Below are 42944 nucleotides of genomic sequence, written 5' to 3'. Positions count from 1 at the left end.
TTGTTGCAACGTGCCATGGCCTGACAGATTGGAGTCTTAGCCTTGTTTGTACGACGAAGGTCTTGGGGTGAGCACACCGGCCCTCCACAGTCTTCCGCCATGCACCAAGGCTAACAACCCAAACCCCACAGGCCATGGTACGTTGCAACAAATGTGGGAGCGGGCTTGTCCCGCGATGCGCCGCGCGGGCGGCGCTCGATTTGCGCAACGCCACAAGGCCCCAAGCGCACACCTCATACGGGCGCCACAAGGCCCCAACCGCACGGCGCTCGATCTCAAGGGCGCCACAAGGCCCCAAGCGCACCGCGCCACAATTACCAACTCCGCGTATACTCCCCACCTTCTTCAAATCAGGCTGATTCGCGGAGCGTCCTGCATGTCCGGCAATACCTACGGCAAGCTGTTCACTGTCACCACCGCTGGCGAAAGCCATGGCCCGGCGTTGGTCGCCATTGTCGATGGGTGCCCTCCAGGCCTCGAGATCTCGCTGGCCGACCTGCAGCTCGACCTCGACCGGCGCAAGCCCGGCACCAGCCGGCACACCACACAGCGCCAGGAAGCGGATGAGGTGGAAATTCTCTCCGGGGTGTTCGAAGGCCGCACCACAGGCTGCCCGATCGGCCTGCTGATCCGCAACACCGACCAGAAATCCAAGGACTACTCGGCGATCAAGGACATCTTCCGTCCAGCCCACGCCGACTACACCTACCACCACAAGTACGGCACCCGGGACTACCGTGGCGGCGGCCGCAGCTCGGCGCGCGAGACCGCCATGCGCGTGGCCGCTGGCGCCATCGCCAAGAAGTTCCTGGCTACGCAGGGCATCGTGGTGCGCGGCTACATGAGCCAGCTGGGCCCGATCGAGATCCCGTTCAAGACGTGGGACTCGGTCGAGGAAAACGCCTTCTTCAGCCCCGACCCAGGCAAGGTGCCGGAGCTGGAGGCCTACATGGACCAGCTGCGCCGTGACCAGGATTCGGTCGGTGCGAAGATCACCGTGGTCGCCGAAGGCGTGATGCCTGGCCTGGGCGAGCCGATCTTCGATCGCCTGGACGCCGAACTGGCCCATGCCCTGATGAGTATCAACGCCGTCAAGGGCGTCGAGATCGGTGCGGGCTTTGCCAGCGTCGCCCAGCGCGGCACCGAGCACCGCGACGAGCTGACCCCCGAGGGCTTCGCCAGCAACAACGCCGGCGGCATCCTGGGCGGGATTTCGTCCGGCCAGCCCATCGTTGCCCACCTGGCGCTGAAGCCGACCTCCAGCATCACCGTGCCGGGTCGTTCGATCGATGTCGATGGCAATCCGGTCGACGTCATCACCAAGGGCCGGCACGATCCGTGCGTAGGCATTCGCGCCACGCCGATCGCCGAGGCGATGATGGCCATCGTGCTGATGGACCACCTGCTGCGCCATCGCGCGCAAAACGCTGATGTGCGGGTCGCAACGCCCGTGCTGGGCCAGCTTTGACACTCTACATGGGCATCCCGGCCACGGCTTTCTGAGCCGTGGCGCCGATTCCCTACTGGCGTCTGTCCAGCTTCTACCTTTTCTATTTCGCTCTGCTCGGCGCCACGGCGCCGTTCCTGGCGCTGTACTTCGACCATCTCGGATTTTCACCAGCGCGCATTGGCGAGCTGGTGGCCATTCCCATGCTCATGCGCTGCGTCGCGCCAAACCTGTGGGGCTGGCTCGGCGACCGCAGTGGTCAGCGCCTGCTGATCGTGCGGGTCGGCGCACTGGCGACGCTGGCTACCTTTTCGCTGATCTTCGTTGGCAAGAGCTATGCCTGGCTGGCGCTGGTGATGGCCTTGCATGCGTTCTTCTGGCACGCGGTGCTGCCCCAGTTCGAGGTCATCACCCTTGCGCACCTGCACGGGCAGACCTCGCGCTACAGCCAGGTGCGCCTGTGGGGCTCGATCGGCTTCATCCTTACCGTGGTCGGTCTGGGGCGGCTGTTCGAATGGCTGAGCCTGGATATCTACCCGGTGGCGCTGGTGGTGATCATGGCGGGGATTGTCGTCGCCAGCCTCTGGGTGCCCAACGCGCACCCGCCTGAGCAGGCCGAGCGGGGCGACCGGGGTGGTTTCCTGAAGCAGCTGGCGATGCCCGGCGTGGCCGCGTTCTACGCGTGCGTGGCGCTGATGCAGCTCAGCCACGGGCCGTACTACACCTTCCTGACCCTGCACCTGGAACAACTGGGCTATGCCCGCGGCACCATTGGGATGCTGTGGGCGCTGGGCGTGGTCGCCGAAGTACTGGTGTTCCTGGTCATGAGCCGGGTGTTTGCGCGGGTCTCGATCCGCCGCGTGCTTCTGGCGAGCTTCCTGTTGGCGGCGCTGCGCTGGATACTGCTTGGCAGTTTTGCCGAGCTGCCTGCCGTACTGTTGTTCGCGCAGATCCTTCACGCCGCCACCTTCGGCAGCTTCCACGCCGCCGCCATTGCCTTCGTGCAATCGAGCTTCGGCGCTCGCCAGCAAGGGCAGGGGCAGGCGCTGTACGCGGCGCTTGCGGGCACCGGTGGTGCCCTGGGCGCGTTGTACTCGGGCTACAGCTGGAAGCTGCTGGGGCCCAACTTCACCTTTGGTATGGCCAGCGTCGCGGCGCTGCTCGCAGCCGTTATCATTGCTTCCCGCATGAAAGAACCCAGGAACCCCTGATGAGCATCCTCAGCGTTTATCCCCACTCCAGTCCCGACGTGCCGAACAAGGTACTGACCCATCACGACGACATTGCCAGCACCTTGGCCGAGCACGGCGTGCGCTTCGAGCGGCGGCAGGCCAGCGTATTCGAGGGGGATGCGGTCGCGGCGCATCGTGAGCAGGTCGACAGCCTGATGACTGGGCAGGGGTACGTGAACCACACGGTGCTCAGTCACGAAGACGAATATCAGGGGCTGGGGGAAGAGTTTGCCCTGGAGGTCGAGGAACTGTGCTGGTTCGTGGCCGGGCGCGGGCAGGTGAACCTGCACATTGAAGATTATGTGTATTCGATAGTGTGCGAAAAGCACGATCTGGTGGTCATACCTTCAGGTACGCGGCGCTGGGTGGATCTGGGAGAGCATCCGCGGTGTGTCGCGATACGGATGTTTGGTGCCGAGGCGTTGATGGGTTATACCGGCGACGGTATTGCGGAGCGGTTTGCGGGATTGGATGATTAGGCCAGCCTGAAGCAATGCCCGAACCTCTGCGGGAGCGGGTTTGTCCTGTGGGAGCGGGCTTGTCCCGCGATCGACCGCGAAGCGGTCGTAAAACCCAAGCATGCGATCAATCTGATCTACCGCGAGCTCAGATTCTGCGACCGCTTCGCGGTCGATCGCGGGACAAGCCCGCTCCCACAGGATGGGGACAAGCCCGCTCCCACAGGTACTGGACAAGCCCGTCCTTGCAGGTGGCAATCAGCGATACGTCGGCAGCGCAAACCGTTGCTGGCTCTGCAACATCGAAATCGTTGGCAGCTCGCTGGCCTGCTCGGCCAGGTCGCGGCGGATGGCGCTGATGGCCCAGGACAGCTGTTCGGCGCTGTGCATCTGCGAGTAGGACAGCACACGGCGGGTCACTTTACCGTCAGCCCCACGCAGGGACAGCAGGATGCCGCCGTCAGGACGCGGTTGGGTAGCAACTTGGTAAGCAGCGAATACCGACGAGAATTTTTCCTGAATGAGGTCCATGACAGCTCCTGACAAGTTGGTTTGCAGACATGCAAGGATGTTTGCAGTGACCGTGCCAGCTTTTGCGAGCTGAAAAAAACCTTATAAAACAGTAACTTACCTTAACTTTGAGAATGCTGCCCCGTGCATTGTGCATGGTCGTGCATTTTGCACAGTGCATTTTGCATGGTGATGCCGGATGTCGATAGCCACGCTCTGTCAGGCCCATTGATTCTGAACCTTTGACCCCAGCACGTGCCTGACAAAGACTTGGGCTCACCCATCTGCCAGGAGGTTCCGAATGTCCGACCAACGTCAACCCGCCACCATGACCGACGATGAAGCTGCTGCCTTCGCCGAGGAAGTCTTCGACCGCGCCCGGCGAGGTGATGCGCAGATGCTCGAGCGTCTGTTGGCCAGCGGCCTCGCGCCCAACCTGCGCAACCATAAGGGCGATACCCTGCTGATGCTCGCCAGCTACCACGGTCACCACGACGCTGTGCGCGTGTTGCTCGCCCATGGCGCCGATCCGTTGATCGCCAACGACAACAACCAGCTGCCGATCGCCGGCGCGGCGTTCAAGGGCGACCTCGAGATGATCCGCCTGCTGGTGGAAAACGGTGTCGAGGTCGATGCGGCCGCCGGTGACGGGCGCACGGCGTTGATGCTCGCAGCGATGTTCAACCGCCTGGAGATTCTGGACTACCTGCTGGCCCAGGGTGCCAATGCCGGACACCGCGACGCACGCGGCGCGTCGGCGCTGGATGCGGCCAGGACCATGGGTGCCACCGACGCCGCCCACAAACTGGAGTCGCTGGCCTAACCCGACCGGGGCTTTTGCGGCTATCCTTGGCGCCTTTTCAACGCCGCAGGGCCCCCTCATGACTACCCCTTTGCTCGAACTCATCAGCCTCATCGGCGCCGGCTGCATGCGCCCGGAAGACATCGAGCGCATTGCAGATGAGGCCGCCCAGGCCTACGCCGACCCTGCCGCTTTCCTCGCCGCCAATCCCGATATCAACTACGACGAGAGCTTCCCCATCCCGCTGGGCGAGTGGATTGTGGTCGGCAGCCTGCCGGACACCGTGCTGTTCCAGGCTGACAGCTACCAGGACCTGTTCGCGCAGATCAAGGGCTCGTTCGACAAGAGCATTCCCTTCACCCTCAACCCCAAGCAACTGGCCAAGACCGATCCGCTGACCGGGCTCAACCGTATCCAGGTGCAGATGAGCGCCTTGAACAAGGAGGCGGGCGGGTATGTGCTGGTCAACTTCAGCCAGTTGCTCGATGACGAGCTGCAGGTGGTGATGGTCGGCCAGGACGACCTGGCACGGGTGCTGGAGCTGTGCGCCGAAGTCGGGATTGCCGCAGCGCCTTCACTCGAGGCACTACGGGTCGCCGTGCACGTCTAGCCCCTTCGCGTTCAGCCCAGGGCAGTGTCGAGGAACATCATGACCGCGAAGCCACCCATCAGGCCGATGGTGGCGGAGGTCTGGTGACCGTTGCGGTGAGTTTCGGGAATCACCTCGTGTGACACCACAAAGATCATCGCCCCTGCGGCCAAGCCCATGCTGATCGGGTAGGCGAGGGCAAAGCCGGCGGAGATGCCCAGGCCGATCACTGCGCCCAGGGGCTCCATCAGGCCGGAGCCGATAGCCACCAGTGCCGCCCTCATGTTCGACAGGCCCGTGGCGCGCAAGGCCAGGGCGACCGCGAGGCCTTCGGGAATGTCCTGGATGGCGATGGCGCTGGTCAGCGGCAGGCCAATGCTCATGTCGCCATTGGTGAAGCTCACGCCGATGGCCATGCCCTCGGGCAGGTTGTGCAGGGTAATCGCCAGCACGAACAGCCAGACCCGATTGATCCGCGCCGCATTCGGCCCCAGTGGCCCGGTGCTCTCATGCTCGTGCGGGGTCACGCGCTCGAGGCCCAGCATCAGCAGCACGCCGAGTCCCATCCCGATCACCACCGTCAGGGCGGCGGCCGGGCCATTGCCCGTCACTTCCCGCGCGGCATCGAGCCCCGGCAAGATGAGCGAGAACGAACTGGCGGCAAGCATCATCCCCGCCGCGAAACCCAGCATCACATCCTGGCTGCGCGCACTGACATCGCGCATCACTACCGCCAGCACGGCGCCCAGGGCTGTAGCGCCAAAGCCCGACAGCCCGCCGAGCACGGCCAGGTGCAGATTCTGCGAGTGATCACCCTTGAACGCGTTCCACATGCTGGCGATCAGCAGCACGACAATCGCCAGCAGGCTCAGGCCCAGGCCCGCGGTAACCCACGGAGTGCTGCGGGCGTGCTCGCGCCACATACTCCAGAAACTGGAAGGAGCGACGCTGCTATGGACATGGGCTGGGGGCATGCGAACCTCGTTCGTATCTGATAGATGCAGTTTAAGCATCGACTGCGCCAGGCTGCCAAGGATTCCCTCTATCGGATCGATAGCGCGCTATGCTGAGCAACAGACGTACTCGATGGAGGCGGCGGCATGGGTTCCACATTCAATGGCGTGGTAGGCCTGATCATCCTTGCTCTGGATATCTGGGCGATTCTCAATGTGGTCAAGAGCAGCGTGAGCATGGGGGCAAAGATCCTGTGGATCCTGCTCATCTTGCTGCTCCCGGTACTGGGGTTGATCATCTGGGCGATCGCCGGGCCGCGGGGCATGGTGCGGCCCTGATTCGGGCTTCCTCGACACAATTTTCACACCTTGTTACGGACAATCCGCGCCGCGCAATGCTGCGTTAGCCCAATTGACGTGCCAAGACACGCCGGTTCAGGCACATTACGCCCCTCTCGAAAATCGAATTCCAGGAACAACCATTCATGGCCAACACGGATGCCTTGAAGCAACGGGGCGTGCCGCGCCCGTTCTCGCCGACGCTCAAATCTCACCTGGCCTACACGCTGCTGTGCGCCCTGGTGATCATGATCATGCTCAGCCTGGTTCGCCTGGGCCTGCTGATGTACAACAGCGACATGATCGGCGATACACCCTACGCCACCGTTGCCGAGGGCTTCCTCAACGGCCTGCGCTTCGACCTGCGCGTTGTGGTCTACCTGAGCATCCCGCTGCTGCTGGCGACGTTGTCACCCTGGGCAATGGCCAGGCGCGGCTTCTTCCGCCTGTGGCTGACCCTCACCGCCAGCCTGGTGATGTTCCTCGGCCTGGTCGAGATGGACTTCTACCGTGAGTTCCACCAGCGCCTCAACGGGCTGGTCTTCCAGTACATCAAGGAAGACCCGAAGACCGTCATGAGCATGCTCTGGTACGGCTTCCCGGTGGTGCGCTACCTGCTGGCCTGGGTCTTGGGCACCTGGCTGCTGAGCCTGCTGTTCAAGGGTATCGACCGCCTGACCCGTGGTGACAACGCCCCCGTGGCCCCGTGGTACAACCGCCTGGCCGTCTTCATGGTCATCCTGCTGGTGGCCGTGGTCGCGGCCCGTGGCACCCTGCGCCAGGGCCCGCCGATGCGCTGGGGCGACGCCTTCACCACCGACTCGAACTTCGTCAACCAGCTGGGCCTGAACGGCACCCTGACGCTGATCGATGCCGCCAAGAGCCGCTTCGGCGAAGACCGCGCCAATGTCTGGAAGTCGACCCTGGACACCCAGGTCGCCCAGCAAAGCGTGCGTGACCTGCTGCTGACCCCCGACGACCGCCTGGTCGATGCCGACAGCGCCGCTGTCCGCCGCGACTTCACGCCGCCCGCCGACCGCACCCTGCCGATCAAGAACGTGGTGGTGATCCTCATGGAGAGCTTCGCCGGTCACTCGGTCGGGGCCCTGGGGAGCCAGAACAACATCACGCCGTACTTCGACAAGCTGGCCAAGGAGGGGCTGCTGTTCGACCGCTTCTTCTCCAACGGCACCCATACCCACCAGGGCATGTTCGCCACCATGGCGTGCTTCCCCAACCTGCCGGGCTTCGAGTACCTGATGCAGACGCCGGAGGGCGGCCACAAGCTGTCCGGCCTGCCGGCGCTGCTCAGTGCCCGTGACTATGACGACGTGTATGTCTACAACGGTGATTTTGCCTGGGACAACCAGTCCGGTTTCTTCGGCAACCAGGGCATGACCACCTTCATCGGCCGTAACGACTTCGTCAATCCGGTGTTCTCCGATCCGACCTGGGGCGTGTCCGACCAGGACATGTTCGACCGCGCCGCCCAGGAGCTGTCCGCCAACTACGGCAAGAAACCGTTCTACGCGCTGCTGCAGACGCTCTCCAACCACACTCCGTACGCACTGCCCAAGGACTTGCCGGTCGAACCGGTGACCGGCCAGGGCCGCCTGGATGAACACCTGACCGCCATGCGCTACTCGGACTGGGCGCTGGGGCAGTTCTTCGAGAAGGCGCGCAAGGAGCCGTACTTCAACGAGACCCTGTTCGTCATCGTCGGCGACCACGGCTTTGGCAACCACCAGCAGGTCACCGAACTCGACCTCGGCCGCTTCAACGTGCCGCTGCTGCTGATCGCCCCAGGGATCCAGGGCAAGTTCGGCGGGGTCGACCATACCGTTGGCACCCAGGTCGATATCGTCCCGACCATCATGGGCCGCCTGGGCGGTGAGACCCGTCACCAGTGCTGGGGCCGCGACTTGCTCAACCTGCCGGCTGGCGATGAAGGCGTTGGCATGATCAAGCCTTCGGGCAGCGAGCAGATCGTCGGCCTGGTGCAGGGTGACCGCATCCTGATCGAGTCCAAGGACATGACCCCGCGGATGTATCGCTACCAGCTGGGCCGCGAGTTCAAGGCCGAACTGATCGAAAGCCCGGACCAGCCCGAGATGCTGAAGAAGCTCGAGGCCTACATCCAGACGGCGACCAAGAGCCTGCTGGACAACACCGCTGGTGTGGTCCACGGCATGCCTGAGTAAGCTTGCTGGCCCAGAGAAGGCCCGCCGGGTAACCGGCGGGCCTTTTTTTGTCCGCCTGTGCAGGCGCGCTGAACATTCACATGGGCCGGGGGTCAAGCTTAAAACCAGCTGCATTCACCTGATGTTCTTTGATTGAGGGCTATTCAATGAAAGAGTGGGAAGTCATCTTCGCCAACCAGAAAGGCGAGCCGACCTCGTTAATGATTTCCTCGGAGCAGCAACCCAGTGAGGAGGAGGCCGCACGGGCCATCCGCTCGCAGCTGTTTCCGCTGCTGGTTGAACTGGACCTGAACGACTTCCAGGATCGAGCCCATTCCCCGACAGCACGCTGGCTCAAGGAGCAGAACGGCGTGTCCATCAGCTCTATCTCGCCGCGACCTTGAATATGCACGTGCTGGCGCAGGGTGCGGGCTGACGCTAGTCTCCACCCTGCGCGGGTCATTTCAGCAGGCCGCGCTTTTTCCATCGCGTCTCGCATCAGCTCGACTGTCTGGCCCTTTCAACCGTGCCAGGCAGGTGCCCAGTGCACCACAAGTCTATCCATCGTATTGCCGGAGGACGAAGCATGAGCAGCCAGAACGACGACATCAGCAGCAATGTTCTTCGCCAGATGAAAGCTGGCGGGTTTGATTTCAGCCGCATCCATCCGATCGAGTTCTATGCCGTGTTCCCGGACGAGGACCGGGCGCGCCGAGCCGCGGGCAAGTTCCGCGGCGAATCGCTCAAGGCCCAGGTCTGGGAACTTGACGATGGCGGGTGGCACCTTGAGTTGAGCAAGCTGATGTTCGCTACCTATGGCGGCATTGGAGAGTTCGAGCAGGACTTCGAGTCGGTGATCGGGCCGCTGGGTGGAGAGGTAGAAGGGTGGGGGGTGAAGCAGGAAAGGCCGGTGGCTTGAGCCTGTATCGGTGGTGACCCTGTTCGCTGCGGTTCGGCGCTCTGACAAGCCAGCGAACAGGGCCACCACCGTCCTCAAGGCCGCCGCCCCACCATATGCCCCAGATAGGCAATCAACGCATCCAGCTCCGCATCACTCAGCACATCCTCCCCAAACCCCGGCATCCTCGCCTGTGGCCACCGCCGCAGGCTCTGCGGGTCCCGGATAAACCCACGCAGATACCCCGGCTGGAAATACTCGGTCGGGTTGTGCGGCACATTCAGGTCCGGCCCGAACTGGGCATCCCCCGCACCATTGAGCCGGTGGCACGCCAGGCAGTTCTGCTGGAACAGCGCAAATCCCTGGCGAATCGGATCATCCTTCGCCAACCCAGGTGCCGGCAGCAGCGCAGGGAAGCGCTCCGCCACCGCCGCCAGCCGACGAATGCTCGCCACCTGGAACGGCCACTGCTCCGGCCGTATGCCGCTGGCCTGTGGATCGGTCCAGACCAGGTAGAAAGGCCCGGCACTCGGCTTGCCTTTGCCCAATGCGGGCCAGGGGTGGGCGGGGTCTTCGATGGCCAGCCAGGCGCGGGCAGGGCCCGTCTGCAGCAACGGGGCAGCCGGCATCTCGGCGGCAAAGCCGTCCAGCGCCACGGCCTGCAGGTGCTCGCTGTCGCTTACGCCTTCGAGCAGCGCCGACAGGGGCACGGCGCGATAGTGCATCGGCCGCTTGTAAGTGACGTCGTGCACAACGCTGATGTCCTGGGCCTGCGGGTGCACGAGTAAAGCCTCGGTCTGCCACTGGCGAGTGGTATCGCCGAGATCGAGCATCAACTGCGCCGCCAGGGCAGGCGCGCAGGCAAACATCAGCAGCAGGGCAAGGCAGCGGCGCATGGGCAATCTCCAACCATCAGGGCCGGCAGATTACCTGTGTGCGGCGCGGCAACGCCACAAGCGCGTCAGCCAAATAGCCGCGTCAAGTTCGGCAGGATGAGCAGCAATGTAGTGGCGAACAGAATGAGTCCGGCCTGGCGAAATTTTGGTTGTCTGAACATGGCAAACCGCCTATTTGTTGTTATTCCTGAATGCCTGATAGCTTCCTTGTCGGAGCGGGTCGATAGCAGTCTGCGCCCCCTGACGCCCATGACTGCTTGCCTCATCTGTGGATATAAACCACTCGGCCGGCCGACGTTACCCATCCTTGAGAACCATTTGTTATATACGTCATCGATACTGTTGTTTTCAGCTATGAGCATGGACCGCCTTGGCTGGGTATCCCCTGACTAGAGAGCCGCAGCCGTTGCTCCTGCCAAACTGCTGCAAGGCCACCGTTCGTCAGTGCATCCTACTTGCTTGTAACGCGCATTCGCGGCAGGCTTCGCACGGTCATCCCGTCAATGTCGTTCAGGACTATCCCTATGTCGTTACGCATTTGCATCCTGGAAACCGATGTCCTGCGACCCGAGCTGGTCGAGCAGTACCAGGGCTACGGAAGGATGTTCGAGCAGCTTTTTTCGCGTCAGCCGATCGCCGCAGAGTTCCGCGTCTACAACGTGATGAACGGCGAGTACCCCGAGGCGCACGAAGTCTTCGATGCCTATCTAGTGACTGGCAGCAAGGCGGATTCGTTCGGTTCGGATCCCTGGATCGAAACCCTGAAGACGTATTTGCTCGAGCGCTACGCGCGCGGCGACAAACTGCTGGGCGTGTGCTTCGGCCACCAGCTGCTGGCTCTGCTGCTGGGCGGCAAGGCCGAGCGCGCCACCCAGGGCTGGGGCGTAGGCATCCATCGCTATCAGCTGGCGGCCCATGCGCCCTGGATGGACCCGCAGGTAGCCGAGCTGACGATGCTCATCAGCCACCAGGACCAGGTCACCTCGCTGCCTGAAGAAGCCACCGTGATCGCCTCCAGTGATTTCTGCCCGTTCGCGGCGTACCACATCCGCGATCAGGTGCTGTGCTTCCAGGGCCATCCGGAGTTCGTGCACGACTATTCGCGGGCGCTGCTTGACGCACGGCAGCAGCATCTGGGCGATGAGGTGTACCAGCGGGCGTTGGCAAGCCTGTCCGAGAGTCACCAGGGTGACCTGGTAGGCGAGTGGATGTTGCGGTTCGTAGGGCACCCGGGGAAGGGCCTATAACCACCCCGAACGCTTGAAACTCGCGAACAGCGCGGTGCACCCGGTAGCAATCAAGCCCAGCACCGCGAAATACCCGTAGTGCCAGGTCAGCTCCGGCATGTTCTCGAAGTTCATCCCGTAGATCCCGGCCACCGCCGTGGGAAACGCCAGGATCGCCGCCCATGCGGCAAACTTGCGCTGCAGGATGCTCTGGCGTGAAGACTCCAGCAGCATGCCGATCTCGATGGTCTGGCTGGCGATATCGCGGATGCTCGACAGGTCTTCCATCTGACGCGTGACATGAATCTGCACGTCCCGAAAGTACGGGCGCATGTTCTTGTCGATGAACGGGAAGCTCAGGCGCTGCAATTCTTCACTGATCTCGACCATCGGCGCCACGTGCCGGCGCAGGCGCAGGATGTCGCGGCGCAAGCTGTGCAGGCGCTGTATGTCCTCTTCCCTGAGCGAGGCACTGAGCACGCTCTGTTCCAGTTCCTCGATCTCGCCGTGGATGGCTTCGCTGACGGGCTGGTAGTTCTCGGTGACAAAGTCGAGCAGGGCGTACAGCACGAAATCCTCGCCATGCTCGAGCAGCAGCGGGCGTGCCTCGCAGCGTTGGCGCACAAGGGCGTAGGATTTGGAGTGGCCATTGCGGCAGGTGATCACATAGCCGTTGCCGGCAAAGATGTGGGTCTCGATGAACTCCAGGCGGCCGTCCTGGCGCACCGGTGAGTAGGTGACGATGAACAGCGCATCGCCAAAGGTCTCGAGCTTGGGCCGGCTGTGTTTTTCGAGCGCGTCCTCGATTGCCAGTTCGTGCAGGTTGAACTGGCGCTGCAGCGTGGCCAGTTCCTCGGCATTGGGTTCCTCAAGGCCGATCCAGACGAAGTGCCCAGGCTTGCGGGCCCATTCGCTGCCCTCGTCGATGCTGATGTTGGTGACTTTTCTGCCGGCGCTGTACACCGCCGCTGCGACGACTCGACCCATGGGCTGGTACTTCCTCGGTTGATCCCGTCTACAGCTTGGTCGGTGTCGCGCCAGAGAGCAACCGTCTAGCCCAGTGCCTGCTGGTCCAGCTCGATCGCGTTCCCCAGGCTTTCCAGCAGCGCCTTGCGCACCTTGAGCTTGGTGTTCTTGTGCGCCAGCATGTTGATCTTCTTCAGCTCGCGGGCTGCGGACAGCGCGGCCTCCTGCAGTTGCTCGGCGGGCACCACCTTGTCGAGAAAGCCCGCGTCCACCGCGCCATGCGGATCGAAGACTTCCGCGTTGATCACCGAACGGTGGAAGGCCGAGCGGCGCAGGCGGTCGCGGGCAAGCTCGATGCCGGCATGGTGCATGGTCATGCCGATCTGGACTTCGTTGAGGCAGATCTTGTAGGGGCCCTCGACGCCGATACGGTAGTCGGCCGACAGCAGCAGGAAGGCACCCTTGGCGACCGCGTTGCCCGGGCAGGCGATCACGATGGGGAAGGGGTGCGACAGCATCCTGCGGGCCAGGGTAGAGCCGGCGGTAACCAGCGCGACCGCTTCCTTGGGTCCTGAAGTCATCACCTTCAGGTCATAGCCGCCGGACAGGATGCCCGGCTGGCCGGTGATGATCACCACGGCGCGCTCTTGCACGGCGCGGTCCAGTGCGGCATTGAACGCGGTGATGACCTCGGGCGAGATGGCGTTGACCTTGCCATTGTTCAGGGTCAGGGTGGCGATGCCGTCTTCGGCGTGGTAGGTGATGAGCTCGCTCATGACAGGGTCCTTTGAGTGGCGTGCTTGGGAGGGCGTGGGCCGACGTTACTGAGCCATTGGCGCCAGGTAAAGCATGAAGCAGAAGCGCTTGATAGATTGGCAGCATTGCCACGTTGGCTTAAGCGCATGAAAATTCTGAAAAAAAGCTTTGCCATCCGAGATGCTTTCGACTACATTAGCGCGCCTCGACAGGCTGAATAGCTTGAAGAGAAACGGTGAAGTGTCCGAGTGGCTGAAGGAGCACGCCTGGAAAGTGTGTATACAGGAAACTGTATCAAGGGTTCGAATCCCTTCTTCACCGCCATATTCGAAAGCCCCCGTACCGAAAGGTGCGGGGGCTTTTTTGTTGTCCGAGTTTTTTTCATCATCCTGCTGTACCGTTGGTGTGGTGTGGTGTGGTGTGGTCTTGTCTTGTCTTGTGGGAGCGCGCCTTGTGCCGCGATCGGGCCCGCAGGGGCCGTAAGACCTGTATCCGCAGTGCGCCTGACGAAACAAGATTGCAGGGTTTACGGCCCCTGCGGGCCCGATCGCGGCACAAGGCACGCTCCCACACTGATTGCGGCACAAGGCGCGTTCCTACACCGGTCGCGGTGTACCTGGATCTTCATAAGCCAGATCGTTCCCGGACGCACAAATCAGAAACTCACCTGCGCCGACACTCGCGCGGTTCTGGGCGCGCCCTGGAACAGGTAGTTATCCCCCAGGTACTCTCCCACATCCCGCCAATAACGCTTGTCCGTCACGTTGTCCACCGTCAGCCTGAGCACCGTGTCATACCCGGCGATCCGTGTGCTATAGCGGCTGCCGACATCAAAGACGGTATACCCACCCGCCTGCACGCTGCCAGCCTGGTCGGCATACTTGCTGGCGCTGTAGCGCGCACCCGCAAGCAGCGCCAGCCCGGGGACCGGCAACTGATAATCGGCCTGCACGGCCGCACGCAGATTCGGCACGTTGAGCGCCTGATGGCCTTCGTAGGCTTCGGAACCGCTGCCCTTGACCCGCGCGCGAATGGCCGCGGCGCTGGCATGGACTTGCAGGCGCGAGGTGATACGGCCGCTGGCACCCAGCTCCAGTCCGGTGTTCTTCTGCTGCCCCTGCTGCACGTAGGTGAACGTGCCGTCACCGTCCGGCCGCGCATACTGGTACGCCTGGCGGATCTGGAACAGCGCTGCATTGAGGCTCAGGCCCTGCCAGTCACGCTTGATGCCCAGCTCCAGCTGGCGCGACAGGGTCGGGGCGAGGATCTCGGCGGCATTGCTGGCAAACCAGGGTGCCGTTCCGCCCGCCGACAGGCCTTTGCTGTAGCTGGCATACACGGTCGTGTCCGGTCGCGGCTTGTAGATCAGCGCTGCATTGGGCAGCAGCTGGTAGTCGCGGGTGTGGCGGCCGGCAGCCCCGGTTTCATCCCAGGTCTTCTCGTCCAGGCGCACTCCGCGGGCGCCGATCACGGTCTGCCATTGGTCGTTGAAGGTGATGCGATCGCTGATGAACAGGCCGTACTGGCGGCTGTCCAGCCGGCGGGTGCTGGCGCCCACGGGCAGCTCGGACGGGTCGGCGGCGGGCGCGTCGGCGCCGATGTTGCCGCTGCCCACCAGCTGGTTGTAGTAGGGCCGTTGATCAATCGTGCGGCGCTGGGCGCTGGCACCTACGGTGAGGTCATGACCGAGCCCGAAGGCGTCGAAGCGGCCAGTGAGCGTGGCTTGGGTTTCATCGGTGCGGCGAGTGTCGTCCGGGCTGCGGTAGTCATAGATGTCATAGTCGCCCTCGGGGCTGAAATGCGACACCCAGCCATCCTCGCTGCCCCAGGCAAAAGAGCTGTAGTCGTCGATCACCACCTTGCTGCGCGAGGCGCTCAAGGTGCCGGTCCAGGCATCGGTGAAGCGGTACTCGAAGCGCCCGCCAAGGTTGAGCGAGTCGATCTTCACAGGCTTCGCCCACGGCTGATAGGCCAGCCGGTGCTCGGGGTTGACACCATGGGGCAGGGCGCTGCCGCCCAGCAGCTGGTAGCCGGGCACCGAACGCTGCTCGCGCTGCTGATACTCGGCGTCGAGTTGCAGCGTGGCGTCTGGGTTGATCTGCCAGTCGAAGGCCAGCGAGGCGAAGTCGCGCTTGCCGTCGGCGTGGTCGACATAGGAGCGGATGTCTTCATGGGCCAGGTTGGCGCGCAGGCCGAACTGGCGCTCGCCGCCAAACCAGCCGCCCAGGTCGGTGGCGATATAGCGCTCGCCCTGCTCATTGCTCGACACGGTGACGCTGCGCACATCCTCCGGACGCTTGGTCACGTAGTTGACCATCCCGCCGGGTTCGGCCACGCCGCTTTGCAGGCCGGACAAACCCTTGAGCAGCTCCACCTGCTGCTTGTTCTCCAGCGCCACGTTCTGCTCGCCCGCGATCGTCTGGCCATTGATCTTGTAGCTGTTGGCCGCGCTCAGCTCGAAGCCGCGCACGTTGACGTTCTCGTAGTAACCGATCGGCGCATAGCTGTCGCCCACCGACGCGTCGCTTTGCAGCACTTCGCTTAGCTTGCGCACCTGGCGATCCTGCAACAGCTGGCCGCTGAAGACGCTGACCGAGGCCGGCGTGTCGAGCAACGGGGCGGGCTGCAGACCCGTCACACTGGCCTGGCGAACCTGGTAGCCCTCATCGCCATACACCTCCGACACCTGCAGCGGATCAAGGGTGATGCTGTCCTCGGCAAGGCTCGCGGCGCTGGGCAAGGCCAGGCTCAGGCTGAGCAGGCTCAACGGCAGGCGGGGGCGGGACAGGGTCATGCGAAGGCTCCTTGACGGCCGGGCAGGGCAAAGGGGCGGCATGTTAACAGGCGAGCGGGTGCCGCCGCCGTTGTTTGCTCTGCTGTAGAGGACAAACGAACGGCGGGGGCGAGAATTTCAGTTGGCGGGGGGAGGCAGCTGGCGCCTGCGCCAGGTGTTGTCGATTTTCGACCAGGTCTTGCCGTCAGTGACCGCCAGCAGCTTGCGACCATCGTGGAAGGTCGCCAGGAAGGTGACTTCTTCTTCCTTGCCGCCTAGCAAGAGGCCGGCCAGCAGCCCTACGGGACCCGCGACCAGCGCCCCGGCGACACCCCAGCCCAGAGCGGTGCCGATGCTGCGGCTCGACTCCTGGTTGGCCATCTTGAGATCGCTGATGCGAGCCAATGAGATGCGCTCCCCGGGCGAGGGGCTGCGCGTGGTCTTGAGGGTCAGTGCTCCATTGCGATATTCCGCTTCGCCTTGCAAGAAATCGCCGGATTGAACCGTGAGTCTTGTCATCGTTCCGTCCTGTCAGTGTGCCCAGTGACAGCGCCTAATGAGCAACGGCGGGGCGGGCAAGTCAACCGCGAGGCGACGGAGGGTGGTGGGGGGAGGTGGCGGCGTGGCGCTTCGCGGGGTGTGCGGTTTGGGGGTTGTGATGCTCGTGCGAGGTGTGCGCTTGGGGCCTTGTGGCGTTGCGCAAATCGAGCGCCGCCCGCGCGGCGCATCGCGGGACAAGCCCGCTCCCACATTTGTTGCAACGTGCCATGGCCTGACAGATTGGAGTCTTAGCCTTGTTTGTACGACGAAGGTCTTGGGGTGAGCACACCGGCCCTCCACAGTCTTCCGCCATGCACCAAGGCTAACAACCCAAACCCCACAGGCCATGGTACGTTGCAACAAATGTGGGAGCGGGCTTGTCCCGCGATGCGCCGCGCGGGCGGCGCTCGATTTGCGCAACGCCACAAGGCCCCAAGCGCACACCTCACACGGGCACCACAACCCCCAAGCGCACGGCGCTCGATCTCAAGGCCGCTGAAAGCCCCAAGACATGCACCTCGATGCAGCCAAAATTCACACCGCCCTGCGAGCCCCCAATCGACCACTCTGCCGCCCCAGCGCTATCCCCCACACCCCCAGCGCGACCGCGCCAATTACCAGCCCTGCCACGACTATGCCCATCCAGCCATACCGCTGGAACAACTGCGTCCCCAGCAACGACCCGATCGCGCCACCAATGAAATAACAGGTGATATACCCCGCATTGAGCCGTGTGCGTGCCTCGGGCTTCAAGGCGATCACGGCGTTCTGGTTGCTGACATGCACCAGCTGCACCGCCAGGTCGAGCAGCAGTACGCCGACCAGCAGCGCCAACAGGGAGTGCTGGGCGAAGCCCAGTGGCACCCAGGAGAGCAGCAGTATCACCAGGCCCACGGTGGTGCCAAGCGAGCCCTTGCCGCGGTCGGCCAGGCGCCCGGCCCAGTTGGCCGACAGGGCTCCGGCGGCACCCGCGAGGCCGAACAGGCCGATCACCGCATCCGAATACTGGTAGGGCTCACGGGCCAGCAGAAATGCCAGCGGTGTCCAGAACAGCGCGAACAGGCAAAACGACAACAACCCCAGCAACGAACGCAGGCGCAGTACCGGCTCGTCGACAAACAGGCGGAACACCGAAGCGATCAGGGCCGGGTACTTGAGCCCGGCGTTCTGGTGGTGTTCGGGCAGGTTGCGGTACAGGGCGATGGCGCAGATGGCCATCAGGCCGGCCGCCAGCAGGTAGATACTGCGCCAGCCGCCCAGTTCGGTCATGAAGCCCGCTGCAGTGCGCGCCAGCAGGATGCCCAGCAGCAACCCGCTCATCAGCGTGCCCACGGTGCGGCCCCGCTGCTCCGGAGCGCTGAGCGCGGCGGCCATTGGCACCAGTATCTGCGCCACCACCGAGAACAATCCGGTGAGGACCGTGCCCAGGATCAGCCAAGGCAGGCTGGGCGAAAACGCGCTGATCAACAGGCCCAGCGTCGAGATCACGATCATGCTGACGATCAGCCGCCGCTGCTCGAACATGTCACCGAGCGGCGCCAGCAACAGCAGGCCGGCGCCGTAGCTCAACTGCGCGGCGATGACGATGCTGCCGGCGCTGGCAGTGCTCAAGCCGAAATATTCGGCGATGCTGTGCAGCAAGGGTTGGGCGTAGTAGTTGCTGGCCACGGCCAGGCCGGTGGCGGTCGCCATCAGCAGGATCAGGGCGCGGCTCAGTGGCTGATGCGTCATGGACAGTCTCGTTGCGGTAAAGGATAAAAGGTCATTCGGCTGCAATCACAAGCTGCACTTGGGTGACGCCCGCCAGCACCAGGCTGATCTCGTCGTCCACCCGCTTGCCGAGCAGCGCCTGGCCCAATGGGGCGCGAGGCGTGATCACGGTGACCAGGTCACTGCCTTCGCCGATTTTCAGCCCCGCAGCCTCAGGCCCCAGGAACAGCAGGCGCTGGCGTCCTTGCTCGTCTTCCAGGGTGACCAGGTTACTGATCTGGATGCCTCGCGCCGGATCGTAGCTGCGGGGCGCCAGTTGCTGGTAGGCGAGCAGCGCCTGGCGGATCTCGGCGGCGCGGCGGGCCTGGCCGGTGGCTAGGTAGGAGGCTTCGAGCCCGAGGGTGTCGTACTTGTTCTCGGCGATGTTTTCCTGCGCCGTGGCAGCTTCATACGCCGTCTGGGCGGCACGCTGGAGCAGGAGCATGTCGTGCTCCAGGGCCTGGACGATTCGGTGCAGCAGGTCGGCCTTGTTCATGGTCGGTAGCAATGTTCCATGACGTTGGCCTGGCTCTTCTCGCTGGGCGCGGTGCGGTCTTGTTGCAGCCAGAACTGGCACGTGGGGTTGTTCAGGTTGCGCGGCCTGCCCTGGGTTGTATCCCTGGCCTGCTGCTGTTCCTGCTGCTGCAGGATGGCCTTGTAGCGTTCGAACATCTGCGCCTGGGCATCGGGGGCAGGCGCCGGTGCGCTCAAGGCGGGCACGACGGCCTGGGCCACCGGCCGAACCTGCTCCGGCCACAGGTGCCATGCCAGCCACAGGCTCAGGGCGATGGCCACGGCGCCGAGCCACAGGCCAAGGGCTACGCAGACAATCAGCTGGGCAGGCTTGAGGTCGATCTTCAGTGAGCGTTGATGGGGCATGGCGGGCCTCCTGGCAGGGCAGGAGGGCATTGTCGCACGGCCTGCGCGGATTTTTTCGGCCGCGGCGCTTTCGTCCCTGAGAATTTATCCGCAGAATCGGCGGTTTTTCCGCCCGGCGAGGACTCGGCATGAAAACCACCTGGGACATCTTCTGCTCGGTCGTCGACAACTATGGCGATATCGGCGTGACCTGGCGCCTGGCCCGGCAACTGGTGGCCGAGCACGGCGTGGCCGTGCGCCTGTGGGTGGATGACCTCGCGCCGTTCGTGCGCCTGTGCCCCCAGGCTGATGCCGGGGCCGATCAACAGTGGCAGCAGGGCGTGGAAATACGCCGGTGGCCCGGCACCTGGACGGCGTGCGCCCCGGCGGATGTGGTGATCGGCGCCTTCGCCTGCCAGTTGCCTGCCGAATACATCGCGGCCATGCGCGCACGCCCGGCGCCGCCGCTGTGGCTGAACCTGGAGTATCTCAGCGCCGAGGACTGGGTCGAAGGATGCCACGGGTTGCCGTCGCCGCAGCCCAATGGCCTGCGCAAGGTGTTTTTCTTTCCGGGGTTCACCGGGAAAACCGGCGGGCTGCTGCGTGAGGCGTCATTGCTGGCGCGCCGCGAGGCGTTTGAAAACGATCCGCAGGCGCGCGCGGTGTTCCTGCAAGGCCTTGGCGTGAATCCGCGGCCCGGTGCGCGGCTGGTCTCGCTGTTCGCCTACGAGAACCCGCAACTGGGCAACTGGCTCGACGCGCTGGCGGCCGATGACCAGCCGAGCCATGTGCTGGTGCCCGAGGGGCGGATCCTGGGTGATGTCTGTGCCTGGCTGGGCGAGCCGCGACTGGCGGTCGGCGATGTGCGCCAGCGTGGGGCGCTGACCCTGCAGATACTGCCGTTCGTGAGCCAGGACGACTATGACCGCTTGCTCTGGTGCTGCGACTTCAATGCCGTGCGTGGCGAGGATTCCTTCGTGCGCGCACAGTGGGCCGCCAGGCCGATGCTGTGGCATATCTACATCCAGGAAGACAACGCCCACTGGGAAAAACTCGACGCATTCCTGTCGCATTATCGACACGGGTTGTCAGACTCGGCCGAGGCGGCACTGGTCGAACTCTGGCGTGCCTGGAACATGGACCGCGACATGGGGCAGGCCTGGCGCGATGCGCTGGCGCATTGGGACGAGCTGCAGAGGCATGCCCGCCAATGGTGCGCGCAGCAGGCCACTCAGCCGGACCTTGCCATGGCGCTAGTACACTTTTACCGAAATTGGATATGATACGCGGCCTCGATTTTTATAAATCCATCCCGATTCGGATACTTCGCAATGAAAACTGGTAAAGAACTCAAACCCGGTACCGTCCTGCGGATCGACAACGACCCGTGGCTGGTTCAGAAAGCTGAATTCACCAAGTCGGGCCGTAACAGCGCGATCATGAAGACCAAGCTGAAGAACCTGCTGACCGGCTACAAGACCGAAACCGTCTACGGTGCGGACGACAAGATGGACGACGTGATCCTGGATCGCAAAGAAGCGACCCTGTCGTTCATCAGCGGTGACACGTACACCTTCATGGACACCACCGACTACACCATGTACGAGCTGAACGCCGAAGACATCGAGGCCGTTCTGCCGTACATCGAAGAAGGCATGACCGACGTCTGCGAAGCCGTGTTCTTCGAAGAGCGCCTGGTTTCGGTCGAACTGCCGACCACCATCAGCCGTAAAGTCGTCTACACCGAGAACTCCGCTCGTGGCGACACTTCGGGCAAGGTCATGAAGCCAGCCAAGCTGAGCAACGGTACCGAGATCCAGGTTGCCGACTTCATCGAAATCGACGAGATGATCGACATCGACACTCGCGATGGCACCTTCAAGGGCCGTTCCAAGAAGTAAGACTTCCTGGTAGACGCGAAAAACCCGGCCTAGGCCGGGTTTTTTTTGAGCGCAAAACCCTACAGGTTCTTTTGCAGTTGCTCGCGCAGCTCCAGCAATTCGGTCTGCAACTGCTGCAGCCGCTCGAGGCTGCGCCCGCTCGCGGCCTGGATGCAGGGCGGAACCCGCCGGGCCTCTTCCTGCAACGCGCGCCCTTGTTCCGTCAGTTCAACCAGCACCACGCGCTCATCCTCACGGCTGCGGGTGCGGTTGAGCAGGCCTTCGGCCTCAAGGCGCTTGAGCAGCGGCGTCAGGGAGCCGGGATCGGTGAGCAGCCGGTGGCTGATCTCGCCCACGGTGAGGCCGTCCTGTTCCCACAGCACCAGCATGGCCAGGTACTGCGGGTAGGTCAGGCCAAGGGCTTGCAGCAGCGGCTTGTAGACCTTGGTCATCAGCAGTGAGGTGGAGTGCAGGGCAAAGCAGACCTGATTGTCCAGCAGCAGCTCGTCACTAGGGGCTCGGGTGTCGGCGTTCATGCAGGTCCTTGGAATCTGGATGGAGGAAGATCTGAAACCGCTCTTGAGGAATTCGAGCAGCAATCGGCCGCGAGAGTTCGTTTCAAGTTCAAGACGTGGCACGTGGATGCCAGTAGCATGCGCGCATTGAATGAGCAGATGAGGCACGGATGATCGAGTGGTTGATGTATATCGGGTTGGGCGCTGTGCTGGGCACGGTGGGCGGCCTGTTTGGTATTGGTGGTGGATTGATCGCGATTCCGGCGCTTGGCGTGCTGTTCGGGCTCGACCAGCAGCTGGCCCAGGGCACCGCGCTGGTCATGGTGGTTCCGAACGTGTTGCTGGCGCTGTGGCGCTATCACCAGCGCAACCGCATCGAGCTGCGCCATGCGCTGCCGTTGGCGCTGTGCAGTTTTGTATTTGCCTGGTTCGGCTCGATCTGGGCGGTGGGTCTCGATGCGCATGCGATGCGCATGGGGTTCGTGGCCTTCCTGGTGGCGCTCGCCCTGTGGAACGTGGCGCGCATGTTCATGCGCCATACTGCGGCCAGCCCCGAGCTGCGTCATGGATGGCCATGGCTGGCCCTGCTCGGGAGCGTCTCGGGGTCGTTGGGCGGGTTGTTCGGGGTGGGCGGCGCAGTGGTCGCCACACCGGTGCTGACCAGCGTGTTCGGCACTACGCAAGTGGTGGCGCAAGGATTGTCCCTGGCCCTGGCCGCGCCAAGCACCACGGTCACGTTGCTGACCTATGGCTGGCACCATACGGTGGACTGGCACATGGGAGTGCCACTCGCGGTCGGTGGCCTGCTGAGCATCAGCTGGGGCGTGAAGATGGCCCATGCGCTGCCCGAGAAAGTGCTGCGCACTCTGTTCTGCGGGTTCCTGGTCATCTGCGCGATCATGCTGGCCTGCGAGCTCTAGGTTGCGAACCCCTCGATGATGTAGTCCGCCATGCAGTCGGTGATCGGCGACTGGGTGTGCGGGTTGCGCAGCAGCATCACGTTGGCCAGCGGCAGCTGCGGCAGGCCTTCGTGGTCACCTATCACGCGCAGGTTGCCGCCGATCAGGCTCTGCAGTTGAGCCGTCACCGCAAGGCCTGCGCTGACGATCGCGAAGATCGCCGCCAGGCTGGGGCTGGTATAGGCCAGGCGGTACTCGACGTCGTGGGTCTCCAGTGCGTTGCACGCCCAGCTACGGCAAAAACAATCGGTGTTGAACATCGCCAGTGGCATGGGGCGCTGGTCCTGCGGGCAGAAGCCCTGGGCGGCGGCCCACACCAGGCGCTCCTGGCGCAGCAGCTGGCCCAGCTCGGAGCCGGGCTCGCGGGTGACGATGGTCAGGTCCAGGTCCTGGCGCATCAGCAGTTGCTTGGACGGTTCGCAATGCACCTCCACCTGGATCAGCGGGTAAGCCTGGGCGAAGCTGGACAGGATGCCCGGCAGGAAGCGCATGGCATAGTCGTCGGGCGTGCCGATGCGCACCAGGCCCACCATGTGCGGCATGCGCAAGGTGTTGAACACCTCGCCTTGCAGCTTGAGGATGCGCCGCGCGTAGCCGAGCAGCACCTGGCCCTCGGCGGTCAACCGCATCTGCCGGCCCTCTCGCTCGAACAGCTGGCGCTGCAGGATATCCTCCTCCAGCCGCTTCATCTGCATGCTCACGGCCGACTGCGTACGGTTGACGACCTCCCCGGCGCGGGTGAAGCCGCCTTGCTCGGCGATCGCCACAAAGGTGCGCAGCACATCTGAATCGAGGCTCTGGGACTGAGACATTGCATCAATCTCCTAGATGCAAGGCATAAGAAACATTCGTTGGATTGATCTTAAGCCCGGCGGGACACTGACGCCATCCACTACGGAGGGCTTCAAGATGAAAGGTAATAGCAGCTTGAGTGTGTATCTGAAACGGCCGGCACGCTGGGTCGAGTTGTATCGCCAGCGCCGTCAGCTGGCGAGCCTGAGTGACGCGGCGCTCGCGGATCTCGGATTGAGCCGGGCGGACACCCTGCAAGAGGTGGAGCGCCCGTTCTGGGATGACCCGCTGGCGAGGTAGTCGCTGCTGATGCTGCGCAAAGCGGCTTGGCTCCTGCTGTGTTCGAACCGGCCTCTTCGCTGGCTTGCCAGCGAAGAGGCCGGTCCTGCTGGAATCACCCTACCGGCGTACCTGCTTCAACGTCTCGGCGATCATGAACGCCAGCTCCAGGGACTGGTCGGCGTTCATGCGCGGGTCGCAATGGGTGTGGTACCGGTCCGACAGGGCATCCTCGGTGATCGGCCGGGCTCCGCCGATGCATTCGGTGACGTTCTGCCCGGTCATCTCGATATGGATGCCGCCGGCATAGCTGCCTTCGGCCTGGTGCACCTGGAAGAACTGCTTCACTTCGCTGAGGATCTGCGCGAAATCCCGGGTCTTGTATCCGCTGCTGGCCTTGATGGTGTTGCCGTGCATCGGGTCGGAGCTCCACAGCACCTGGCGTCCCTCACGTTCGACCGTGCGGATCAATCCCGGCAGGTGATCGCCGACCTTGCCCGCGCCCATGCGCACGATCAGGTTGAGGCGGCCTGGGTCGTTGTCCGGGTTGAGGCGATCGATCAGGCGGATCAGCTCCTCGGGGTTCATGCTTGGACCGACCTTGAGGCCGATCGGATTGTGCACGCCCCGCAGGAACTCGACATGCGCGCCGTCGAGCTGGCGGGTACGGTCACCGATCCACAGCATGTGCGCCGAGCAGTCATAGTAGTCGCCGGTCAGGCTGTCACTGCGCACGAAGGCTTCTTCATAGTTGAGCAGCAATGCTTCATGGGCGGTGAAGAAGCTGGTCTCGCGCAGTTGCGGCGAGCTGTCCATGCCGCAGGCGCGCATGAACGCCAGGGTCTCATCGATACGGTCGGCCAGCTGATGGTACTTGTCGGCCAGGGCCGAGTTGGCGATGAAGTCCAGGTTCCACTTGTGTACCTGGTGCAGGTCGGCAAACCCGCCTTGGGCGAATGCGCGCAGCAGGTTGAGGCTGGCGGTGGCCTGGTGGTAGGCCTGCAGCAGGCGCTCGGGGTCGGGCACGCGGCTCTTTTCGTCGAAGCCGATGCCGTTGACGATATCGCCACGGTAGGCCGGCAGGGTCACGCCATCGAGCGTTTCGTCGTTTGCCGAGCGCGGCTTAGCGAACTGTCCGGCCATGCGGCCGACCTTGACCACCGGGCAGCCCGCGGCGAAGGTCATGACAATCGCCATCTGCAGCAGCACCTTGAAGGTGTCGCGGATCTTCGCGGCGGAGAACTCGGCGAAGCTCTCCGCGCAGTCCCCACCCTGCAGCAGGAACGCCCGGCCCTGGGTGACCTCGGAAAACTGGCGGCGCAGCTCGCGGGCTTCACCTGCGAACACCAGCGGCGGGTAGCCCGCCAGGGTCTGCTCCACCTTGAGCAGATGCGCGGCGTCTGGGTAGGTCGGTTGCTGCTGGATCGGCAGGGCGCGCCAGCTGTCAGGAGTCCAGGGTTGGTTCATCACAGGCTCGGTCTTGTAGGAATGGGGCGTGAAGCCATGTTAACAGCTGCCAGCGCGCTTGTTGCACCGGCGGGCTTGGCGGACAATACGCGTCTTTGCCTGGACGGCAGGGGCTTGGAACATATGGCGGGTGAACGGGAAGAGCGGCTGCTGGCCCAGGTGCAGGATGCGTGGGGCACCATCAGTGTGCTGGAGGTCGAGGACTACCGGTTTCTCGAGTTTGGCGAGGCGATCGAGCAGAGCTGTGTATTCACCGCCGACCCGAGCTGGCTGGAGTACGACTATACCCGCGCCATGCTGGTCGGCGCACTGTGCCACGAGCAGCCTGAGAGCGCGCTGTTCCTGGGCTTGGGCGCCGGTACCCTGACCCAGGCCTGCCTGAAGTTCCTGCCGCTCGATGACGTCGAGGCCATCGAGCTGCGTCCCGACGTGCCGCGCCTGGCCATGGAGTACCTGGGGCTCGATGACGACCCCAGGCTGTACATCCGTGTCGGCGATGCCCTTGAGCTGCTACCCAGCGCCGAGACCGCCGACCTGATCTTCGTCGACCTTTATACCGACCACGGGCCGGGCGTGGGTCATCTGGCCTGGGGGTTCCTGGAAGACTGCCAGCGCAAGCTCAATCCCGGCGGTTGGCTGGTGATCAACCAGTGGGCGGGAGAAGACGGCAAGCCGCTGGGCGCTGCGTTGTTGCGCGGGCTGTATCACCGTCATTACTGGGAGCTGCCGGTGAAGGAGGGCAACGTGATCGTGATCGTGCCGGCCGACCTGGAGCAGGGGCTGGACCTGGAGGGGCTGCGGGGCAGGGCCGGGGCACTGGCGGCCAGGTTGGGGTATTCGCTGGAATCCCTGATCAGTGAGGTCCGGGCGGCGACCTGAGCGGACACCGCCGGTCTCGAAGTAAACCGTTTCAGCCAGCCGAAATATTTCTAACCGTTCGCTCCAATTTCGGATATAGTACGCGCCGGTCTTTTAGCGGACCTTCAATTCAGGTGGTGCAAATCCTCTGATCAGCCTCGGCTGCGCGTCCGCTAGGCGGACCGTCCCAAGACGTTCCCATTTTCAATCGTTTTCGCAAATCCCCGCCGCCAAAGCTGCCTGGGTGACCTTCGGGTCTTTCAAGGCATGTGCAGTTTTGGAGCATGGGTCTTTGCGGATGCACCTAGAGGCAGACCCATGACCCAGGAAACCGGCGGATTCGCCGCTCTCGATCTCCATCCGAGCATTGTTGCCGCTGTAGTAGCAACTGGCTACGAAGAGCCATCGGCCATTCAGCATCAGTCGATCCCGATCATCCTCGCCGGTCATGACATGATCGGCCAGGCGCAGACTGGCACCGGTAAAACCGCTGCCTTCGCACTGCCGATCCTCAGCCGTATCGACACGAGCAAGCGCGAACCGCAAGCCCTGATCCTTGCGCCAACCCGTGAGTTGGCGCTGCAAGTAGCCACCGCTTTCGAAACCTACGCCAAGCAGATGCCGGGCGTTAACGTGGTGGCCGTGTATGGTGGTGCCCCGATGGGCCCACAACTCAAAGCAATCCGCAACGGCGCGCAAATCGTCGTGGCCACTCCAGGCCGTCTCTGCGACCACCTGCGTCGTGACGAGAAAGTCCTGTCGACCATCAAGCACCTGGTGCTCGACGAAGCCGACGAAATGCTCAAGCTGGGCTTCATGGACGACCTCGAAGTCATCTTCAAGGCCATCCCGGAAACCCGCCAGACCGTGCTGTTCTCGGCCACTCTGCCGTCTTCGATCCGCAGCATCGCCGAACGTCACCTGCGTGACCCGAAGCATGTCAAGATCCAGACCAAGACCCAGACCGTGACCGCGATCGACCAGGCTCACCTGATGGTCCACGCCGACCAGAAGATCCCGGCCGTGCTGCGCCTGCTGGAAGTCGAAGAGTTCGACGCGCTGATCGCCTTCGTGCGTACCAAGCAAGCCACCCTGGACCTCGCCAGCGCGCTGGAAGCCAAGGGCTACAAGGCTGCCGCGCTGAACGGCGACATCGCCCAGAACCAGCGTGAGCGCGTTATCGAGTCGCTCAAGGATGGCCGCCTGGACATCGTCGTCGCTACCGACGTCGCTGCCCGTGGCCTGGACGTACCGCGCATCACTCACGTGTTCAACGTTGACATGCCGTACGACCCGGAGTCCTACGTGCACCGTATCGGCCGTACTGGCCGTGCCGGTCGCGAAGGCCGCGCGCTGCTGCTGGTCACCCCGCGTGAGCGCCGCATGCTGCAGGTCATCGAGCGTGTAACCGGTCAGAAGGTTGCCGAAGCCCGTCTGCCGAACGCCCAGGCCGTACTGGATGCCCGCATCAAGAAGCTGACCTCGAGCCTCGCGCCGCTGGTGGCCGATGCCGAAGCCAGCCATGGCGACCTGCTCGACCGTCTGACCGCTGACCTGGGCTGCAGCCCACGCGCCCTGGCCTCGGCCCTGCTGCGCAAGGCCACCAACGGTCAGGCGCTCAGCCTGGCAGCCGTCGAAGGCGAGCAGCCACTGGTTCCGACCCACTCGCCGCGTGAGCGTACCGCTACCGGTACTGGTGAGCGCAGCGACCGTGGTGACCGTGGCGAGCGCGAGCGTCGTGCGCCAATGCCGCTGGGCGAAGGCCGTGCGCGTTGCCGTACTGCCCTGGGTGCCCGTGACGGTATCGCCGCCAAGAACCTTCTGGGCGCGATCCTCAACGAAGGTGGCCTGGCCCGCGAAGCCATCGGCCGCATCCAGGTGCGTGACAGCTTCAGCCTGATCGAGCTGCCAGAAGACGGCCTCGAGCGTCTGCTGACCAAGCTCAAGGACACCCGCGTTGCAGGCAAGCAGCTCAAGCTGCGCCGGTATCGCGAGGACTGATCCTCGCTGAATGAAAAAATCCCCGACATGTTCGGGGATTTTTTTTGGTTTGCGGTTGGACCTTTGTGGGATCGGCCTCGTGCCGGGACGCCGGACCTAGAGGGGGCCCGCTGCGCCGGGCGCCCGGTCCAATCCCCCGCGCGGTTCTTGTAGGAGCGGCCTCGTGTCGCGAAACGAGGGCGAAGCCCTCGCCGTACGCGGGTATTCCGGGTTGTGCGGTTGCGGAGGGGGCGCGGTGTCGAGCCTGTGATTGCTGTGTTGGTCTTGCGATCCTGGGGCCGCTTTGCGGCCCTTTCGCGCGGTCCGGCGTCCCGGCACGAGGCCGCTCCTACAGGGGATCGAACCTGTAGATGTCCATGCCCAAGGCGCCCAGGGTGAAACCTTGGTGCACGATGCCGAATCGTTCCCCCGCGCCCAGCGCGAAGAACAGCGGCAACAGGTGCTCGTCGCTGGGATGGTTGCGCGCCGCGAACGGCGCCTGCCGGCGATAGTCGAGCAGGGCGCTGCGATCACCAGCCTTCAGCCTGTCCACTATCCAATCCCGAAACGCCAGCGCCCACGGCTCGATGGTCTCCGGGCCGGCATGCCAGTCCAGCTCGCCAAGGTTGTGGGTAATGCTGCCAGACCCTATCAGCAGGATGTCTTCCCCGCACAACCGGGCCAGCGCCTCGCCAACCCGCACCTGTAGAGCCGGCCCTAGCTGGCTGGGCATCGATACCTGGATCACCGGGATATCCGCCTGGGGATACATCAGCGACAACGGTACCCAGCTGCCATGGTCGAAAGGCCGCTGGGAGTCCAGCCGTGCCGGCAGGCCTGCAGCCGTCAGCAGATCGCGAACCCGTATCGCCAACTCGGGCTCGCCGGGGGCGGGGTACTGCACCGCATAGAGCGCCGCAGGAAATCCGCCGAAGTCGTGCCAGGTTTCAGGCTGGGGGTGGCTGGTCACCAGCAGGTCCCGGCTTTCCCAGTGTGCGGACACCACCACGATAGCCTTGGGCCGCGCCAATGACTGGGCCAGCGCCGCTAGCGCAGGCCCACTCGCCCCGGGCTGAAGGGCAAGCATGGGGGAACCATGGGAAATGAACAGGCTGGGCAGCATGGCAGTGTCCTGAGGGTTAAGATGAAACTATCTTCAAGCAGGTGCAGCATCGAGATCCAATATAAATCTTGCAGCCTTTCAATCGAATTTTCAGGAGCGATCCATGGAGCCAGCATTCTGGTACAAACGGTGGGAAGACAACCAGATCGGTTTTCACCAACCCCAGGTGAACGCCTATCTGCACAATCACTGGCCGTCATTGGGCCTGGCGCCGGGCAGCCGGGTGCTGGTGCCGTTGTGTGGCAAGAGCCTGGACATGCTGTGGCTTGCGGCGCAGGGGTACCGCGTCCTGGGGGTGGAGATTTCCGAAAAGGCCGTGCTGGATTTCTTCCACGAGCAAGGCCTGGAGGCCGACGTGCTCGAGCAGGGTGGTTTCACCCGGTGGCGCACCGCCGAGATCGAGGTATGGCAGGGGGATTTCTTCGAGCTTCGGGCCGAGGACGTCGCCGATTGCGTCGCCGTCTATGACAGGGCAGCCCTGATCGCCTTGCCACCGCCCATGCGCGAGCGCTACGTGCAGCATCTCGGCCAGATCCTGCCGGCAGCCTGCGATCTGCTTCTGGTGACCCTGGATTACGACCAGGTGCATCTCGACGGCCCGCCGTTCGCGGTGACCGATGACGAGGTGCAGCGACTGTTCGAGGGTTGGCGGGTAGGGCAGGTGCAGGCCTGCGATATCCTTGAGGACAGTCCCAAGTTCGTCCAGGCGGGCGTGCCCAGCCTGTTCGAGCGGGTGTACCGCATCCAGCGCTGAGCCCGCTCCTGCAGGGCGCATGAAAAAGGGCGACCGAAGTCGCCCTTTTTCATGCATGGCCTGGATCAGCCGCGGCGGCGCAGTGCGTCGATTCGATCTTCGAGCGGCGGGTGGCTCATCAGCAGGCCGGCGAGGCCCTGCTTGAGACCGCCATTGATGCCGAAGGCCTTCATGGTATCGGGCATGTGCACCGGCAGGCCCTGCTCCGAGCGCAGGCGCTGCAGGGCCCCGATCATCGCGTTGGTACCGGCCAGGCGGGCACCCGCTTCGTCGGCGCGGTATTCACGACGGCGCGAGAACCACATGACGATCACGCTGGCGAGGATGCCCAGCACCAGCTCGGCGACGATGGTGGCGACGAAGAAGGCGATGCCGCGGCCTTCTTCGTTCTTGAAGATCACCTTGTCGACGAAGTTGCCGATGATGCGGGCGAAGAACATCACGAAGGTGTTCACCACGCCCTGCACCAGCGCCAGGGTGACCATGTCGCCGTTGGCCACGTGGCCGATCTCGTGGGCCAGCACTGCACGGACTTCATCGGGCGAGAAGCGCTCGAGCAGGCCTTGGCTGACCGCGACCAGCGCGTCGTTACGGTTCCAGCCGGTGGCGAAGGCGTTGGCCTCGTAGGCCGGGAAGATACCCACTTCGGGCATCTTGATGCCGGCTTCGCGGGACAGCTCTTCCACGGTCTGCAGCAGCCACTGCTCGTGGCGGGTGCGAGGTTGGGTGATGACCTGCGTGCCGGTGCTCATCTTCGCCATCCACTTAGAGATGAACAGCGAAATCAACGAGCCTGCGAAACCGAACACAGCGCAGAAGACCAGCAGTTGACCGAGGTCGAGGTCGACCCCGTTGGCCGCCATGAACCCGTTGAAGCCAAACAGGCTCAGGGTGATGCTGGCAATCAGCACGACCGCCAGGTTGGTGGCGACGAACAGTAAGATGCGCATCATGGTTGTTACGTTCTCCTGACGGATGAAATTGTTGCGTAGTGCCGGGTATATAAGGCGGGCCAGTTGCTGATTCAACCGGCCGACTATTTCAAACTGTGTACCGCGGAGTATGACAGAGGATCGGAACCGGTCCGTGGGATAGAGCATTGCAGGATGTAAGAAGGTGTACCGGGGCAGGGCCGCGCAGCAACCCGCTGTTACTGCTGGTAAGTCCGCAGGAAACTCCCGATCCGCCCGATCGCCTGCTCCAGGTCATCCACCCGCGGCAACGTCACCACGCGGAAGTGATCCGGCCAAGGCCAGTTGAACGCCGTGCCTTGCACTACCAGCAACCGCTCGGACAGCAGCAGGTCGAGCACGAACTTCTCGTCGTTGTGGATCGGGCAGACCTTGGGGTCGATCTTCGGAAACGCATACAGTGCGCCCATCGGCTTGACGCAGCTCACCCCGGGGATGTCGTTGAGCAGCTCCCAGGTGCGGTTGCGCTGCTCCAGCAGGCGGCCAGGCGGCAGCACCAGGTCGTTGATGCTCTGGTAGCCGCCCAGGGCGGTCTGGATGGCATGCTGGGCCGGCACGTTGGCGCACAGGCGCATGTTGGCCAGCATGTCGATGCCTTCGATGTAGCTCTGGGCATGTTGCTTGGGCCCGGAGATGATCAGCCAGCCCGAACGGAAGCCCGCCACGCGGTACGACTTGGACAGGCCGTTGAAGGTCAGGCAGAGCAGGTCGGGGGCCAGGGCGGCGGTGCTGATGTGCACGGCTTCGTCATAGAGGATCTTGTCGTAGATCTCGTCCGAGAACACCACCAGGTTGTGCTGGCGGGCCAGCTCCAGCATGCCCAGCAGCAGCTCGCGTGAGTACACGGCGCCGGTGGGGTTGTTGGGGTTGATGATCACCAGGGCTTTGGTGCTGGAGGTGATCTTGGACTTGATGTCGTCCAGGTCAGGGAACCAGTCGGCCTGCTCGTCGCACAGGTAGTGCACCGGCTTGCCGCCCGCCAGGCTCACCGCAGCGGTCCACAGAGGATAATCGGGTGCCGGGATCAGCACTTCGTCGCCATTGTTGAGCAGGGCCTGCATCGACATCACGATCAGTTCGGACACGCCGTTGCCCAGGTAGATGTCCTCGATGCTGACACCTTCGATCTGCTTTTGCTGGCAGTACTGCATAACCGCCTTGCGCGCGCTGAACAGGCCCTTGGAGTCGCTGTAGCCCTGGGCGGTCGGCAGGTTGCGGATCACGTCCTGGAGGATTTCCTCCGGCGCCTCGAAGCCAAACGGCGCCGGGTTGCCGATGTTCAGCTTGAGGATGCGGTGGCCTTCCTCTTCCAGACGCTTGGCGTGCTTGAGCACTGGGCCACGAATGTCGTAGCAGACATTGGCGAGCTTGTTCGATTTGCTGAACTGCATGATGTGATCCCGGTTGGAGAAGTCGCCGCGCGTTGCTGTCAAAGGGTTTGAAAAACGTGGGGCGCGGGTGCCAGACTGATGTCTGAGATAGAGGCGCAATAATATACGTGCCGCCCGCGCTAGACAAAAGCCAGAGCGCGGGGTTTTTAGCCTGCCGAGGTACAGTCATGGAAAAGCTCGAAAAAACCCTGGAAGAATGGCGCGAGATGCTCGATCCCGCCCAGTACCAGGTGTGCCGCCTCAAGGGCACCGAACGGCCGTTCAGCGGCAAGTACAACAGCGAGCGCCGTGAGGGCGTGTACACCTGCATCTGTTGCACCGAGCCGCTGTTCGATTCGAGCACCAAGTTCGACTCGGGTTGCGGCTGGCCCAGCTTCTATGCGCCGATCGAGGAGCGCGCGATGGTCGAGATACGCGACATTTCCCACGGCATGATCCGTACCGAGGTGACCTGCGCCCGCTGTGACGCGCACCTGGGCCATGTATTTCCCGACGGACCGCCGCCTACCGGCCTGCGCTACTGCATCAACTCGGTGTGCCTGGACTTCCAGCCGCGCGACTGACCTGGAGAGCTTTGATGGCCGATGCATTGCTGAACATTCCCTGTGTCACCCTGGGCGGTGAGCACAAGGTACTGGGCGATTTCCCGGGCAAGGCACTGCTGGTGGTCAATACCGCCAGCCAGTGTGGTTTCACCCCGCAATACAAGGGCCTCGAGCAGTTGTGGCAGCGCTACCGCGAGCGCGGGCTGGTGGTCCTGGGCTTTCCCTGCAACCAGTTTGGCAAACAGGAACCGGGCGACGCGCGCGAGATCGCGCAGTTCTGCGAAGCCAATTTCGGGGTCAGTTTCCCGATGTTTCGCAAGATCGAAGTGAATGGCTCACTGGCCCATCCGCTGTTCAACGAGTTGAAGAAGCGTGCGCCCGGGCTGTTTGGTACCGAACGGGTCAAGTGGAACTTCACCAAGTTCCTGATCGACCCGGCCAGCGGCCAGGTCCACCGCTATGCCCCCAGCACCAAGCCGCAGGCGTTGGTCGACTCGATCGAGCAGTTGCTCAGCCGCTGACCGGCGGTGCCCAGTGATCAAGCAGCGCCAGCAGCTCTTCGCGGCGGAACGGCTTGGCCAGGTAGTCGTCCATGCCGGCCGCGCGGCAGCGCTCGCGCTCTTCGGGCATGGCGTTGGCAGTGAGCGCGACGATGGGCAATTCCAGCCAGCGGCCATCCCTGCGGATGCGCCGGCTGGCCTCGTAGCCATCCATCACCGGCATGTTGCAGTCCATCAGCACCAGGTCGAAGGCTTGCCCCTCCAGCAGGGACAAGGCTTCGGCGCCTTGCACGGCGATTTCGACCTCGCAGCCCAGCTTGGCCAGCATGCCCTTGGCCACCATCTGGTTGACCGGGTTGTCCTCCACCAGCAGTACGCGTGCCCGGCTCAGGCTGCCCGCCGAACCCTCGTGGGGCAACGGTGTGGCCGACTCGGCGCCCTGCAGGGTGCGGCGCAGCATCTGGTAGAAGGAACTGCGAGCCAGCGGACGGGCCAGTTGCTGGAGCGGCGCCAGCAGCGTGGCCTGGTCGACCGGGAGGAACCTGCCGTAGGCGGTCACCAGCAGAATCGGCGCGGTGAAGGCCGGACGCAGGTCCTTGAGGTAATCCAGGTCGTCGATGATCAACAGGTCAGGCTGCGTGCCGGTCAGCATGTCTGCACGGTCGACGCGCGAGTAGTCCAGGCCCCATTCCGGCAACAGCATCTGCAGCAGCTCACAGAGCCCGCTGCCGGTGCTGCCCAGCATCGCTACCCGGCCTTGCAAGGGGGGCGCCGCCACCGCTGGGGTATGCACGTTGAGGGGCAATTCGGCGGTGAAGCAGCTGCCGAAGCCGGCTTGCGAGCTGATGTGCAGCTCCCCGTGCATGGCTTTGCACAGGTTGTTGGCCAGTGCCAGGCCCAGGCCGGTACCGCCATATTGACGGGTGATACCCGCGCCGGCCTGGGTAAAGGGCTGGAAGATCCGTGCCTGGGCCTCTTGCGCAATGCCGATGCCGCTGTCCCGGACCTCAAGGCGCACGCCGCCGTTGTACATGTCCAGCCGTACATCGACCCGGCCAAAGCGGGTGAACTTGAGCGCGTTCGACAACAGGTTGCTGACAATCTGCCGCACCCGGGTCGGATCTCCCAGCAGCATGCTGGGAAAGTCCGGCCCGATCAGGCAGGTCAGCTCGGCACTGGGTGCCACGTTCTGCGACAACAGGTTGGCGGTGTTCTCGACCAGCGCGCCCATGTCGAAGGGGATGCGCTCGAGCTGGAGCTGCCCGGCGTCGAACTTGGACAGGTCCAGCACATCGTTGAGCAGCTCCACCAGCACCTTGCCCGAGTCATGGGCGATCGACAGCTGCTGGCGTTGCTCGGCGCTCAGGGGGCCATCCAGCGAAAGGGCGATCATGCCCAGCAATCCGTTGAGCGGCGTACGGATCTCGTGGCTCATGTTGGCCAGGAACGCTGCGCGTGCCTGGGCCATGTCCAGCGCACGGCGGCGCGCTTGTTCCAGTTCCAGGTTGGACTGGCTCAGGCTGCTGTTGCTCGCCTTGAGCTCCTCGGTGCGCGACGAGACAATGTTCTCCAGCTCGCTGAGATATTCATTGAGCCGGTCCTCCGCAGTGCGCCGCTGATGGATCTCGGCGGCCATGCTGACGAACTGCTGGTTGGCGACCTTCACCAGCACGCCGATCTCGTCCTGCTCGTGACCCTTGGGAAACGAGAGCCGGGTCTGCCCCGGTTCACGGGGATTGGTCTTGCTCAGTGCACGGATCACCGTGACCAGGGGCTTGGTCAGCATCATGTAGAACAGCGCCAGCAGGATCCCGGTCAGCACCAGGCTGCGGGCGAAGCCGGAGAGCAGGGTGATGCCCGCGCGCTCGATGAAACGCCCACCGAAGGCGTAGGTGTCGACGTCCAGGTACAGTGTGCCGAGGTACTGGTCCGGCAGGTGCCCAAGGTACAGGCGGTCCTGGAAGTGGCGCTCCTCACCGAACAGAAAGTCGCTGAACACCCGCCAGCGGGTCTCCTGGCGCGGGCGCCAGACGTTGGCCAGGACGGTCTTGTTGTTGTCGATCAGCCGCGCGTGGATGATCGCGGGCGAGCGCAACAGCCCGCCGGTGAGTTCCTGGGCGAGTTCGGCGTCGATGTTGTAGGCGATGCGCGAGGCCGGGTTATGGCTGATTTGCAGCAGGGCCCGCACTTCGCGGTTGATGGAGGCGTTTTCGCTGGCATAATCCATCCCGATCTGGATAAAACTGAGCAAGGTCCCCAGGATGAAGCCGACCAGCACCGTCAACCGGGCTTGCTTGTAGGACAGGCGATTGGTGAACTTGATATCCATGAGTCCCGAGCCAGTTTCACGTTCCGTGCGCTGCGCAAGCATAGCTGATCGACCTCGGCTGCTGGCACGTCCTGTCATCTGTTCAGCCTTGCCCTTGTATTTGTTTGAGGAGTTGTCGTGGACGCTCGTTTGACTGCTTTCCTGGAGCGCGCGGAATCCGTGCTCGCTCGCCTTGAACCCCTGTTGCCTGCGACACGCCAGGCCATCGACTGGCAGCAATGCCTGGCCGCGCGCTGGCAGCGTGACGGGCGCAGCGGCTACCTGATGCCGCTTGAAGTGAGCCTGGACATTCGTCTTTCAGACCTGATTGGTGTCGACCAGCAGCGTGACCAGCTGGGACGCAACACCGCGCAGTTCATCGACGGCATGCCTGCCAACCACGCCTTGCTGTGGGGTTCGCGCGGCACCGGCAAGTCGTCACTGGTGCGCGCCCTGCTGGCCGAGCACGCCGGTGCCGGCCTGCGCCTGATCGAGATCGAGCGTGATCACCTGGCTGACCTGCCGCGCGTGGTCGAGCAACTGTCGAAGCACGAGCAGCGCTTCGTGCTGTTTTGCGACGACCTGTCGTTCGAGGCCGGGGAGGGCGACTACCGGGTGCTCAAGAGCGTGCTTGACGGCTCGCTGGAGCAGGCGCCGGACAACGTGTTGCTGTACGCCACCTCCAACCGTCGCCACCTGGTGCCTGAAAAGCAGAGCGACAACGAGAACTGGAAGATGGTCGACGGCGAGCTGCACCCCAACGAGGCGGTGGAAGACAAGATCGCCCTGTCGGACCGCTTTGGCTTGTGGCTGTCGTTCTACCCGTTCTCCCAGGAGCATTTCCTGGATGTGGTCGAGCACTGGATCGGCCAGCTTGCCGATGATGCCGGGCTTGCCTGGCAGCGTGACGAAGCGCTCGACACACTCGCCGTGCGCTGGGCAACCGGCCGTGGCAACCGAAATGGCCGTTGTGCCTACCAGTTCGCCCGCTACTGGGTCGGACTGCAATTGCTGGAGCAAAAACGATGATCGATCTTAACGCCAGTGGTGCCGGCCTCGATGGCTACGACCTGCTGGCCGCGCAAGTGCAGTCGCTGTTCGCAGAGGAGCGCGACTTCATTGCCAACGCCGCGCAGTTCTCGGCCTTTATCTACCATCAGGTCGATGACCTGAACTGGGCGGGGTTTTACCTGAACCGCAATGAAGAGCTGGTGCTCGGCCCGTTCCAGGGCCAGGTAGCCTGCGTGCGCATTCCCTTCGGCCGCGGCGTGTGCGGCGCAGCGGCGGCCACCCGGCAGACCCAGCGGGTCGAGGACGTGCATGCGTTTCCCGGGCATATTGCCTGTGACAGCGCATCGAACAGCGAGCTGGTGATCCCGCTGGTAAAGGAGGGCCGGCTGATTGGCGTACTGGACCTGGACAGTCCGAAGGTAGGGCGTTTCAGCGAGGCGGACCAGGCAGGGCTGGAGAAGCTGGCAGCGATCTTCCTCGAGCTGACCCATCTCCCCTGACCCCGACGCGCCGCTCCTGCCGCCTCGATATGCCTGCCCCTGTAGGAACGGCCTTGTGCCGGGACGCCGCTCCTACAGGGGGGCGTGGGTGTGTCGGGCGTCCATCAGTCGTAGATCACTTTCTTCTTCCAGGTCTCGTTCTCGTCCGTCTTGAGCCCTTCGGTCAACTCATTCTGCTCATCCGCAGCCGGCTCCAGCTGGTCCAGCACCTGGGCATTGGCCCGGGCGAGCAGCTTCTCCATATACGCCAGCTGCTCCTGGTACACCGCAGGCTCAGGCTGCTTGCGCAAGTACTGCGCGCCGCGCTCGAAAGCCAGGCGGGCCTGCCCGGGCTCGCCTTGCTGCAACGCCTGTTGCCCGAGGTTGTTGAAGAACTCGATATGCAGCAGCACAAGGATGTGGCGTATCTCCTTCACCCACTGCTTGCTTTCGTTGTTCTGCAGGAAACCCTCCTGGGTCGCCCGGACGATCTGGTGATGCAGGGCCTCCAGCAGAAAACGCACGTCCTTGGCCTTGACCTCGGTCTGGATCGGGTTCGGCGGGTTGTTGACCGGGATCCCTTCACCCTGGCCAATCAGCCCCTCGAGCTCGGCGATGCGTGCCTTTATCTGGGCGTTGTTCTTGTCGAGCAGCAGCTGGCGCTGATTGATGTTCAGTTCAAGACGGGTCAGCAGCAACTTGAGCGCCGGGGTCATGAACTGGCCCGGGAACGTCTCGGTGATTTCGCCACAGCGGCGCAGACGGTCGCTGAGCTCCATCTTCAGCCGGGCGCGCTCCAGTTTGCCGCGCTCGACTAGATTGTTGAGGTAGCCGATCACGATCAGCAATGCGATGCCTGCGACGACGAGCAGGGTGATCAGGAGTGGGGTCACCGGTAGTGCCTCATTATGTAGTTATCCCATTGAGTGTAGTGGGTTCGCCCTGCAGCCGATAGGGCTGTCCGGCGGAACGCGAAGTCCGTCACGCTTACTCCCATGGCCCGGTGCCGGACAGGAAGTCATTGATTTCAATAAATTTATAGAAAAGTGTTGACGGCTTTTACTGGCATCCCTAGAATGCGCGCCACTTGCAGCGTAAAGCACACAGCGAAACGTTGCAGGAAGTGAAGTTGTAGTGTGTCCCCTTCGTCTAGTGGCCTAGGACACCGCCCTTTCACGGCGGTAACAGGGGTTCGAGTCCCCTAGGGGACGCCATTGCGGGAATAGCTCAGTTGGTAGAGCACGACCTTGCCAAGGTCGGGGTCGCGAGTTCGAGTCTCGTTTCCCGCTCCAGTTTACAAAGGCAACGCTCCAGGGCGAGGCTTGTAAAGAAAATCCAGGTCCAGCCGCAAGGCTTCGCTCCTGGTACGCTGAAAAGCGTCGGCTATGTCCCCTTCGTCTAGTGGCCTAGGACACCGCCCTTTCACGGCGGTAACAGGGGTTCGAGTCCCCTAGGGGACGCCATTTGCGGGAATAGCTCAGTTGGTAGAGCACGACCTTGCCAAGGTCGGGGTCGCGAGTTCGAGTCTCGTTTCCCGCTCCAGTTTTAATACTGTGGCGTTCATGCGATACAGTGGTGGTGAAGATCGTAAAGGTGCTTCACGCCGGTTAGCAGTAAAGCTTTAAATTGCGGGAATAGCTCAGTTGGTAGAGCACGACCTTGCCAAGGTCGGGGTCGCGAGTTCGAGTCTCGTTTCCCGCTCCAAACATGAAAAACGTCACTCTTTGAGTGGCGTTTTTTTTTGGATGCTCGGGGGCCGCCTGATCAAGATACTGCCTGCCGCTGATGCTGTTCAGGCAGGCCATATCTCATAGCGGGTTTCAACGTCTGATGGTGGCGAGGCTCGCGGCATAGCGCTCTTGCTGGCCTCTATTCACCTGCGCAACTGTCCTTGCAGTCTTGATGTTTTCGGTGAAATTTTTGTACATCACACTGGGCCCCCAAGTTTTCAGAGGGACCGGCGGCGGTGGCAGGGTGGGGCGAGCTGCAGCCGGTGCTGATAGCTCCACCGCTGAATCGCTGATTCTCGATGTTATGCCTGCCTGAGATGTTGCCTGGGCGGCCGCAGCTGCGATAACGCCCTTGGGCCTGAAGCTTCTTTTCGCCACCGAATGCACCCACTTGACTCCCGTGTGGGCAACCGCCGTCATCGAAATCGCCGCAGTGGCGTAGCCTAGATACTCCGCTACCTTGCCCGCTGTTTCGTCACCGCGTAACACCGCCACCCCTTGGGCAACCGTGGCGCTCACCGACAGCATGGCGACCGTGGTCGATACCGCAACCTTGGCCACAAGCGCCGTGGTTGCGACAGTGGCACCCACCAGTGCGCCGATTGCCGCTCCTGCGGTGAAGATCGCGCCGAGCGCGAACACCACACCAATGCCAAGATAGATCCATGGCATAGCCCCGGATCCTCCCCCTTTGCCGAGCCCGGCGGTCAGGTCCTCATCCGGTCGGCGCAGCCGCCCGCTCCAACCAATGGCGCTGTGCCCGGTCGGGTCGCGGAAGGTAATCGGGTTGCCCAGGCAGTAGCCGTAGCAGTTTACGCCACCGTTGCCGAATGGGCTGAGCGAATCGGGGCTGTGAAAACGCATGAGCGCCGGGTTATAGGCACGGTAGCCACGGCCAAGCAGGTACCAGCCGCTGGCAGGATCGATGACTTCGCCGTTGAGCCCTAGTCCACTGCTCAGCATCGAATCAGCTGCGCGCTCGCCGAAGGCGCAGTAGCTCACGTCGCGCAGCACGCCTTGCTTGCTCTCGGCGATCACGCTACGGCTGGCATTGGCTTGTAACAGCAAAGCAAAGCTCTTGTCGCCTGTTTGTTGCTGGGCGGTGGGCTGGTCACCATCGTACAGATACTGGGTACGCAGCGTACCGCGGATGGCCAGGCTCAAGCGGTCACCGTCGTAGAACATCAGGGTCTCGTCTTCTGTCCCCTGGCGCGCACCAAACAGCTGGCCATGGCCATCATACTGATACTGGCCTGTCGTCTGCCCTGAACTGTCCTCGACCCGAAGCAAGCGGCCCTGGCTGTCATAGCGCAGGCGGCGGCCATGTTCATCGTTGAGCAGGTTGCCGTTGGCGTCGTAGGTGAATGCCGGGTTGGCCGTGGTCCTGGCCGGGTTGTAGGCGATGCTGCGCAACTGGCACGGATCGTCTGCCCCAGCGTAGGTGAAGCTCGCCACCTCGTTGGGATGATCGGCGAACTGGGTGATGGTGCGGGTGATGTTGTCATAGGCGTCGAAAGAGAAACGCTGGTAGGTGATGGCGCGGCCGAGCGCGTCCTTGGGCAGTTGCGGGCCCGAGCAGGCATGGGTGAACAGGCGCCCTCGCTTGTCGTAGGTGAAGGATTCATCGAGCAGGGTAACGCCGGCTTCGCTCAGGCAGCGGCTCTGCAGCAGACCGTCGTTGTCCCACGTCTGGTTGAGGGTGCGCTCGGGCTGGCTGTTCAAGCGCAGCGTACGTTCAGTTTCCTGGTCATGCTCGTCATACGTAAGCGCCGTCACCAGCGTACTGTCGGCGGTCAGGTCGTGGGTGGTGGTGCACGACGGACGGCCCAGCGAATCGTACTCGTGCGTGATCTTCACCTGGCCCTGCGTGGTGCATGCCAGGCGACCCTGCTTGTCGTATCCATAGGCAGTGACATTGCCAGCGTCATCCGTGCGGCTGAGCGGCCGGTCCTGCTGCGAACTCACATGCAAGGTGGTGCGGGATGCGCCGCTCGGCTCGCGCCAGTGTTCCGCGGTCAGTTGATTGGCAGCGTTGTAGTCATAGTTGCGCGTACCCTTGGCATTGGCCGTCTGGGTGAGATTGGCGGTTACCGGATCGTAGTCGAAAGTCGCCTGGTCGTCTGCAGCCAGGCTCGAGGTCGGTTGATCGGAGAGCGAGAGCTGGTAGTGGTAATCGATGACGTCGCGAGCTGGCGTGATCTTCTGGTCTGGGCGGGTCTGGCCACCATCGTAGCGATAGGTTTCGAGGCGGTTACCGGTGCGCACCTCGATCAGGCGGTCCAGGCCATCGAACACCTGGGTGCCCACTACCCGCTGAGGCTGCGCCTGGTTGTAAGGCGTCACGGTGAGGCTGACGGGCAACTCGGTGCTGCTGTGCGTGGCGTAACTGCGCTCGACCAGCGTGTCATCGGGCAGGCGACTGCTGAGCATTCGTCCCCACGCATCGTAGGTGAAGCGGGTGATATTGCGCCGCTCATCTGTCTCGCTCAGGCAGCGTCCCAAACCGTCATACTCGAAACTCCGGCTAGCCTTGAGCGAGCGGTCGGCTCTCAGACGGCGAACCTGATCAGGTTTTTCGAACAGGTTGAGCCAGATTTCCATCATGGCGCTGACCTGCGGCGCAGTGCCTGGGCTCTGCTGCCAGCTGCGCCGAACAGGACCGCGATGCTCAGGGGTGCCTAGCGGGTCCAGCCACTGGTGTTGCTCGACCCCATCGGGCCCGACGGTGCAGCACTGCTGGCCCCAGTCATCGTATTGGAGAGTGTGCGTAAGGCGCACTGGGTCGAGGTCTTGCAGCCAATCCAGGGTAGTTTCCTCGACATGCTGACCCAAGGCGTTGTAACTGTTTTCCAGGATCTGGCAGAAGCGTTGCGGGTACTCTTGCAGAACATGGTTGCGTTGCTCGGCAATGGTACGTCCCAGGCCGTCCAGGGTGGTCTGGGTGACGACCTGGCTGGCACTGGTCACTGTCTGGCTGGCTTGGTCCTGGGGCTCGGCGCACAGGCTGTACTCGTACTGGCGTACGGCCGAGTGGCGGGTATCCGGCGAGACCGTCTCGGTGACCACGCGTTGCAATCGATCGTAGGAGTAGGCGATCTCCACGTCATTCTCATCGCGCGTGAGCAGTGACAAGCCGCTCAGCAGCGAGCGCTCCTGCAGCCGCGAGCGGGTGTCTCCGGTGTAACCGGTCGTGTCTTCGGTAATCCTGAGCGCGGGCTCGGTGGTGTATTTGCCCTCGTCGAGCTTGAGATAGCTGAAGCCCACGCGGGTCTGCAGGCCGTTGAGTGTCACGCAGCGGCTGGCCAAGCGGCCGTGTGCAAGCGCGTCGTCCGGGTTGTTGACATAGCAGAACAAGGTGCACTGGCGCTCCTCTTCTGTGGCGCGGGTCGGATGTCCGAGCTGCAGAGGCGCTGGAATGACTTCCACCAGGGTCTCGCTGTCTACCGAATGCCAGGGGTTCAGGCTGGAACCGTCGAGCGCAGGCAGGCTGACGTAGCGATAGCGCTGGACGAGGACAGGCGCGGCGCCCTTGCCCGCCGGCGATGGCGTGACGGTCTTGTCCTTGAGGTGGCGGACAAAGCCTTCCGGGTCGGGCGGGCAGCCGTCGGCACCGCTGGCCGGGTACCAGGTGCTGGTTTCGGCCACACCGTTGGCCTGGGTCTGGGTCAGCAGGTTGCCGTGGGTGTCGTAGGTGCTGGCAACGGTTTCGACCCGGCTCTGGGTGGCATCGTCGAGCAACGCCCAGCGGGTGGTGACCGTGGCGGGCAGTTGGCAGTAGCTGACCTGCTGCTCGAAGGGCACGGCCGGGGTGAGGTGATAGCCGGTGGTGATGGTCTGGACGTTATTGCCCTGGGTGGTCTTTTCCTCGGTCAGCAGGTGGAACTGGTTGAAGCTTCGCTCGATGCGGCGCACCTCGCGTTCCTTGTCCGTACCGTCGATGCGTTCGGTGACCCACAGGCTTTCCACCGAGCCGTAGCCATAGTCGCCAATGTACTTGTACAGGTTGTCCAGGCCGTCATCGTCCCACTGGATCGGCAACGTATTGCCCAGGAAGTTTCTGGCATCCGGGTAGGTGTAGCGTACGTCCATGACGGGCTGGCCAAGGCCTGGGTAGGTCAGGTGCCGGGTCACCCGGGGCAGCGCGGCACGGCCGCTGGCCGTCGGGAACACGTGGCCGCCGTCGTTGTAGTGCAGGTGCTCGCTGGCGCCCGTGGGGGTCTGCACCTGTTC

Annotated in this window: 40 protein-coding genes and 6 tRNA genes; 27 read left to right on the top strand and 19 right to left on the bottom strand. The window is 63.4% G+C overall.

All coding sequences use genetic code 11. From position 1 onward, the window contains the following. The first annotated feature begins 376 nt into the window (after positions 1 to 376). The 3 genes from aroC to AC0ZZU_RS23290 are packed head-to-tail and all read left to right on the top strand — an operon-like array spanning position 377 to position 3158. A complete protein-coding gene (aroC, locus tag AC0ZZU_RS23300; RefSeq protein WP_476343691.1) occupies positions 377 to 1468 on the top strand; it encodes a chorismate synthase in 1092 nt (363 codons plus the stop codon). Positions 1469 to 1506: 38 nt separating this feature from the next. Further along, positions 1507 to 2658 carry an MFS transporter gene (locus AC0ZZU_RS23295; protein WP_476343689.1) on the top strand — a complete coding sequence of 384 codons (1152 nt, stop codon included), beginning with the start codon at positions 1507 to 1509 and terminating at the stop codon, positions 2656 to 2658. Further along, complete coding sequence (locus tag AC0ZZU_RS23290) at positions 2658 to 3158, top strand: cupin domain-containing protein (RefSeq protein ID WP_476343687.1); 501 nt, start codon at positions 2658 to 2660, stop codon at positions 3156 to 3158. Before AC0ZZU_RS23295 ends, AC0ZZU_RS23290 begins: the two co-directional genes overlap by 1 nt. A 237-nt stretch (positions 3159 to 3395) precedes the next feature. On the opposite strand, the gene AC0ZZU_RS23285 is transcribed toward AC0ZZU_RS23290, so the two are convergent. Further along, positions 3396 to 3668 (bottom strand): DUF3509 domain-containing protein, encoded by a 273-nt coding sequence (locus AC0ZZU_RS23285; RefSeq protein ID WP_158458882.1) that lies wholly within the window; start codon positions 3666 to 3668, stop codon positions 3396 to 3398. A 280-nt stretch (positions 3669 to 3948) separates the two neighbouring features. On the opposite strand from AC0ZZU_RS23285, the gene AC0ZZU_RS23280 reads away from it, so the two are divergent. Next, positions 3949 to 4470 carry an ankyrin repeat domain-containing protein gene (locus AC0ZZU_RS23280; RefSeq protein WP_476343685.1) on the top strand — a complete coding sequence of 174 codons (522 nt, stop codon included), beginning with the start codon at positions 3949 to 3951 and terminating at the stop codon, positions 4468 to 4470. Positions 4471 to 4528: 58 nt separating this feature from the next. Then, entirely contained in the window at positions 4529 to 5059 is a 531-nt protein-coding gene (locus tag AC0ZZU_RS23275) for a hypothetical protein (protein ID WP_476343683.1), read from the top strand. An 11-nt stretch (positions 5060 to 5070) separates the two neighbouring features. Here the strand turns inward: AC0ZZU_RS23275 and AC0ZZU_RS23270 are convergent, their stop codons facing one another. Continuing rightward, positions 5071 to 6012, bottom strand: coding sequence for a ZIP family metal transporter (locus AC0ZZU_RS23270; protein WP_476343681.1), 942 nt, complete (start codon positions 6010 to 6012; stop codon positions 5071 to 5073). Between the two features lie 126 nt (positions 6013 to 6138). Between AC0ZZU_RS23270 and AC0ZZU_RS23265 the strand changes: the two genes are divergently transcribed. The 4 genes from AC0ZZU_RS23265 to AC0ZZU_RS23250 all read left to right on the top strand — a co-directional run bounded on the left by AC0ZZU_RS23265 (position 6139) and on the right by AC0ZZU_RS23250 (position 9429). Continuing rightward, on the top strand, positions 6139 to 6330 hold the full coding sequence (locus AC0ZZU_RS23265; protein ID WP_158458886.1) for a PLDc N-terminal domain-containing protein: 192 nt from the start codon (positions 6139 to 6141) through the stop codon (positions 6328 to 6330). Positions 6331 to 6476: 146 nt separating this feature from the next. Then, a complete protein-coding gene (locus tag AC0ZZU_RS23260; protein ID WP_476343678.1) occupies positions 6477 to 8531 on the top strand; it encodes an LTA synthase family protein in 2055 nt (684 codons plus the stop codon). A 146-nt stretch (positions 8532 to 8677) separates the two neighbouring features. After that, entirely contained in the window at positions 8678 to 8914 is a 237-nt protein-coding gene (locus AC0ZZU_RS23255; RefSeq protein ID WP_158458888.1) for a hypothetical protein, read from the top strand. A 182-nt stretch (positions 8915 to 9096) separates the two neighbouring features. Next, entirely contained in the window at positions 9097 to 9429 is a 333-nt protein-coding gene (locus tag AC0ZZU_RS23250; RefSeq protein WP_158458889.1) for a ribonuclease E inhibitor RraB, read from the top strand. Between the two features lie 74 nt (positions 9430 to 9503). On the opposite strand, the gene AC0ZZU_RS23245 is transcribed toward AC0ZZU_RS23250, so the two are convergent. Continuing rightward, positions 9504 to 10304 carry a c-type cytochrome gene (locus AC0ZZU_RS23245; protein ID WP_476343676.1) on the bottom strand — a complete coding sequence of 267 codons (801 nt, stop codon included), beginning with the start codon at positions 10302 to 10304 and terminating at the stop codon, positions 9504 to 9506. A gap of 524 nt (positions 10305 to 10828) precedes the next feature. Here AC0ZZU_RS23245 and AC0ZZU_RS23240 point away from each other — a divergent pair. Next, positions 10829 to 11551, top strand: coding sequence for an amidotransferase (locus tag AC0ZZU_RS23240; protein ID WP_476343674.1), 723 nt, complete (start codon positions 10829 to 10831; stop codon positions 11549 to 11551). Here AC0ZZU_RS23240 and AC0ZZU_RS23235 read toward each other — a convergent pair. Further along, positions 11546 to 12517, bottom strand: coding sequence for a magnesium and cobalt transport protein CorA (locus AC0ZZU_RS23235; RefSeq protein WP_476343672.1), 972 nt, complete (start codon positions 12515 to 12517; stop codon positions 11546 to 11548). The two genes, AC0ZZU_RS23240 and AC0ZZU_RS23235, sit on opposite strands and share 6 nt — an antisense overlap. Positions 12518 to 12582: 65 nt before the next feature. Continuing rightward, positions 12583 to 13272, bottom strand: a complete 690-nt coding sequence (locus AC0ZZU_RS23230; RefSeq protein ID WP_476343670.1) for a crotonase/enoyl-CoA hydratase family protein — start codon at positions 13270 to 13272, stop codon at positions 12583 to 12585. A gap of 214 nt (positions 13273 to 13486) precedes the next feature. Between AC0ZZU_RS23230 and AC0ZZU_RS23225 the strand changes: the two genes are divergently transcribed. Continuing rightward, positions 13487 to 13576: transfer RNA gene (locus AC0ZZU_RS23225), tRNA-Ser, on the top strand. 331 nt (positions 13577 to 13907) lie between these two features. Here AC0ZZU_RS23225 and AC0ZZU_RS23220 read toward each other — a convergent pair. From AC0ZZU_RS23220 to AC0ZZU_RS23200, 5 genes are all read right to left on the bottom strand, one after another. Further along, complete coding sequence (locus AC0ZZU_RS23220) at positions 13908 to 16046, bottom strand: TonB-dependent siderophore receptor (RefSeq protein WP_476343668.1); 2139 nt, start codon at positions 16044 to 16046, stop codon at positions 13908 to 13910. A 117-nt stretch (positions 16047 to 16163) separates the two neighbouring features. Then, positions 16164 to 16544, bottom strand: a complete 381-nt coding sequence (locus AC0ZZU_RS23215) for a hypothetical protein (protein WP_476343666.1) — start codon at positions 16542 to 16544, stop codon at positions 16164 to 16166. 555 nt (positions 16545 to 17099) lie between these two features. Next, positions 17100 to 18296, bottom strand: a complete 1197-nt coding sequence (locus AC0ZZU_RS23210) for an MFS transporter (protein ID WP_476343664.1) — start codon at positions 18294 to 18296, stop codon at positions 17100 to 17102. A 31-nt stretch (positions 18297 to 18327) separates the two neighbouring features. Further along, a complete protein-coding gene (locus AC0ZZU_RS23205; protein ID WP_476343662.1) occupies positions 18328 to 18810 on the bottom strand; it encodes a GreA/GreB family elongation factor in 483 nt (160 codons plus the stop codon). Beyond that, the gene (locus AC0ZZU_RS23200; RefSeq protein WP_476343660.1) at positions 18807 to 19193 is read right to left on the bottom strand and encodes a hypothetical protein; all 387 of its coding nucleotides are present in this window, start codon (positions 19191 to 19193) and stop codon (positions 18807 to 18809) included. Before AC0ZZU_RS23200 ends, AC0ZZU_RS23205 begins: the two co-directional genes overlap by 4 nt. A gap of 128 nt (positions 19194 to 19321) precedes the next feature. On the opposite strand from AC0ZZU_RS23200, the gene earP reads away from it, so the two are divergent. Together earP and efp are read left to right on the top strand one after the other, a co-directional pair. Beyond that, entirely contained in the window at positions 19322 to 20455 is a 1134-nt protein-coding gene (gene earP, locus AC0ZZU_RS23195) for an elongation factor P maturation arginine rhamnosyltransferase EarP (RefSeq protein WP_476343658.1), read from the top strand. Between the two features lie 48 nt (positions 20456 to 20503). After that, complete coding sequence (gene efp, locus AC0ZZU_RS23190) at positions 20504 to 21073, top strand: elongation factor P (RefSeq protein ID WP_476343656.1); 570 nt, start codon at positions 20504 to 20506, stop codon at positions 21071 to 21073. Between the two features lie 59 nt (positions 21074 to 21132). Here efp and AC0ZZU_RS23185 read toward each other — a convergent pair whose 3' ends face one another. Next, positions 21133 to 21588 carry a MarR family winged helix-turn-helix transcriptional regulator gene (locus AC0ZZU_RS23185; protein WP_476343654.1) on the bottom strand — a complete coding sequence of 152 codons (456 nt, stop codon included), beginning with the start codon at positions 21586 to 21588 and terminating at the stop codon, positions 21133 to 21135. Between the two features lie 149 nt (positions 21589 to 21737). On the opposite strand from AC0ZZU_RS23185, the gene AC0ZZU_RS23180 reads away from it, so the two are divergent. Then, the gene (locus tag AC0ZZU_RS23180; protein ID WP_476343652.1) at positions 21738 to 22487 is read left to right on the top strand and encodes a sulfite exporter TauE/SafE family protein; all 750 of its coding nucleotides are present in this window, start codon (positions 21738 to 21740) and stop codon (positions 22485 to 22487) included. Here AC0ZZU_RS23180 and AC0ZZU_RS23175 read toward each other — a convergent pair. Next, positions 22484 to 23338, bottom strand: a complete 855-nt coding sequence (locus tag AC0ZZU_RS23175; RefSeq protein WP_476343650.1) for a LysR substrate-binding domain-containing protein — start codon at positions 23336 to 23338, stop codon at positions 22484 to 22486. The genes AC0ZZU_RS23180 and AC0ZZU_RS23175 overlap by 4 nt on opposite strands. Before the next feature lie 97 nt (positions 23339 to 23435). On the opposite strand from AC0ZZU_RS23175, the gene AC0ZZU_RS23170 reads away from it, so the two are divergent. Continuing rightward, positions 23436 to 23618: a DUF1127 domain-containing protein gene (locus AC0ZZU_RS23170; RefSeq protein ID WP_476343648.1), complete on the top strand. Its 183-nt coding sequence runs from the start codon at positions 23436 to 23438 to the stop codon at positions 23616 to 23618. A gap of 99 nt (positions 23619 to 23717) precedes the next feature. Here the strand turns inward: AC0ZZU_RS23170 and AC0ZZU_RS23165 are convergent, their stop codons facing one another. Beyond that, entirely contained in the window at positions 23718 to 25064 is a 1347-nt protein-coding gene (locus AC0ZZU_RS23165; RefSeq protein WP_476343646.1) for a class II 3-deoxy-7-phosphoheptulonate synthase, read from the bottom strand. Between the two features lie 123 nt (positions 25065 to 25187). On the opposite strand from AC0ZZU_RS23165, the gene AC0ZZU_RS23160 reads away from it, so the two are divergent. Together AC0ZZU_RS23160 and AC0ZZU_RS23155 are read left to right on the top strand one after the other, a co-directional pair. Continuing rightward, complete coding sequence (locus AC0ZZU_RS23160) at positions 25188 to 25943, top strand: spermidine synthase (protein WP_476343644.1); 756 nt, start codon at positions 25188 to 25190, stop codon at positions 25941 to 25943. 297 nt (positions 25944 to 26240) lie between these two features. Then, positions 26241 to 27923 (top strand): DEAD/DEAH box helicase, encoded by a 1683-nt coding sequence (locus tag AC0ZZU_RS23155; protein WP_476343642.1) that lies wholly within the window; start codon positions 26241 to 26243, stop codon positions 27921 to 27923. A 328-nt stretch (positions 27924 to 28251) separates the two neighbouring features. Here AC0ZZU_RS23155 and AC0ZZU_RS23150 read toward each other — a convergent pair whose 3' ends face one another. Further along, positions 28252 to 29025 (bottom strand): DODA-type extradiol aromatic ring-opening family dioxygenase, encoded by a 774-nt coding sequence (locus tag AC0ZZU_RS23150; protein ID WP_476343640.1) that lies wholly within the window; start codon positions 29023 to 29025, stop codon positions 28252 to 28254. A 103-nt stretch (positions 29026 to 29128) separates the two neighbouring features. On the opposite strand from AC0ZZU_RS23150, the gene AC0ZZU_RS23145 reads away from it, so the two are divergent. Then, positions 29129 to 29779, top strand: a complete 651-nt coding sequence (locus AC0ZZU_RS23145) for a thiopurine S-methyltransferase (RefSeq protein ID WP_476343638.1) — start codon at positions 29129 to 29131, stop codon at positions 29777 to 29779. A gap of 65 nt (positions 29780 to 29844) precedes the next feature. Here AC0ZZU_RS23145 and htpX read toward each other — a convergent pair whose 3' ends face one another. Continuing rightward, positions 29845 to 30732, bottom strand: a complete 888-nt coding sequence (gene htpX, locus AC0ZZU_RS23140) for a protease HtpX (protein WP_476343636.1) — start codon at positions 30730 to 30732, stop codon at positions 29845 to 29847. 197 nt (positions 30733 to 30929) lie between these two features. Continuing rightward, positions 30930 to 32141, bottom strand: coding sequence for a pyridoxal phosphate-dependent aminotransferase (locus AC0ZZU_RS23135; RefSeq protein WP_476343634.1), 1212 nt, complete (start codon positions 32139 to 32141; stop codon positions 30930 to 30932). A 167-nt stretch (positions 32142 to 32308) separates the two neighbouring features. On the opposite strand from AC0ZZU_RS23135, the gene msrB reads away from it, so the two are divergent. After that, positions 32309 to 32704 (top strand): peptide-methionine (R)-S-oxide reductase MsrB, encoded by a 396-nt coding sequence (gene msrB / locus AC0ZZU_RS23130; RefSeq protein ID WP_476343632.1) that lies wholly within the window; start codon positions 32309 to 32311, stop codon positions 32702 to 32704. A 14-nt stretch (positions 32705 to 32718) separates the two neighbouring features. Next, a complete protein-coding gene (locus AC0ZZU_RS23125; protein WP_476343630.1) occupies positions 32719 to 33207 on the top strand; it encodes a glutathione peroxidase in 489 nt (162 codons plus the stop codon). Here the strand turns inward: AC0ZZU_RS23125 and AC0ZZU_RS23120 are convergent. Then, the gene (locus tag AC0ZZU_RS23120) at positions 33197 to 35557 is read right to left on the bottom strand and encodes a hybrid sensor histidine kinase/response regulator (RefSeq protein WP_476343628.1); all 2361 of its coding nucleotides are present in this window, start codon (positions 35555 to 35557) and stop codon (positions 33197 to 33199) included. The genes AC0ZZU_RS23125 and AC0ZZU_RS23120 overlap by 11 nt on opposite strands. Before the next feature lie 75 nt (positions 35558 to 35632). On the opposite strand from AC0ZZU_RS23120, the gene AC0ZZU_RS23115 reads away from it, so the two are divergent. Both AC0ZZU_RS23115 and AC0ZZU_RS23110 read left to right on the top strand, forming a co-directional pair. Beyond that, entirely contained in the window at positions 35633 to 36523 is an 891-nt protein-coding gene (locus tag AC0ZZU_RS23115) for an ATP-binding protein (protein WP_476343626.1), read from the top strand. Next, on the top strand, positions 36520 to 37005 hold the full coding sequence (locus tag AC0ZZU_RS23110; RefSeq protein ID WP_476343624.1) for a GAF domain-containing protein: 486 nt from the start codon (positions 36520 to 36522) through the stop codon (positions 37003 to 37005). Before AC0ZZU_RS23115 ends, AC0ZZU_RS23110 begins: the two co-directional genes overlap by 4 nt. A 104-nt stretch (positions 37006 to 37109) precedes the next feature. Here the strand turns inward: AC0ZZU_RS23110 and AC0ZZU_RS23105 are convergent, their stop codons facing one another. Continuing rightward, complete coding sequence (locus tag AC0ZZU_RS23105; RefSeq protein ID WP_476343623.1) at positions 37110 to 37877, bottom strand: hypothetical protein; 768 nt, start codon at positions 37875 to 37877, stop codon at positions 37110 to 37112. 245 nt (positions 37878 to 38122) lie between these two features. Here AC0ZZU_RS23105 and AC0ZZU_RS23100 point away from each other — a divergent pair. From AC0ZZU_RS23100 to AC0ZZU_RS23080, 5 genes are all read left to right on the top strand, one after another. Next, positions 38123 to 38198 (top strand) — tRNA-Glu (locus AC0ZZU_RS23100). Between the two features lie 2 nt (positions 38199 to 38200). Then, positions 38201 to 38276 (top strand) — tRNA-Gly (locus AC0ZZU_RS23095). Between the two features lie 95 nt (positions 38277 to 38371). Next, positions 38372 to 38447: transfer RNA gene (locus AC0ZZU_RS23090), tRNA-Glu, on the top strand. Positions 38448 to 38450: 3 nt separating this feature from the next. After that, a tRNA-Gly gene (locus tag AC0ZZU_RS23085) sits at positions 38451 to 38526 on the top strand. A gap of 86 nt (positions 38527 to 38612) precedes the next feature. Next, positions 38613 to 38688: transfer RNA gene (locus AC0ZZU_RS23080), tRNA-Gly, on the top strand. Between the two features lie 116 nt (positions 38689 to 38804). On the opposite strand, the gene AC0ZZU_RS23075 is transcribed toward AC0ZZU_RS23080, so the two are convergent. Continuing rightward, the coding region (locus AC0ZZU_RS23075) for an RHS repeat-associated core domain-containing protein (protein ID WP_476343621.1) at positions 38805 to 42944 on the bottom strand (4140 nt) is incomplete at its 5' end.

Source organism: Pseudomonas sp. JE3303, assembly GCF_056312565.1.
Note: the sequence above shows the minus strand (reverse complement) of the source record. Positions and strands in the feature narration are given on the sequence as shown.

Excerpts from the sequence above, each read along its gene's own strand:
- AC0ZZU_RS23240 (WP_476343674.1), top strand. The coding sequence starts at position 10,829 with ATGTCGTTACGCATTTGCATCCTGGAAACCGATGTCCTGCGACCCGAG.
- efp (WP_476343656.1), top strand. The coding sequence starts at position 20,504 with ATGAAAACTGGTAAAGAACTCAAACCCGGTACCGTCCTGCGGATCGAC.
- AC0ZZU_RS23165 (WP_476343646.1), bottom strand. The coding sequence starts at position 25,064 with ATGAACCAACCCTGGACTCCTGACAGCTGGCGCGCCCTGCCGATCCAG.
- AC0ZZU_RS23125 (WP_476343630.1), top strand. The coding sequence starts at position 32,719 with ATGGCCGATGCATTGCTGAACATTCCCTGTGTCACCCTGGGCGGTGAG.
- AC0ZZU_RS23110 (WP_476343624.1), top strand. The coding sequence starts at position 36,520 with ATGATCGATCTTAACGCCAGTGGTGCCGGCCTCGATGGCTACGACCTG.
- AC0ZZU_RS23290 (WP_476343687.1), top strand. The coding sequence starts at position 2,658 with ATGAGCATCCTCAGCGTTTATCCCCACTCCAGTCCCGACGTGCCGAAC.
- AC0ZZU_RS23200 (WP_476343660.1), bottom strand. The coding sequence starts at position 19,193 with ATGCCCCATCAACGCTCACTGAAGATCGACCTCAAGCCTGCCCAGCTG.
- AC0ZZU_RS23260 (WP_476343678.1), top strand. The coding sequence starts at position 6,477 with ATGGCCAACACGGATGCCTTGAAGCAACGGGGCGTGCCGCGCCCGTTC.
- msrB (WP_476343632.1), top strand. The coding sequence starts at position 32,309 with ATGGAAAAGCTCGAAAAAACCCTGGAAGAATGGCGCGAGATGCTCGAT.
- AC0ZZU_RS23155 (WP_476343642.1), top strand. The coding sequence starts at position 26,241 with ATGACCCAGGAAACCGGCGGATTCGCCGCTCTCGATCTCCATCCGAGC.
- AC0ZZU_RS23245 (WP_476343676.1), bottom strand. The coding sequence starts at position 10,304 with ATGCGCCGCTGCCTTGCCCTGCTGCTGATGTTTGCCTGCGCGCCTGCC.
- AC0ZZU_RS23205 (WP_476343662.1), bottom strand. The coding sequence starts at position 18,810 with ATGAACAAGGCCGACCTGCTGCACCGAATCGTCCAGGCCCTGGAGCAC.
- AC0ZZU_RS23145 (WP_476343638.1), top strand. The coding sequence starts at position 29,129 with ATGGAGCCAGCATTCTGGTACAAACGGTGGGAAGACAACCAGATCGGT.
- AC0ZZU_RS23250 (WP_158458889.1), top strand. The coding sequence starts at position 9,097 with ATGAGCAGCCAGAACGACGACATCAGCAGCAATGTTCTTCGCCAGATG.
- AC0ZZU_RS23265 (WP_158458886.1), top strand. The coding sequence starts at position 6,139 with ATGGGTTCCACATTCAATGGCGTGGTAGGCCTGATCATCCTTGCTCTG.
- earP (WP_476343658.1), top strand. The coding sequence starts at position 19,322 with ATGAAAACCACCTGGGACATCTTCTGCTCGGTCGTCGACAACTATGGC.
- AC0ZZU_RS23150 (WP_476343640.1), bottom strand. The coding sequence starts at position 29,025 with ATGCTGCCCAGCCTGTTCATTTCCCATGGTTCCCCCATGCTTGCCCTT.
- AC0ZZU_RS23255 (WP_158458888.1), top strand. The coding sequence starts at position 8,678 with ATGAAAGAGTGGGAAGTCATCTTCGCCAACCAGAAAGGCGAGCCGACC.
- AC0ZZU_RS23270 (WP_476343681.1), bottom strand. The coding sequence starts at position 6,012 with ATGCCCCCAGCCCATGTCCATAGCAGCGTCGCTCCTTCCAGTTTCTGG.
- AC0ZZU_RS23135 (WP_476343634.1), bottom strand. The coding sequence starts at position 32,141 with ATGCAGTTCAGCAAATCGAACAAGCTCGCCAATGTCTGCTACGACATT.
- AC0ZZU_RS23285 (WP_158458882.1), bottom strand. The coding sequence starts at position 3,668 with ATGGACCTCATTCAGGAAAAATTCTCGTCGGTATTCGCTGCTTACCAA.
- AC0ZZU_RS23185 (WP_476343654.1), bottom strand. The coding sequence starts at position 21,588 with ATGAACGCCGACACCCGAGCCCCTAGTGACGAGCTGCTGCTGGACAAT.
- AC0ZZU_RS23215 (WP_476343666.1), bottom strand. The coding sequence starts at position 16,544 with ATGACAAGACTCACGGTTCAATCCGGCGATTTCTTGCAAGGCGAAGCG.
- AC0ZZU_RS23160 (WP_476343644.1), top strand. The coding sequence starts at position 25,188 with ATGGCGGGTGAACGGGAAGAGCGGCTGCTGGCCCAGGTGCAGGATGCG.
- aroC (WP_476343691.1), top strand. The coding sequence starts at position 377 with ATGTCCGGCAATACCTACGGCAAGCTGTTCACTGTCACCACCGCTGGC.
- AC0ZZU_RS23180 (WP_476343652.1), top strand. The coding sequence starts at position 21,738 with ATGATCGAGTGGTTGATGTATATCGGGTTGGGCGCTGTGCTGGGCACG.
- AC0ZZU_RS23210 (WP_476343664.1), bottom strand. The coding sequence starts at position 18,296 with ATGACGCATCAGCCACTGAGCCGCGCCCTGATCCTGCTGATGGCGACC.
- AC0ZZU_RS23230 (WP_476343670.1), bottom strand. The coding sequence starts at position 13,272 with ATGAGCGAGCTCATCACCTACCACGCCGAAGACGGCATCGCCACCCTG.
- AC0ZZU_RS23170 (WP_476343648.1), top strand. The coding sequence starts at position 23,436 with ATGAAAGGTAATAGCAGCTTGAGTGTGTATCTGAAACGGCCGGCACGC.
- AC0ZZU_RS23275 (WP_476343683.1), top strand. The coding sequence starts at position 4,529 with ATGACTACCCCTTTGCTCGAACTCATCAGCCTCATCGGCGCCGGCTGC.
- AC0ZZU_RS23175 (WP_476343650.1), bottom strand. The coding sequence starts at position 23,338 with ATGTCTCAGTCCCAGAGCCTCGATTCAGATGTGCTGCGCACCTTTGTG.
- AC0ZZU_RS23120 (WP_476343628.1), bottom strand. The coding sequence starts at position 35,557 with ATGCTTGCGCAGCGCACGGAACGTGAAACTGGCTCGGGACTCATGGAT.
- AC0ZZU_RS23220 (WP_476343668.1), bottom strand. The coding sequence starts at position 16,046 with ATGACCCTGTCCCGCCCCCGCCTGCCGTTGAGCCTGCTCAGCCTGAGC.
- htpX (WP_476343636.1), bottom strand. The coding sequence starts at position 30,732 with ATGATGCGCATCTTACTGTTCGTCGCCACCAACCTGGCGGTCGTGCTG.
- AC0ZZU_RS23235 (WP_476343672.1), bottom strand. The coding sequence starts at position 12,517 with ATGGGTCGAGTCGTCGCAGCGGCGGTGTACAGCGCCGGCAGAAAAGTC.
- AC0ZZU_RS23280 (WP_476343685.1), top strand. The coding sequence starts at position 3,949 with ATGTCCGACCAACGTCAACCCGCCACCATGACCGACGATGAAGCTGCT.